The 55,834-nt window shown below is 53.0% G+C and carries 59 protein-coding genes (2 of these 59 cut by a window edge); 39 read left to right on the plus strand and 20 right to left on the minus strand.

The window, feature by feature from the left end:
* The 7 genes in view from BFW38_RS06305 to BFW38_RS06335 are tightly spaced (at most 13 nt apart) and all read right to left on the minus strand, a layout consistent with a single transcriptional unit that may run on beyond the window.
* Positions 1–180, minus strand: partial view of a hypothetical protein gene (locus BFW38_RS06305; RefSeq protein WP_068997628.1) — the 5' portion only. The gene continues 54 nt to the left of window position 1, outside the view; 180 of the gene's 234 nt are visible here — the first part of the coding sequence; its start codon is at positions 178–180; its stop codon lies beyond the left edge, outside the window.
* Entirely contained in the window at positions 177–464 is a 288-nt protein-coding gene (locus tag BFW38_RS06310; RefSeq protein WP_068997629.1) for a hypothetical protein, read from the minus strand. Before BFW38_RS06310 ends, BFW38_RS06305 begins: the two co-directional genes overlap by 4 nt.
* Position 465: 1 nt before the next feature.
* On the minus strand, positions 466–1,623 hold the full coding sequence (locus BFW38_RS06315) for an ExeA family protein (protein ID WP_068997630.1): 1,158 nt from the start codon (positions 1,621–1,623) through the stop codon (positions 466–468).
* A complete protein-coding gene (locus BFW38_RS06320) occupies positions 1,623–3,395 on the minus strand; it encodes a DDE-type integrase/transposase/recombinase (RefSeq protein ID WP_218186371.1) in 1,773 nt (590 codons plus the stop codon). The genes BFW38_RS06315 and BFW38_RS06320 overlap by 1 nt, the downstream gene beginning before the upstream one ends.
* Entirely contained in the window at positions 3,395–4,411 is a 1,017-nt protein-coding gene (locus tag BFW38_RS06325; protein WP_068997631.1) for a coiled-coil domain-containing protein, read from the minus strand. The genes BFW38_RS06320 and BFW38_RS06325 overlap by 1 nt, the downstream gene beginning before the upstream one ends.
* A gap of 13 nt (positions 4,412–4,424) precedes the next feature.
* Positions 4,425–4,730, minus strand: coding sequence for a helix-turn-helix domain-containing protein (locus tag BFW38_RS06330; protein ID WP_068997632.1), 306 nt, complete (start codon positions 4,728–4,730; stop codon positions 4,425–4,427).
* 12 nt (positions 4,731–4,742) lie between these two features.
* Positions 4,743–5,210, minus strand: coding sequence for a hypothetical protein (locus BFW38_RS06335; RefSeq protein ID WP_068997633.1), 468 nt, complete (start codon positions 5,208–5,210; stop codon positions 4,743–4,745).
* A 122-nt stretch (positions 5,211–5,332) separates the two neighbouring features.
* Here BFW38_RS06335 and BFW38_RS06340 point away from each other — a divergent pair, with 122 nt between their 5' ends.
* Complete coding sequence (locus BFW38_RS06340) at positions 5,333–5,656, plus strand: hypothetical protein (protein WP_068997634.1); 324 nt, start codon at positions 5,333–5,335, stop codon at positions 5,654–5,656.
* 183 nt (positions 5,657–5,839) lie between these two features.
* Here BFW38_RS06340 and BFW38_RS06345 read toward each other — a convergent pair whose 3' ends face one another.
* The gene (locus BFW38_RS06345; protein WP_068997635.1) at positions 5,840–6,388 is read right to left on the minus strand and encodes a Rha family transcriptional regulator; all 549 of its coding nucleotides are present in this window, start codon (positions 6,386–6,388) and stop codon (positions 5,840–5,842) included.
* A gap of 11 nt (positions 6,389–6,399) precedes the next feature.
* On the minus strand, positions 6,400–6,615 hold the full coding sequence (locus BFW38_RS06350; protein WP_245686087.1) for a DNA-binding protein: 216 nt from the start codon (positions 6,613–6,615) through the stop codon (positions 6,400–6,402).
* 91 nt (positions 6,616–6,706) lie between these two features.
* On the opposite strand from BFW38_RS06350, the gene BFW38_RS18050 reads away from it, so the two are divergent.
* The 32 genes from BFW38_RS18050 (at position 6,707) to BFW38_RS06510 (ending at position 35,155) form a co-directional block, all read left to right on the plus strand.
* Positions 6,707–7,285 (plus strand): helix-turn-helix domain-containing protein, encoded by a 579-nt coding sequence (locus BFW38_RS18050; protein WP_068997636.1) that lies wholly within the window; start codon positions 6,707–6,709, stop codon positions 7,283–7,285.
* Between the two features lie 211 nt (positions 7,286–7,496).
* A complete protein-coding gene (locus BFW38_RS06360; RefSeq protein WP_218186372.1) occupies positions 7,497–7,802 on the plus strand; it encodes a hypothetical protein in 306 nt (101 codons plus the stop codon).
* A gap of 170 nt (positions 7,803–7,972) precedes the next feature.
* Positions 7,973–8,998, plus strand: coding sequence for a nucleoid-associated protein (locus BFW38_RS06365; protein ID WP_068997637.1), 1,026 nt, complete (start codon positions 7,973–7,975; stop codon positions 8,996–8,998).
* Positions 8,973–10,166 carry a hypothetical protein gene (locus BFW38_RS06370; RefSeq protein WP_068997638.1) on the plus strand — a complete coding sequence of 398 codons (1,194 nt, stop codon included), beginning with the start codon at positions 8,973–8,975 and terminating at the stop codon, positions 10,164–10,166. Before BFW38_RS06365 ends, BFW38_RS06370 begins: the two co-directional genes overlap by 26 nt.
* Positions 10,167–10,232: 66 nt before the next feature.
* A complete protein-coding gene (locus BFW38_RS06375) occupies positions 10,233–10,535 on the plus strand; it encodes a putative holin (RefSeq protein WP_068997639.1) in 303 nt (100 codons plus the stop codon).
* 1 nt (position 10,536) lies between these two features.
* The gene (locus BFW38_RS06380) at positions 10,537–11,145 is read left to right on the plus strand and encodes a transglycosylase SLT domain-containing protein (RefSeq protein WP_068997640.1); all 609 of its coding nucleotides are present in this window, start codon (positions 10,537–10,539) and stop codon (positions 11,143–11,145) included.
* The gene (locus BFW38_RS06385) at positions 11,130–11,684 is read left to right on the plus strand and encodes a hypothetical protein (RefSeq protein WP_068997641.1); all 555 of its coding nucleotides are present in this window, start codon (positions 11,130–11,132) and stop codon (positions 11,682–11,684) included. Before BFW38_RS06380 ends, BFW38_RS06385 begins: the two co-directional genes overlap by 16 nt.
* Positions 11,681–12,049, plus strand: a complete 369-nt coding sequence (locus BFW38_RS06390) for a hypothetical protein (RefSeq protein ID WP_068997642.1) — start codon at positions 11,681–11,683, stop codon at positions 12,047–12,049. The genes BFW38_RS06385 and BFW38_RS06390 overlap by 4 nt, the downstream gene beginning before the upstream one ends.
* The gene (locus BFW38_RS06395) at positions 12,039–12,356 is read left to right on the plus strand and encodes a cytoplasmic protein (RefSeq protein WP_218186373.1); all 318 of its coding nucleotides are present in this window, start codon (positions 12,039–12,041) and stop codon (positions 12,354–12,356) included. Before BFW38_RS06390 ends, BFW38_RS06395 begins: the two co-directional genes overlap by 11 nt.
* Before the next feature lie 6 nt (positions 12,357–12,362).
* Positions 12,363–12,935, plus strand: a complete 573-nt coding sequence (locus tag BFW38_RS06400; protein WP_218186374.1) for a phage protein Gp27 family protein — start codon at positions 12,363–12,365, stop codon at positions 12,933–12,935.
* Positions 12,935–14,584, plus strand: coding sequence for a hypothetical protein (locus tag BFW38_RS06405; RefSeq protein WP_068997643.1), 1,650 nt, complete (start codon positions 12,935–12,937; stop codon positions 14,582–14,584). The genes BFW38_RS06400 and BFW38_RS06405 overlap by 1 nt, the downstream gene beginning before the upstream one ends.
* A 14-nt stretch (positions 14,585–14,598) precedes the next feature.
* Positions 14,599–16,200 (plus strand): DUF935 domain-containing protein, encoded by a 1,602-nt coding sequence (locus tag BFW38_RS06410; protein WP_068997644.1) that lies wholly within the window; start codon positions 14,599–14,601, stop codon positions 16,198–16,200.
* Positions 16,197–17,360, plus strand: coding sequence for a phage head morphogenesis protein (locus BFW38_RS06415; RefSeq protein ID WP_068997645.1), 1,164 nt, complete (start codon positions 16,197–16,199; stop codon positions 17,358–17,360). The genes BFW38_RS06410 and BFW38_RS06415 overlap by 4 nt, the downstream gene beginning before the upstream one ends.
* Positions 17,361–17,481: 121 nt before the next feature.
* Complete coding sequence (locus BFW38_RS06420) at positions 17,482–17,922, plus strand: phage virion morphogenesis protein (protein WP_068997646.1); 441 nt, start codon at positions 17,482–17,484, stop codon at positions 17,920–17,922.
* 211 nt (positions 17,923–18,133) lie between these two features.
* A complete protein-coding gene (locus BFW38_RS06425; RefSeq protein WP_084004496.1) occupies positions 18,134–19,297 on the plus strand; it encodes a phage protease in 1,164 nt (387 codons plus the stop codon).
* Positions 19,298–19,372: 75 nt separating this feature from the next.
* Complete coding sequence (locus BFW38_RS06430; RefSeq protein WP_068997647.1) at positions 19,373–20,281, plus strand: Mu-like prophage major head subunit gpT family protein; 909 nt, start codon at positions 19,373–19,375, stop codon at positions 20,279–20,281.
* 42 nt (positions 20,282–20,323) lie between these two features.
* Positions 20,324–20,701 (plus strand): hypothetical protein, encoded by a 378-nt coding sequence (locus BFW38_RS06435; protein WP_068997648.1) that lies wholly within the window; start codon positions 20,324–20,326, stop codon positions 20,699–20,701.
* Entirely contained in the window at positions 20,698–21,096 is a 399-nt protein-coding gene (locus tag BFW38_RS06440) for a gp436 family protein (RefSeq protein WP_068997649.1), read from the plus strand. The genes BFW38_RS06435 and BFW38_RS06440 overlap by 4 nt, the downstream gene beginning before the upstream one ends.
* Before the next feature lie 15 nt (positions 21,097–21,111).
* Positions 21,112–21,540 carry a phage tail terminator protein gene (locus BFW38_RS06445; protein ID WP_068997650.1) on the plus strand — a complete coding sequence of 143 codons (429 nt, stop codon included), beginning with the start codon at positions 21,112–21,114 and terminating at the stop codon, positions 21,538–21,540.
* 41 nt (positions 21,541–21,581) lie between these two features.
* Positions 21,582–22,733, plus strand: coding sequence for a phage tail tube protein (locus BFW38_RS06450; protein ID WP_068997651.1), 1,152 nt, complete (start codon positions 21,582–21,584; stop codon positions 22,731–22,733).
* A gap of 77 nt (positions 22,734–22,810) precedes the next feature.
* Complete coding sequence (locus BFW38_RS06455) at positions 22,811–23,134, plus strand: hypothetical protein (RefSeq protein ID WP_068997652.1); 324 nt, start codon at positions 22,811–22,813, stop codon at positions 23,132–23,134.
* A gap of 17 nt (positions 23,135–23,151) precedes the next feature.
* Entirely contained in the window at positions 23,152–23,475 is a 324-nt protein-coding gene (locus tag BFW38_RS06460) for a DUF1799 domain-containing protein (protein WP_068997653.1), read from the plus strand.
* Positions 23,476–23,479: 4 nt separating this feature from the next.
* On the plus strand, positions 23,480–28,429 hold the full coding sequence (locus BFW38_RS06465; RefSeq protein WP_139116571.1) for a hypothetical protein: 4,950 nt from the start codon (positions 23,480–23,482) through the stop codon (positions 28,427–28,429).
* Positions 28,426–29,781, plus strand: coding sequence for a hypothetical protein (locus BFW38_RS06470; protein ID WP_068997655.1), 1,356 nt, complete (start codon positions 28,426–28,428; stop codon positions 29,779–29,781). Before BFW38_RS06465 ends, BFW38_RS06470 begins: the two co-directional genes overlap by 4 nt.
* Positions 29,778–30,608 (plus strand): hypothetical protein, encoded by an 831-nt coding sequence (locus tag BFW38_RS06475; protein ID WP_139116572.1) that lies wholly within the window; start codon positions 29,778–29,780, stop codon positions 30,606–30,608. Before BFW38_RS06470 ends, BFW38_RS06475 begins: the two co-directional genes overlap by 4 nt.
* 2 nt (positions 30,609–30,610) lie before the next feature.
* Positions 30,611–31,237, plus strand: coding sequence for a hypothetical protein (locus BFW38_RS06480; RefSeq protein WP_068997657.1), 627 nt, complete (start codon positions 30,611–30,613; stop codon positions 31,235–31,237).
* Positions 31,238–31,249: 12 nt separating this feature from the next.
* Positions 31,250–31,552, plus strand: a complete 303-nt coding sequence (locus BFW38_RS06485) for a hypothetical protein (RefSeq protein WP_068997658.1) — start codon at positions 31,250–31,252, stop codon at positions 31,550–31,552.
* A complete protein-coding gene (locus BFW38_RS06490; protein WP_068997659.1) occupies positions 31,549–31,875 on the plus strand; it encodes a hypothetical protein in 327 nt (108 codons plus the stop codon). The genes BFW38_RS06485 and BFW38_RS06490 overlap by 4 nt, the downstream gene beginning before the upstream one ends.
* Entirely contained in the window at positions 31,868–32,881 is a 1,014-nt protein-coding gene (locus BFW38_RS06495; RefSeq protein WP_068997660.1) for a phage major tropism determinant, read from the plus strand. Before BFW38_RS06490 ends, BFW38_RS06495 begins: the two co-directional genes overlap by 8 nt.
* 42 nt (positions 32,882–32,923) lie before the next feature.
* The gene (avd, locus tag BFW38_RS18425; RefSeq protein ID WP_068997661.1) at positions 32,924–33,271 is read left to right on the plus strand and encodes a diversity-generating retroelement protein Avd; all 348 of its coding nucleotides are present in this window, start codon (positions 32,924–32,926) and stop codon (positions 33,269–33,271) included.
* A 226-nt stretch (positions 33,272–33,497) separates the two neighbouring features.
* Complete coding sequence (locus BFW38_RS06505) at positions 33,498–34,562, plus strand: reverse transcriptase/maturase family protein (RefSeq protein ID WP_068997662.1); 1,065 nt, start codon at positions 33,498–33,500, stop codon at positions 34,560–34,562.
* Positions 34,563–34,624: 62 nt separating this feature from the next.
* Entirely contained in the window at positions 34,625–35,155 is a 531-nt protein-coding gene (locus BFW38_RS06510; protein WP_068997663.1) for a GGDEF domain-containing protein, read from the plus strand.
* Positions 35,156–35,206: 51 nt separating this feature from the next.
* On the opposite strand, the gene araD1 is transcribed toward BFW38_RS06510, so the two are convergent.
* From araD1 to BFW38_RS06535, 5 genes are all read right to left on the minus strand, one after another.
* Positions 35,207–36,202 (minus strand): AraD1 family protein, encoded by a 996-nt coding sequence (gene araD1 / locus BFW38_RS06515; protein ID WP_425427887.1) that lies wholly within the window; start codon positions 36,200–36,202, stop codon positions 35,207–35,209.
* A 136-nt stretch (positions 36,203–36,338) separates the two neighbouring features.
* Positions 36,339–38,087 (minus strand): IlvD/Edd family dehydratase, encoded by a 1,749-nt coding sequence (locus BFW38_RS06520; RefSeq protein WP_068997664.1) that lies wholly within the window; start codon positions 38,085–38,087, stop codon positions 36,339–36,341.
* A 102-nt stretch (positions 38,088–38,189) separates the two neighbouring features.
* Entirely contained in the window at positions 38,190–39,488 is a 1,299-nt protein-coding gene (locus BFW38_RS06525) for a TRAP transporter large permease (protein ID WP_068997665.1), read from the minus strand.
* Positions 39,485–40,117 carry a TRAP transporter small permease subunit gene (locus BFW38_RS06530; protein WP_068997666.1) on the minus strand — a complete coding sequence of 211 codons (633 nt, stop codon included), beginning with the start codon at positions 40,115–40,117 and terminating at the stop codon, positions 39,485–39,487. The genes BFW38_RS06525 and BFW38_RS06530 overlap by 4 nt, the downstream gene beginning before the upstream one ends.
* 106 nt (positions 40,118–40,223) lie before the next feature.
* A complete protein-coding gene (locus tag BFW38_RS06535; RefSeq protein WP_068997667.1) occupies positions 40,224–41,249 on the minus strand; it encodes a TRAP transporter substrate-binding protein in 1,026 nt (341 codons plus the stop codon).
* A gap of 325 nt (positions 41,250–41,574) precedes the next feature.
* On the opposite strand from BFW38_RS06535, the gene BFW38_RS06545 reads away from it, so the two are divergent.
* Positions 41,575–42,696, plus strand: coding sequence for a LysR family transcriptional regulator (locus BFW38_RS06545; RefSeq protein WP_068997669.1), 1,122 nt, complete (start codon positions 41,575–41,577; stop codon positions 42,694–42,696).
* A gap of 187 nt (positions 42,697–42,883) precedes the next feature.
* Here the strand turns inward: BFW38_RS06545 and BFW38_RS06550 are convergent, their stop codons facing one another.
* The gene (locus BFW38_RS06550; RefSeq protein WP_245686088.1) at positions 42,884–44,254 is read right to left on the minus strand and encodes an MFS transporter; all 1,371 of its coding nucleotides are present in this window, start codon (positions 44,252–44,254) and stop codon (positions 42,884–42,886) included.
* Between the two features lie 121 nt (positions 44,255–44,375).
* Positions 44,376–45,746: an MFS transporter gene (locus BFW38_RS06555; RefSeq protein ID WP_245686089.1), complete on the minus strand. Its 1,371-nt coding sequence runs from the start codon at positions 45,744–45,746 to the stop codon at positions 44,376–44,378.
* Positions 45,747–46,054: 308 nt separating this feature from the next.
* On the opposite strand from BFW38_RS06555, the gene BFW38_RS06560 reads away from it, so the two are divergent.
* Both BFW38_RS06560 and BFW38_RS06565 read left to right on the plus strand, forming a co-directional pair.
* On the plus strand, positions 46,055–47,500 hold the full coding sequence (locus BFW38_RS06560) for a YcjX family GTP-binding protein (protein ID WP_084004499.1): 1,446 nt from the start codon (positions 46,055–46,057) through the stop codon (positions 47,498–47,500).
* A complete protein-coding gene (locus tag BFW38_RS06565; RefSeq protein ID WP_068997672.1) occupies positions 47,500–48,618 on the plus strand; it encodes a TIGR01620 family protein in 1,119 nt (372 codons plus the stop codon). The genes BFW38_RS06560 and BFW38_RS06565 overlap by 1 nt, the downstream gene beginning before the upstream one ends.
* 220 nt (positions 48,619–48,838) lie before the next feature.
* On the opposite strand, the gene BFW38_RS06570 is transcribed toward BFW38_RS06565, so the two are convergent.
* Positions 48,839–50,083, minus strand: coding sequence for an NAD(P)/FAD-dependent oxidoreductase (locus tag BFW38_RS06570; protein ID WP_068997673.1), 1,245 nt, complete (start codon positions 50,081–50,083; stop codon positions 48,839–48,841).
* 390 nt (positions 50,084–50,473) lie between these two features.
* On the opposite strand from BFW38_RS06570, the gene BFW38_RS06575 reads away from it, so the two are divergent.
* The 3 genes from BFW38_RS06575 (at position 50,474) to BFW38_RS06585 (ending at position 53,233) form a co-directional block, all read left to right on the plus strand.
* Entirely contained in the window at positions 50,474–50,896 is a 423-nt protein-coding gene (locus BFW38_RS06575) for a YkvA family protein (protein ID WP_084004500.1), read from the plus strand.
* An 11-nt stretch (positions 50,897–50,907) separates the two neighbouring features.
* Positions 50,908–52,386: a sensor domain-containing diguanylate cyclase gene (locus BFW38_RS06580; RefSeq protein ID WP_068997674.1), complete on the plus strand. Its 1,479-nt coding sequence runs from the start codon at positions 50,908–50,910 to the stop codon at positions 52,384–52,386.
* 118 nt (positions 52,387–52,504) lie between these two features.
* Positions 52,505–53,233 carry a YebC/PmpR family DNA-binding transcriptional regulator gene (locus BFW38_RS06585; protein ID WP_068997675.1) on the plus strand — a complete coding sequence of 243 codons (729 nt, stop codon included), beginning with the start codon at positions 52,505–52,507 and terminating at the stop codon, positions 53,231–53,233.
* A 121-nt stretch (positions 53,234–53,354) separates the two neighbouring features.
* Here the strand turns inward: BFW38_RS06585 and BFW38_RS06590 are convergent, their stop codons facing one another.
* From BFW38_RS06590 to BFW38_RS06600, 3 genes are all read right to left on the minus strand, one after another.
* A complete protein-coding gene (locus tag BFW38_RS06590) occupies positions 53,355–53,858 on the minus strand; it encodes a methylated-DNA--[protein]-cysteine S-methyltransferase (RefSeq protein ID WP_068997676.1) in 504 nt (167 codons plus the stop codon).
* On the minus strand, positions 53,855–55,360 hold the full coding sequence (locus BFW38_RS06595; protein ID WP_245686090.1) for a DNA-3-methyladenine glycosylase 2 family protein: 1,506 nt from the start codon (positions 55,358–55,360) through the stop codon (positions 53,855–53,857). The genes BFW38_RS06590 and BFW38_RS06595 overlap by 4 nt, the downstream gene beginning before the upstream one ends.
* 198 nt (positions 55,361–55,558) lie before the next feature.
* Positions 55,559–55,834: the 3' end of an AMP-binding protein gene (locus BFW38_RS06600; RefSeq protein ID WP_068997677.1), read on the minus strand. Its footprint extends 1,440 nt past the window's final position; 276 of the gene's 1,716 nt are visible here — the last part of the coding sequence; its start codon lies off the right edge, out of view; the stop codon is at positions 55,559–55,561.

Consider the following 55,834-nt stretch of genomic DNA (forward strand, 5'->3'; position numbering starts at 1 on the left):
CAATGATCGCTCATGCCCATCAACCATATGCGCTAATGAACGCGCAGCATTAAAAGCCTCCCGGTGCCGCCCAGTGAAGCCGCCCCCGGGTAACACCCAGCCATCGCGACCATCAGGCATTCGGCAAGCAACAATAGTGATAGGGCCAACTGAAATATCTTCAATTTGCATATCATTCATACTGATTGCTCCCATGGCTGAACCCAGACGACCCGAACCTCTCCAAAGGTTGCGATAAAACGGGTGAAGCGCCCTGAAGGGCCGCAAATCTGCCCGACCTGAACGCCGCCCAAGCGCCGATTTTGACGGCTTTGCGACAGCTCAATTACGGTGGAACCTGCGCTCACAACAATCTCGCTTGGCATTAACCCATGCTGAATGAGCTCGCGAGCCGTATCCTGAGCGTGCTGGAGCTGATCGATCAGCTGCTTGCCTTCAGTGCTCATGTTTTTGGCCTGTCCCATGTCATACCCCCAAAATCAATTCATCGCTTAACATCGGCACCCCGAGCTCTGCCGCTTCATTCATGGCGGCAGTCAGCACGTTATGGATCGCCAGCGGATATAAGACGGAATAACTGCCTCCACCGGTCAGCTTGGTCCTGAGCGCCTCAATACCGCTTGGATCAATCAGATCATTCAATGCCTTGCCTGCGAGGTTGAATCGGTGCTGCAGATATTGCTCCAGCTCATTATCCAGCGGCAGCAGCTGCACCACCTCACAACGTTGAACCACCTCGCGCACACTGGGGTTACGCTCATCCAGCTTTTGAGCCAGTTCAGACTGGCCGATCAGCACGATACCCAGCAGCTTTTGGAAGCCATCTTCAAGCTCGAAAAAGCGCTTCAGGTGTTTCAACGTCGGAATGGGCAAACCATGGGCTTCTTCAATCACCAGCAGGTGGCGGTTACCTGAACGATGGCTTTCACGCAGAGCATCATGCACCTGGCGAAACCTTGCCTCAGGGCTACGCTTAGGGTTCAGCCCTGGCGCTACGCTGGCCATAATGGCCTCGGCAATATGAGCAGATTTCAACGTCTTACCCTTGATATCGTTGTCTTCCATGCCCAGCACATAAGGCTCGATGACCACGACCTGCTGGTTTTGCTGGCTGATCCATTCGGATAAATCCCGGCGCAAGGTCGACTTGCCCGCGCCTGACTCGCCAACCACAGCCATAAAACCGCCATGCTTTGCTGTTTGGCGTAAGGCCTCACGCACATAGCGAGAATCAGGGGTCAGAAAGACCTCATCAGCACTGCGGACCTCAGAGAAAGGATCGCGAGCCAACCCAAAAACCTGCTTTGCTGCTGGTGACAATTGCTGCTTGCGTAGTAACATGAGAGCGTCCTCCTCGGACATAGCGTTTTTCGTAGCGCTGTTTTGAGGAACTGTTTCCGGCAGTTCCTCGGCTTCAAACAGGGTGCTAACGGTGGCAGCCGTAGCACCCTTTTCTTTTAAAAAGTCGCTGATACGCGTTTTTAGCGCTTTGATTTCCAGCGTCTTTGGCCAATGGTCATGGTTAACTAACTGAGCCACGCTGGCCTGACTGATCTCCAGAACCCTGGCTAACTCAGTCTGTTTTACATTGAGGGCCGCCAACGCGGCTTTCAGCTTCAACATCAGTCGTTTCCTCCCACAACTTTTAACGCAGGCCGGGGGGTGCGTAGCTGCTCAGCCACCTTCGCCAGTTGATCTTCAGGAATGCCCTGAGGGTAACTTCTCTGCAGCCAGGCAAAGTGCTCTGGCTGCCAGTGATCACCCAGCTGCTTGCGCAACACTTTAGCGGCCTGCAAGTGTGTTAACGGTTGGGCCACAACAGTCGGGGCTTGCAGGTGATGCTCTCTGCCTCGGCGCGGCATGTAATCAGGCAATCGCGCATCATCCAGCGGCTTATAGGGGTCTAATCGACCCTGCAAGGGGGTGGATTTTGACTTGCGAACAGCTTCCGCTTGGGCTGGCGTTTCCGTGCTCGTCATCACCTGCTCGATAGCCTGCTTGGCCTTCTGGGCACCAGTGTCCGCCAGGCGGCCGTAACCCTCTCCCAGAACAGGCGCGGTTGTATCAAAGCCAAGCTCATCCTTCACAACACGCGGCACCAGGTAGAAAGTCTCGTGCCCATCGTCACCACGGATCACTACCTGAGCGGCATCCTCCCGCCAGGGGTTGCGGGTCACTAGCAGCTTCTGACCCACCAGCACGTTAGGCACTTCACCCACGCAGTACTCATCACCGTGAAAACTGATCTTCAACCCGGGTGTCACCTTGCGCTCCTCAGGAGTCGCCACCGCCAATTCGCGGCACACCTCAACACTCGGTGCCTTAACCAATTGATCTTCGCGGATCGTCAGCCACTGGGCGCTGCGGCTCTTGCCATGGCGTCGATGCACCTGCTGGGCATTAAAAACAGCCCGCCAACGTGCGGCCAGGGCATTCAGCTCAGACAGATCCGCCACTGGGCGAAAGCGCAGACCGGCCTCAAACTTTTTCTCAATAATGTTTCGGGCGTTTTCCACCTGCCCGGTGGCGCGGGCATTGCCGGGGGCGTGAGCAATCGCCTCAATACCGAGACTTTTACACAGGTTCAGCGCCATGGCGCTGGTATTGGCGCTGCCAGGGTCCATGTAAAGAATCTTGGGCACGCCATGCAGGACATCCGCACCGCCGCGCTCTTGCATTGCATTAATCAGCACTTGCGTGAAGTTTTGCCCACTCTCAGCGCCCATCACGTATTCCACATAAATCCAGCCACTGGCATGATCTGTGATCTCGTATGACCAAACCCGGTCAGCCATCACCCGAGCCAAATTCTTCGGCTTGTTTTTGTAGAATTCGCCCTGATCCATAATGTGCAAGCCATTGGCTTGGGCCGCCTGAGGCTTCAGGTAGTACAGCACGCACAGGCTGGCATCGATTTGCCAAACGTGGTTCGGATGCAAGCTACGCAAGCTGGTGTGAGGGTCAGGCTGAGACAGCTGTTCGGGGTGCAATCCATAGCGACGCAATGCCCGATGAACCGCGCTCTCACTTAAAAGACGCACCTCACCAGATTCTTCATCGACATGCTCGGCGCGCACGAGATTGTTGGATCTCAGTGCCGTCAAAGCATCACTCAGACTCATGAGTCGCTTATCATTCCCCCGACGAGACTCCATCATGACACCAGAAATCATGAGTGCCTCTTCGCGACTGAGTGCGCTTTGTCCCGCATCGCGGCGTTGTTTGCGGCTCTTTTTCACGGCGGCCACCTCATTTAACTTGCGATGAAGCGTCGCCAAGCTGATATTCAGCTCTTGGCACGCCTGCTGGTAAATCGCCTGCTTGCCGCCATGCCCGGCCGATCGCGCGGCCTTGGCGACCTCAACCAGATACTCGGTCATCACGGCAGCCATCATTACCGTTCTCCGTTGAGCTGCTGAACGACAGCTTCAGCGTCAGCCAGCGCTTGCTCGCTCATCCAATCTTGATTGCTGCCATCCAGGCTATCGGGCAACGCATATTTTTCACGCAATGCCAGCAACTCCAGCTCCATTTGACGAACCAGCGTAGCCATGTAAAGCCGCTGATCATGGCCTGTGGTTTGGGCGTGCTCCTGTAGCGTGGAAAGTGCTCCGTCCAGACGAGTCTTAAACAGGCTCTCAATCTCAACCGCGACACCGCTAATCTCGGTTTTCAGCTGCTTTTCAGCTTCGTCCGGTGTGGCGTCACGCAGTCGTCGTTCCGCCCTTTCCAGTGCAAAACGGGCGGCATCCAACTCATCGTTTCGCTTGCTGAGCAACTCACTTTGCGCGTCATAATCAGCACGAACGTCATCGCGATCCTTCTGCAGCGCTTCTTTTTCTTTGGCATGCTTGCAGATGATTTCCTCAGCCAGCTCCACAAAACTCTCTTTGTCGCCACTTTTGGCCACTTCAATGAGCGCCTCTTTTTGGTCATCAGGGAGCTTTCGAAACTGACGCATTTCGCGGTAACCGATGCCTATTGCCGTTAGGTTGTTGAGCGCTTCCTCGCCAAAGTGCTTTAGGTTTGTTAGGTCTTCATCAACTTTGGAGCGAGACAATCCAAGCGCCCGACAAAATCCGTCAAAAGTGCCGATGTCGGCAATTTCGTTGCCCTGTGGATCAAGACCCTTTTTCCCCGCTAACGCTTTGTACATGCGGGTTTCCTTGATATGAGCCAGCTTGGTCAAACTGACGACGTCGGCAAAACGAGCGATGGAGTTGGCCATTTGGACTTGCCCGAGAATCTGATTAACCAGGTCTCTCTCATCGCTATGTGCGCCTGTCAGTGCTGCGGCTTGATTTTGCAACTCGTTCACGGCCTGGACGTCAAATGCCAGCTCATGGTTTTCTTCATGGGTGCCGACAATGGTTGCGTTATCGTTGTTTAATGCGTCCTTCTGCGTACTCATCAAAAAATCCTCTTTATTGGAATCCAGCGGCAACGCGCTGAGTGAGCTCATCAATTCGGTGGCTGGCGCGGGCCATTTCAGTTGAATGGGCCTGTGCGATCTGTAAAGCCGCCACACTGAGGGCATAGCGCCCCGTCTCTAATTGAATGGCCAGACCTTCGGCGATCAGCGTGTTGCAACAACGGTTAATCGTGGCTGGGCTTTCATTTAACGCCTTGGCCAGATCGCTATTACTTAATCCGCTCAAACTGTGCCCCTTTAGGGCTTTCAGTACGCGCAGCACTTTCAGGCCGCTGCTGCTGATTCGTGTTGTGCTCATGGGTCTGCTCTCTTAAAGCTCAAGCTGGGGTTGCCGGTGCTGCTGCACATTGCCGCGATGCCAGGCCAGGCTTTGCATCGCGTTGTGTATACCTTCCAGCGTGCGTTCGGCGCTGGTCTTGCTTTCATAGAAATCCATTAACAACCCGGTCACCTGATGCAGCTGATTTTGCAGTGCCTGGATATCTCTGGCCTGCCCCTGACGCCCAGTGGGCATATCAATCAGCAGCTTGCCGCTACTCGCGCTTAACCAACGGCTCACCAGATTGATGCCGCATGTTTTTTCGTAAGCAATCAAAAGGCTGGTGGGCATGCGCCCGTTTTGCAGCCACTTATAAAGCACCCAGTGGTCAGCCAGTCCCATTTCAGCGGCAATACGCTCCACGCTCTTGTTTTGGCGATCCCGAGCGAAATCCTTACAACCTTCCAGGGCATCTCTTAGGCTGTTGGGTTGGTAGTGCTTCCAGCTTCTTCGGGACATTGGAACCCTCTCTATCTATGGGGCTAACGGGTGATCCAAAAAAAAGTCTTCTTTGCCTCTGGGCAATAGCGTTTCAACTTCCCTAAGCTTTGCGGTACATTCACAAAGCGAAGGGCAAAGCTATGAACGATGAACATGAAAAGCAGCAGCAAGAGCCTGACGAAGCTCTTGAATCTCGCTGGTTAAGAGCTGAAGGCCAGATACAAGCTCTGACACAGGTTGTGATGCATTTGATGGCGGAGCTTGAGGTGCGTCACGGTCTGGACTCCGAGAAGGTTGAGCAGCGCATGAAGAGCAAACACTGGGACGGATTGCCGATAGAGCCTTATGCAAAGGACATGATGCAGGACATGGCTGACAGGCTGTCTCATGCTCGCCAGGGCCGGTTGTACTCGCTGCTTTACGAGCGGTATGGACTGGACCTTGACCTAGAGCTCCGTCGTTAATTTTAAAGCCCAGTGCGTCACGGGGTTCGTCATCATCAAGCTGCCGTAGAAGTGACACGGCAGCTGTAATCGAGAGCAGGCGTTTGCCGTTACGGCGGGTGCCCTCGTCACGCAGGGCATCAACGATCTTGCGGGCTTCTTCACGGGTGAGTGGTTTGCAGTTGGACATGATGTTCTCCTGGTTTAGGCGGCGTGGGGTTGCATCAGCAGGCCGAGCTTGCGGGCCTGGCGGCGATGGTAAGTTACAGAGTGCACGGATTTGCCCAGCGGCCCGGCAATATCGGCGCGGTTCTGGCCTTGCTCGGTGCCCTCAACGATCGGGCGCAACGCCGGGCGAATCTGATCCAGTGCCTGGGCATAACGGGCTTCTTTGGCACGCAGCTCGGACTCCAGGGCATTGAAGGCTTGAATAAAGGCAATCTGCCAAGCCATGGCTTCTTTGCCGGTAAAGCGCATGGCAAGAAAGGCAAAGCCATCATGAGTCATGTGGTATTCAGGGCGAGGTTCGCCCTTGCTGTCACGGTAGTTAACGGACGCAAAATTGCGTCGGTTAAACTCAGGGTCTGGGCTGTCAGCCAAGAGTTTTTTAATGCCGCGCAGCACTTCGGTATGCCGCTTGCCAAAGCGTTCAGCAACAGCGCGGCTGGTGGTAAAGGCTTCGCCATTGGTGGAGAGAAACAGGCTCTCACGGGCGGCCAAGGGGTTCGGTAGGTTCAGGGCTATCTGGCTCATGGCGCGGCTCCTTAAGCGGCATGCGTGGATCTGGCGGCTGATTTCAGCCCCAGCTTGACGGCGATTTCGTGAGCCTTCCCGTATTTGGCTTTATCGAAGCCGTTCAAAACGCGATAGACTGCGTTGCGGGTGTAGCCATGGTCTGCGGCCCATTGAGTGATGGTGATGCCTTGGTCCTGAAGACGGGCCTTCACTTCATCGGGGGTCAGTGCTTTGCGCTTAGTCATGGGTTGCTATGCCTCATGGTGTGTTAAAGATGTTTGGCGTTTGTTGAATTAACTATAGGGGTACTCAGTACTCCTAGTCAAGGATATTTTTATGTCTGGGGTACTTTCGGCACAGCTGAAGGATTTAATGATGGCTGTCGGGTGCAAGCAAAAAGGCTTGGCTGAGATCATGGGTGTCAGTGTTGATCGCGTAAAAAACCTGACTAGAGGCCGAGCAGGGAACCTGACGCGTGAGGAAGGCGAAGCGCTGATCCGTAAGCTCAACGTGCGTGCGGAGTGGCTGGCCACCGGTGAAGGCCCGATGTTCCGGTCTGACGGCGAGCAGGAGCTAGAACGCCGGCTCGATGCGGTCGCCAATGCCACGCAGAAGGCCCGGCTCACAGGGCTGGATACCGAAGCCCAGACGCGCGTGCAGATGCTGCTGACAGGGCTAGAGATCGGTAACACTGATCTGGTGATGGAGGCGCTGAACGTGCTATCGGCAGATGAGCAGCAGTTGGTGGCGCACTATCGGCAAAGCACGCCAGAAGGCAAAAAAGCCCTGCGTTCAACGGCTAGCGTATTCGCCAAAAGCGGTGTCAGCACTGAAGGTGATGCCCGTAAAGAGACCTCAATATCGGTCTCGGGCTCGGGCAACCGGGTCGCAGGCAAGGATTATCATGAGAAGTAGCGAGAAAAGGGAGGCAGTATGATGATTACAGGGCATCACAATCGAGTAGCGGGTGGCCACTACATTGAAAACTACATTGAAAAGAGCGGCGCTATTGAGATTCACCTCACCATTAACCTCGTTATAAAAAAATTCAGATAATTCGGTTAGCCGCATAAGGCTTAAAGCGTGTCGCGCATTGTGCGATCGATTCAAGCCCATAGCTTTAAAAATGACTGCCGCCTGGGTGGCAACCGACAACCAGTACCAAAGCAAGGAGTGCACGCTGATGCTTAATCAAAAATCTCGCACGACGTCTTTTGTCCTAACCTTTCTGTTTGGCCCTCTGGGTTTGCTCTACGCCTCCTGGCCAGCGGCGATCATTTTAGGGGTAATCGCTTTCGTTACAGCCGTTACCCTAGTGGGCCCTGCTATTTGCTGGGTGCTCGGTATGATTATTGGGGATAGCGCCACCCGAAAACATAACCGTGGGATTGAAGAGTTCAAGGCGTTGATGAGTCAAGGAAAGGACAAGTGACCGGCATACCGGGCTTGCTTAACTGAGCGACTCAACCCGACAGGCCGAGATCACTAGGTTTGATGAGATGCTGGTGGAGCATTGAGTGCTATAACCAGCCCGCAAAGCCAAGAGTGACAAAAAGAAAAGACGAGTCAGAATGATCTGATGCTGATAATCAAGGCGCAAATATGGATATAAAAGAAGTTATCATCCAGGGACTGCTAAAAGAGTCATCTGAGGGCTCTGAGATTAGCGAGAAGTTTCGCGACACCCCTCATAAAATCGATGGGCGAGTGCAAATGCTCGCAGATGAAGTGCTCAAGGTTTACGGGAAGCTGCAAAACAATTACGGGATGTTTGATCCAGACACAAACACTCATCCTTTCCCGGCGCGGCTGGAAGAGTACTATAGCGACCAGCTAGATTTGGTCGACTTTTCTAAAGCTGCATGCAGGCTCATTAAATCGCGCATGAAATCGACGGCATCAAGCAATTATGTGTGCTTTCTCCGGTATCGCAATAGAGGGGCTGACTGGGTTTTGATTGTGCTCCTGAAGCTTAAAGCAGGCACGGGAATCGATCAGGAAACCCTTGAGCTCAATGAGAGTCTGGCTTTTGATATTAGTCATTTGCATGAGGCGGCAAGAGTTGATCTAGCCAAATGGCAAAGCAATGAGCAGCCGTATTTATCGTTTATCAAAAACAGCAAGAAGAAAGATGTGACGCAGTATTTTCGGCTTGCTTTAGGCTGCACAGACTACACCGACTCAAAAAGCCATACTAAGCAAGCAGTGGACGCTATTGTGGCGTATTGCGCTGACCGAAAGCTAGATCCAGAAAGCGCACAAAAAATTCGGCGAGCTGCTTACGAGTACTTCAATGAGAAGCGGCAAAGCGGGGAGCCAGCAAACCTTCATGCCCTATCAGCGTTAATTAATGATCAAGAGCCGGAGTCTTTCGTTCGGTTTGTGAAGGAACGGGAATATCAGGTCGGTGAGACCTTTGAGCCGCATGCAAGTACTTACAACAGGTTTAAACGAGTCAGCGGCAAATTTGGCAGCGTTTCGGTTGCCTTTGACATACAGGATGTAATTGATGGGCATGTTGATTACGATGAAAGTTTAGAAAAACTTATTATTAGCAATCCCTCCTCTCGTATCATTCAGGATATAAAACAGGCCAAAGGCGATGACGTTTCCGACGAACAAGCTTGATTTCGCTGTATGCTTGCACAAAAAGCTACAGTCTCAGCCGCTCGAAGGTGACAGAAACTATCGGGCCGGAACGCTACCTGACGATATTGCATTTGATGAAGTGATTGATTGGCTTGAAGAGCATCAGATGAGGGGGCTTCGTGATGACCAGCAAACAAAATATATCGAATTTAGCCCACCGCCTCGCTTTTATGGCTCAATCGCTGACCTCTTGAAGGCACCCGAACGAAGAGTGTCGGTTCCGCATTCTTTCTATGTCGTCGATCACGACTTTTATTACAAAGAGGGCGCTACTGAGGCGCCAAGCAAAATTGTGCGCTACATAGCGATTGCTCAACTGTTTCAGGCCTTAGCCAAAGTTGCTGATGATCAGCGCTCATTGGCTGGTGAGAAGGTCTTGGTCTTTCTGGGAGCTAAAAAGCTGGAAGTAACATCTGATTATGGTGAAGAAGATCTCGTAGACCTGAAGGGCCTAAGTTCTTTTAATGATAGCTTCATCAACACCGAAACGCATGTAGATCAAAAAAAGACAATATTGCGCACCGTCTTGTTTTCACTCTTTGAAGGCCGGGCTCAAGCTTCCCTTAAGGATGTAGCGTCCAAATTTGAAGACTTTGCTCATCAAGCCGAAGCCAGCTATCAGCTTTATGTGTCAGAGTTTTCGTTCCAGAAAGTGAAAGCTGAGGTTGAAAGAGAAAAGCTAGAGTTCATGACTCGTTTGAATAAAGTTTTCTCTGACATTCAAAATCAACTATTAGCAATTCCCGTCGCCCTGGTACTGGTAGGTGGGCAGATGAAGCCCGGTAATGGTCTGACTTTTGCCAATGTGCTTATTTGGCTCGGGGCTGTCGTTTTTGCGACGCTAATGTGGTTGCTGATCAGAAATCAGAAAAACACGTTGAAGGCCGTCAAGACAGAGATAGATCATCAGTGGCGCTTGATTAAAGGTGAGCATAGTCAGGTAGCGGCTCAGTTTGAGGAAAGTTACTATGAGCTGGATACCCGATATAAGCACCAGCAAAGGCTTCTCTTCGTAGTGTTCGCTCTGGTCATTTCATCCATGCTTTTGGCAACTTTTTTACTGGTCTGGCACTCAGGCTATCGGTTTAACGCGGTTTTGAGCTGGCTGTCCTCCTTATCAGAGTGTTTTGATTTTAACCCTCGTTAAATGACCCCCCGTCTGGTTCTGGGCATTCTCAACGCTCATTGATTACTGAGTTTTGAGGATGCTGCGATGTCATTTTTTGCTCGTTTGCGTGATGCGGTAAAGCGCTTGCCCCGATTAACCGGCTGGGCGCTGTTCACGGCGGTGTTGCTTGCTGTTGTGGCCGTTCTAGCCCCCCATCAAATCTCCGTTGTGCTGTATAAGCTGAGCTTGGTCACGCTGGGCGTGGTGCTGGCCTACTGGCTGGATCGTGCCTTATTTCCACTGCAGCGCCCTCATGAATTGCCGAACGCTGAGCTGGCGGTCTTGGCTGGTATTCGGCGGGCGCTTGTGGTCGCCGCCTGCGTGCTGGGCTTAACGCTGGGGCTTTGATATGAGAGGCCTGCTGATCGTGCTGGTCTGGGCGTTTCATGCTGTCGCTTGGGCAGAGATTCCGGCTGAGGCGTGGCGCTATCAGCGCGACTTAACGCGTCAGGCACAGTTTGCCTTCGGCTTGACGGCTCCCGTGCCGGAGCTGGCTGCTCAGATCCATCAAGAAAGCCGTTGGCATGTGGAAGCTGTGTCGCCCGCTGGGGCGCAGGGTCTAGCGCAGTTTATGCCTGCCACGGCGCGCTGGATGCCAGAGATCGCGCCTGAGCTCAGTAGTCCCCGCCCGTTTGATCCGCGCTGGTCGATTCATGCCATGGTGCTGTATATGCAGTGGCTGACTGATCGCCTTGAAGGCGTTACGCCATGTCATCAGTGGGCGCTGGCATTGTCAGCGTATAACGGTGGCATCGGCTGGTTGCGCCGCGATCAGCGGGTGGCTGCGCAGCATCGTGTGCGTACCGATCGCTGGTTTGAGGGTGTTGAGCTGTATAACGCCGGACGTTCATCGCCAGCCTTTATTGAAAACCGCCGCTACCCCCGTTTGATCTTAGGGCGCTGGGCGATGCTATACGCCAATGCGGGCTGGGGGGCGCGGTTATGCAGCTCGGATTAAAGGCCACCGTGTTTGCGGTGCCTGTTGCGCTGTTGATGTTGGCCGCCGCCTATTACTACTTGGGTCAAGAGCGTGAGGCCGCGTGGGAGCGCGGCTACCAGGCCGCTCAGGCTGAGTCCGCCGCTCAGCTGGCAGCCATGCAGCATCGGCAATCTCAACAGCAGCTGCAGCTGCAAATGGCGGCAGCGGCTCGCAGCGCTTCTGCAGAGCGCCAGTATTTAGCGCAAACACGTCAACTCAATCATCAAATCGAACAACTGCAGGAGCAGCTGAATGATGCGCTTATCGATCAGCCTGATTGTCGCTTCGGTGCTCGCTGGGTGCAGCACTACAGCGCCGCCCTTGGTTTGCCCGTCGTCGACACCGCTGATCGTGCCGGAAGTCATGATGCAGACACCGCTGCCGCCGCCAGCGCTGCCACCTTGCTGCAGCACGCCCAGCGATATGGGCACTGGTGTCGCAGCGCCGTCCAGCAATTGACCGCATTGCAACGATTGATTCGCGCGCACCAGATTCGCGCACACCGGGAGGCGCCATGACGCTACAAGTGGAGTTCTGGCACTTGCTGTTGTTGCTGTTATCGCTGCTGGGGTCCGCATGTGTCGCTGCCGGAGCCTTTGGCCGTGTGCTCTTGGCGCAGCTACAGCGGCATCTGGATCAGCGTTTTGAAGGGTTTGATGGCCAATTGGCCGCGCTCGATCAGGGACGCAAAGATGAGGCCGCTCAGCTCAAGCAAGTTGAGCGCGATCTGATGGAGCTCAAGATCGATCTACCCAACAGCTATGTGCGCCGCGAAGACTACATACGCGGTCAAAGCATTATCGAAAACAAGCTGGATAGCTTGGCGTTAAAGCTAGAAAACGCCCAGCTACGCGAACAAATGGAGGGGCGTTATGAGCGTTAGTGAGTTTGATATGCAAAAGGCTCGGCGCGAGGGACTTCGTTGGTTGATCCTGCTGACACTGAACAATGCCCGGCCGCTCGGCGCTGCAGAGCACTTGGTACTGACAGTGGCGCAAAGCGAATATCCTGACGCCACTCAACTTGAGCTCAGGCGAGCGCTGGACTACTTGTCGGATCGCGGGCTTGTTGATATCGACAAAGCGCCGACTGGCCGCTGGCGAGCCGATTTGACGCGCTATGGCACCGATATCGCGGAATACACGATCGATTGCGAGCCGGGTATTGCTCGTCCGTCGAAGTACTGGTGATTCACGATGATCTCAAAACGCAGCAGCATTAGCCGCTTGCCTGATGAGGTGCGTCAGCATATTGAGCAGCGTATAGCCGAAGGCCAGATGACGCTGGATGAGCTGATTCATGATTTGCGTGAGCGTTTTCCCGAGCACGCCGATGATCTGCCCAGCCGGTCTGCGGTGCACCGCTACGGACAAAAGCTGGATCGTCGTTTAGCTGCGATCAGAGCCAGCACTGAAGCGGCCAAGATTATTCGTGAGCATGCGGGGGATCGAGAAGATGCGCGATCAGAAGCGCTGACCGCCATGATTCAGTCGGAGCTGTTTGAATCCATCATGGAGCTGCAAGAGGCCAGTGATGAGGAAATGCCTGCAGAGAAGCGTGTGGGCTTGCTGAGCAAGGCGGCCAAGAACATCGCCACCCTGACCCGATCCAGCGTCACGCTTAAAAAATACCAGGAAGAGGCAGCAGCCAAGGCTCGGGCCGAGCTGCTGGCAGAGCAAGAGGAGCGGCTGGAGGAGCTGCGTGGTGAAGACGGTATGAGCGAGCAGCTTGAAGACCGCATTCGCAATGTATTGCTGGGGAAAGCCTGATGCCCGATAACGCCATGAAAGCCCTGGACAAGCCGCGCAAGATCGATCTCGCCGACGAGATGGCGTTGCACGGGGTCGATGTGCCTGAAGATATCAGCGAAGCTGTCGCTGCCAATCAACCGGTATTGCTGCCCTATCAGCAACGTTGGTTTGAAGATGACAGTCAGATCATGATCGCGGAAAAATCCCGCCGCACAGGGCTGACCTGGGCTGAGGCGGGTCGCAACGTGATCAACGCGGCCAAGCCGAGACACCGGGGTGGCTGCAATACGTTTTACGTGGGCAGCAAGCAAGAGATGGCGTTGGAATACATCGCGGCCTGCTCGCTGTTTGCCAAGGCCTTTAATGAAATGGCTCAGGCCGATGTCTATGAGCAAGCTTTTTGGGATGAGGGCAAAAAGGAGGAGATCCTCACCTACATGATTCGCTTCCCCAAGTCGGGCCGGAAGATCCAGGCGCTCTCATCCCGGCCCAGTAACTTGCGCGGCTTGCAGGGCGATGTTGTGATTGATGAAGCCGCCTTTCACGAATCCCTGGAAGAACTGCTGAAAGCTGCGCTGGCGTTGACGATGTGGGGCAACAAGGTCCGGCTAATCTCAACTCACAATGGCGTGGATAACCCCTTTAACCACTACATCCAGGATGCTCGCGAAGGCCGCAAAGATTACAGTGTTCACCGCATCACACTGGATGACGCCCTGGCCGACGGTCTCTATCAACGTATCTGCTACGTCACCGGTCAAACCTGGTCACCTGAAGCTGAACAGAAATGGCGGGATGATCTCTACAAGAATGCCCCCAACTCCGAAAGCGCCGATGAAGAATATGGCTGCGTTCCCAAAAAATCCGGCGGTTCATATCTTAGCCGGGTGTTGATTGAGGCGGCCATGGTCGCCGATCGCTCCATCCCCATACTGCGCTATGAAGCACCGCAAGGTTTTGAAGAGTGGACGCCTCACCAGCGCGAGGCCGATGTGGCCCACTGGTGCCTACGGGAGTTGCTACCCCTGCTGGAAGCCCTGAGTCCTGAGCATCGGCATGTCTTCGGGGAAGACTTTGCCCGCCGGGGCGACTTAACCATTTTTGCCCCGCTGACCATTGATGCTCAGCTCCGCAAGCGCACGCCCTTTGTGGTCGAGCTGAAGAACCTGACCTACCAGCAGCAGGAGCAGGTGATGTTCTTCATTCTGGATCGCCTGCCACGCCTGCAAGCCTGCGCCTTTGATGCTACCGCCAACGGCGGTTACTTAGCGGAACAGGCACGCCTAAAGCTGGGCACCGAAATGGTTGATGAGGTCCACTTGAACCGCCCCTGGTATCAAGAATGGATGCCCAAACTGAAAGGCGAATTTGAGGCCTTTAACCTGGAGATCCCGCGCCACCAATCCACTCTGGATGACCTGCTGCAAATTCAACTGGTCGATGGCATCCCTCTGATCAACAAAGGCCGCACCCAGGATCTCAATTCATCCAACAGCAAAGCCAAGCGCCACGGTGATTTTGCCGTGGCGCTGGCCATGGCTGTGCGGGCTAGCTGGATGGAAGGCAGCAGCATCGAATATACAGCCTTGCCGGATGACCGCAGTGATCGCTGGAATGGCCTGGATGAAGACCGCGACGTGCCCGACTTTGAAACCGGCTGCTTTTGATTTTGAGGTAATCCATGAAGAACAAACTGGTTGATTTTTTTGGGCGTCATTTATCGCTAAAAAGCCTCAATGAACCCCAGACAGATAGCCCTCGTTTGGGCCATTTGAAGAAGCATTTTGCTGATCATCCCACCCGTGGCCTGACCCCGACCAAGCTGGCCAGCGTATTACTGGAGGCTGAGCAAGGCAATTTGATCGCCCAGTGCGAGCTGGCCGAAGACATCGAAGAAAAAGATGCCCATGTTTTCAGCGAATTGCAAAAGCGTAAAAGTGCCCTGATCGGCACGGATTGGTTTATCCAGCCGCCTCGGGATGCCAGTGCCGCCGAAGTTGCCGATGCTCGCTTGGTGGAAGAAATTCTGACGGACCTGCTGGATCTGGATAGCGTCATTCTGGATATGGCCGATGCCATCTTGAAAGGCTTTTCCAATCAAGAAATTGAGTGGCAGTTTCAGTATGGCCTGCATGCTCCGCGTGAAATCCACTACCGCGACCCCAGCTGGTTTCAGACCCACCCGGAAGAGCGCAACCAGCTTCGATTGCGGGATCAAAGCTATGAAGGCGAAGCGCTGCAGCCCTTCACTTGGATCAGCCATATTCACAAGGCCAAATCCGGTTATCTGGGGCGTGCTGGCCTGGTGCGAGTGCTCGCATGGCCGTTTCTATTCAAAAACCTGAGCCTGCGTGACCTGGCTGAGTTCCTGGAGGTTTACGGCCTGCCGATTAAGCTGGGCCGCTACCCCAGCGGGGCCAGCAGTCATGAAAAATCCACCCTCTTAAAAGCCGTGCTCAGCATTGGTCGTCAGGCTGGGGGTATCATCCCCAAAGGCATGGATATTGAGTTCAAAGAAGCCGCAAAAGGCGCCAGTGACCCCTTTGAAGTGATGATGAGCTGGTGTGAGCGCACCCAGAGCAAAGCGATTCTGGGGGGGACTTTGACCAGTCAAGCGGATGGCAAAAGCTCCACTAACGCCCTGGGCAACGTTCATAACGAAGTGCGTCAAGAGCTGCGCGATGCCGACCTTAAGCAGCTGGCCCAGACATTGACGCGTGATCTGGTGTTTCCGCTCTACGCCCTGAACTGCAAAAGCTTCAGCGGTAACCTCCGTTTGCCACGCCTGGTGTTTGATACCACTGAAGCGGCCGATCTAGAGCGCCTCAGCAGCGGCTTGGCGCCTTTGGTCGATCGTGGCGCACAAATTCCTGTCGCTTGGCTGCATGACGAGTTGCGCATCCCTCAGCCGCAAAAAGACGAGGCGGTGTTGCAGCCGCTGCGTAGGAGTGAGCCTGAGCCCGCACAGCTAAAAAGCCAGCCAGGCTGGGCATTGCTCAAACAGCAGACGCCGCAATCCGGCCAGCCCGGCTACTACAGTGATGCCGCCCACCAGCAGCTGGGCGAGCACACCCATCCCCTAGTAGATGCCTGGGTGGCGGATCTGGATCAACTGCTGGCCAGAGCCGAAGCGGAAGGCTGGAGTCTGGAAGAAGTGCAGGAGCGACTGTTGGAAGAATACAGTCACCTGCCTGAAGACGAGCTGGTGGAAAAAATGGGTGAAGCCTTTGCCGCTGCCCAGCTTGCTGGGCGGTCCAGTGCAGATGATGAGGCTCAACCATGATACGCGGGCAGTTTCATAAGCCTTTCAACGAACAGGTCCGCTTCTTTCGTCAGAAGCTCAATCTACCGACAAACCGCTATGATGACTTGGTTCGCAGCGAGCATGACCATGCCTTTGTTGTCGCTAGTGCCATGAAAGCCGGTCTGTTGGCCGACCTGCGCGGCGCCGTGGACAAGGCCATCAGCGAGGGCAAAAGCCTGGGCGCTTTTCGTAAAGAGTTTCGGGAGATCGTCGCCCGTCGGGGTTGGACCGGCTGGAAGGGTGAAGACAGTCAAAAGGGCACTGCCTGGCGTACCCGGATGATCTATAAGACCAATATGGACACCAGCTATATGGCTGGCCGTTGGCAGCAGATGACCGACCCGGATGTCATGCGTTTGCGCCCTTACTGGCGTTACGTGCACAACACCGTCGAAAACCCTCGCCAGCAGCACCGCGCTTGGCATGGACTGGTACTGCCTGCCGGTGACCCCTGGTTTAAAGCACACTATCCGCCAAACGGTTATGGGTGTAACTGTGGCATAGAAACCTTGAGCGAACGGGATCTAGAGCGCCTGGGTAAAGCTGGCCCGGACACCGCCCCTCAGCAAGAAACCTGGGAGCATGTGCACCCGGAAACAGGCGAAGTCACGCAAGTGCCCAAGGGGCTACAATACGGCTGGGATTATGCCCCCGGTGCCAGCGCTGCAGAGAAGGCCATAGCTGCCAGACAAAACCGGCTTGAGGGCTTTGATAACGCCTTGGCCCGCAAGAATGTGGAAAGCTTGGTCGCAGCCTCTGTGTTTCAGCGCTTTTGGAATGGCGAGTTGGCGGGTGAGTTTCCTGTGGCCGTACTCAAGCCGGAAGATCAGAAGGTGCTGAACGCTGAATCCCAGGTGGTGCTCTTGTCGCAAGACAGCCTGGCCGCGCATTTGAGCAAGCACCCTGAAATAGATTTACAAGATTATCGACGAATACAGCAACTACTGGATAACGGGGAAGTCTATCGCCAGTCAGGCAGTGATGAGCGGCTGGTTTATCTGACGTTATCCGGAGTGCTGTATCGTGCTGCCCTTAAGCGTACCGGCGATGGTCGCAAAAACTACTTTTTAACGCTGTTTAAAACCAGTGATGAAAAGGCAGAAAGGGAAGTTAGGCAGAAAATGGAGCGGGTGCGGTGAAGCGGGCTCAGCGCCGGTTCGCCATCCCCGAATGCCTCATCAGTCAGGCTTGTCAGCCTGAGCTGGACACACCAGGCGAATATTGGTCTTCTGAGCCCGTATCTTCAGTATAGGTAGCCCTATGATTGAGATCAACGTCACCGATGATGCCGTGCTTCAGGCGTTGCAAGAAGCTCAACAGCGCAGCGACAACCTGGAGCCCGCTTACAAGAGCATCGGCGAAATGCTGGTCGTCTCAACTCAGCAGCGTTTTCGTGACAAGAAAGATCCCGAAGGCCACCCCTGGGCTGAACTGTCAGACGTCACCATCTTTCGCAAAGGCCACGCCCGGCAGCTTGAAGGGGAAAGCCGTCAACTGGCCCGGCAGATTGTCTATGAAGTTGATCGCAAGGGCGTTGAGGTAGGTAGCCCATTGGAGTATGCCGCTATGATGCACTTCGGCGGTAAGAAAGCTGAGTTTTCCCACCTGTGGGGCGATATTCCGGCGCGCACATTTGTCGGTGTCAGCGCCGATGATCGAGATAGAATCATCGAAATCCTACAAGATTTGCTGGCCGGTTGAAGGCCAGGTTAAAAATAAGCCGTTCTAAGCGCCGATAAGGCCAAACCGCAACGCTTGCACGGATTTTAAGCCCGATGCCGCCGTAAAGGCTTTATAAAGCCGATCGCCCCCATTTTATTGATGTCAGTCTGCTCGCTGCTACAGTCCTGCTTTTTGCAAGTTTTAACCCTCGTTAAATGACCCTCTGCCGCTCAGCGCCCATGCTGACGGCATGAAAACTTTAACTCTGCGCACTCAAAGCCCATTTGCAGAAGCGTTCACCGGCGCTCCCCTGGCCATACTGACGCGCCAGCAAGATGCCGACCCGGTCGCCGTGCTTAGTTTTGAGCTGTCCACCGCGCAAGACGGCTGGTATCACCTGCTGCCTGCGGGCCGATTCAGTGCCAAAGATGGTCGTCCGAATGACGTGCCTGGCGGCCAGTGGTTTTTGGATGCGACCACTGCGGCTGAGCTGATTGCTCGCAATGCCAGTCTGGCCAACGATCGCCCAGTCGACTACGAACACCAAACCCGTAATAGCGAAAAGAACGGCCAACCGGCCCCCGCTGCAGGCTGGTTCAATTCGAGCGAACTGCAATGGCGTGATGGCTCTGGCCTCTGGATCAAACCGCGCTGGACTAAACGCGCCCAAGCCTTCATTGACGACAAAGAATACCGGTATCTGTCTGCTGTTTTCCCTTATGAGTCGGCCACCGGTAAGCCGCTTTGGCTCCATTCTGTCGCGCTGACCAATGACCCCGGCCTGGATGGTTTACATCCATTGGCCAGCCTGAAAGCGGGTGATCTGCCCGCCCCTGCAACCCGCCACCCGGAGAAACTCATGGACCCTACTTTGCAGGCGATGCTGAAAGCCCTGGGCTTTAACGTCGCAGATGATGCCAAGCCTGAAGACATGCCTAAGCGTGACGATGTCATGGCGGCATTGAAGACGGTGCAAGACAAAGCGGCTACCGCTGACACCCTGGCGACCCAGGTGGCCACATTGAAAGCCTCTGATCCCTCAGCCAAGCCTGATCCCGCCCAATATGTGCCGATTGCGGCGCTGACCGAGTTGCAAAGCCAGTTGGCCGTACTCAAGGCAGGCGCCGATGCCAGTGAGCTTGAATCCTTAATTACTGATGCTCGGAAAGACGGTCGACTGCTGCCGTCAATGGAGGGCTGGGCCAAGGATCTAGGTGAAAAAGATATGGCAGCACTCAAAGCATATTTAGCTAAAGCGGCACCCCTTGCGGCGCTGAAGAGCACCCAGACACAAGATAAAGCGCCCCCGGCGAAAACTGGAGAAGACGGCCTGACCCCGGAAGAGCTGGAAGCGGCAAAGCTGACGGGTAAAACCCCGAAAGAGTACGCCGCGTTAAAAGCTGCTCTGGATTAAAAGCGGCTCTGGATTAAAAGCCATTCTGGGCGCCTATAAGGTTGCCCGCCCCTTGATTAGCGAGAAGGAAAGATCATGGCCATCGTTACCCCTGCACTGGTTACAGCGCTGTTCACCAACTGGAAGGGCGAATTCCAGGCTGCACTCAAGGCTGCTCAGTCCCAGCATGAAAAAATCGCCACGCCCATCAACTCGACAACCAAGTCCAACACTTATGGCTGGCTCGGTAAGTTTCCCCGGTTTCGCGAATGGATCGGTGATCGGGTCATCAATGATATGCAGGCCCACGGCTACACCATCACCAATAAAAAGTACGAGTCAACCGTTGGGGTGCCTCGTGATGATATTGAAGATGACGAAGTCGGCATCTACTCCCCGATGATGCAAGAGATGGGCACTATGGCCGCCCTGCAGCCCGATGAGCTGGCCTTTGGCTTGCTGGGTATCGGTCACACCGTGACCTGCTATGACGGCCAGAATTTCTTTGATACCGAGCACCCGGTTTATCCCAAGGCCGATGGTACCGGTGAGCCTGAGCTGATCAGTAATCTCGATGTGCCTGCCACTGACCCAGGCCCTGCCTGGTTCCTGCTGGATACCACCCGCGCGATTAAGCCGATCATTCTGCAAAACCGTCGCAAGCCCAACTTCATTTCGATGACCAAGCTGGATGACGAGCATGTTTTCACCACGGACACGTTCCGGTTCGGTGTCGATTGCCGCCGCAATGTGGGGTTCAGCTTTTGGCAGCTGGCCCACATGAGTCGTCAGCCGTTGAATGCGGACAACCTTTGGGCGGGCATCACCGCGATGCGTGAGCGTAAAGCCGATGGCGGGCAGAAACTCGGAGTTAAGCCCAGCATTTTGGTGGTGCCTCCGGCGCTGGAGAAGCAGGCGACTCGCATGCTGGAGCGCGAACTGGATAGCAACTCATCAAACGAGCTTAAGGGTCGTCTTGAGCTGCTGGTTGCTGATTACCTGTAAGTCGTCAGTCAGGAATCGAATAGATTGAGTCGAGGTAAGTCCATGGCCGCAAGAAAAAGTGCATCAACTCATCAGCCTCAGGATGACCAGGCACCGGAAGATCAGGTGCTCGGCGATCAGCCCGCCGAGGCTAAAGCGCAAGACGATCAAAAGACGACAGCTCCGCCCGAAATTCGTGGCCTTTGGATTGAAGCTGTCAGTGAGCAGGGGCGTTACCGCGCGGGCATTCATTGGTCTCGTGAGGGTCAGGGGATTGCCTTAGATGGCTTGCCCGAGTCGCAGATTCAGGCGTTGCAGTCGGACCCCATGCTGAAAGTGAAAGAAGTGACTTTCTCGGATGAAGCGACTTTCTCAGATGAAGACAACGGCGTGGTCACGTTCGATCAGCACCTGGTTGAGCGCAGCGAGTCATCGTCATGACTTACTGCACCCGTAATGACCTGGTGGCACGGTTTGGTGAAAGCGAGATACAGCAGCTTGAGGCCGGTCGTCCTGACATTGTTGCCGAAGTGTTGGCCGATGTCGCCAGCCTGATCGACAGCTATCTTGCAGCCCGTTATCCACTGCCGCTGCCCAGCGTGCCCCCGGTGTTATTGCGGGTCAGTCGTGACCTGGTGCGTTATGCCGTTGATGGCTACCCGGATGAGGCGGTGATTCGCCGTAGAGATGATGCCATCAAGTACCTGGAGGCTTTGAGCAAAGGGAAAGCCACGCTAGGCCTGGCTGTAGAAGAGGAGCCTGAAAGCAACGACACGGCAGAGATGGTCAGTCAGCCGCTGCTCTTCAGTCGCGAAAACTCCAAGGGGTTTATCTGATGCTGGGGGCTATTGATGTTGAGTGTCATTGAGGCCCGCCTACAGCCGCTGGTGCCTGAGCACTTGAATCGCGTTGAGACTGCTTTGGAACTAGCCGCTGTCATGGATCGGCCACCCCAGGTAGGGGTTGCGGCCTGGGTGGTGCCACTGGCAGAGCGACCTGAAGGCACCAAACGGCTGGTGGGTCCGGCGCTGCAAAAAGTGGATCTGCTGTTTGGCGTCGTGATTGCGGTGCGCAGTGTAAACGATCCTCGTGGCACTCAAGGCAATGATCAGCTTGATGCCGCCCGGCAGGCTGTGCGCGAGCAGCTTTTTGGCTGGCAGCCTAGCGACAGTTTATTGCCGATTTTGATGGCCCCGAGTGATCTGATCAAGATGGAGAAATCGACCATCTGGTGGATTGATCGTTACACCACGGCCATTCAGCGCCGTGCTTACCGTTAAACGCTGACCGTTAAACGCTGACCGTTAAAGAGGTATCGACGATGCAAAACAACTCAAAACGCCGCCTGGTGTTGCTGGGCCTAGAAAATCCAGACGGGTCGATTGATGGCGAAATGCAGGCGCTGGAAGTGCAAAGCGCATTTGCCATGAAGCCCGCGGGCGACACGAAAGACCGCGATGTCGTTCGCCCCACTATGTCCAAATCAGGGAGCCGGGTGGGGGCTAAAAATTGGGATATTACATTACCGCTTGAGCTGAAGGGTGGTGGCTTGGGTGAATCTGGCGCAATCAACCCGCCGCCATTGCATTCCGCATTATTGGCCTGCGGCATGGTGCGCGAGCCTGGTCTCATGCTGTCGGTGTCAGGGGTCTCGACCCCGTTTAAATTTGGTGATGAGTTAACCAATAGCACCACCAGCGATGTTGTCGGCGTTGTGATGCGCTATGTGCCGAGCAGCGATGGCGAGGGGTTACTGTGGTTGCGTGATGTTAAGAATCTCCCCGCCGATGCGGATGAGTTGATTGCCGATGCCAGCACCGCTATCGCGGGGACATATCAGCACGCATGGGTTTATCGCTGCGAGAGTGATCGAGCACTGCATCGCACAGCAACAGTGCACGCCCATCTTGATGGCCAGCGCCGTATTGCAACGCGAACCTGTGGCACATGGTCATTTGAATGGACCGCTGGCGAATACTGCACGGTTCAGTTTTCACTGAAAGGCATCTATGAATCCCCGGCTAATGTGGCGATTCCGTCCGCTGAATTTGATGACATCGAGCCCCCTATTGGTGAAAGCGCGGGGCTGGTGATGGCGGATTACCCTGCCGAGATCGGCACCATTGAGAAGCTGTCATTCGACCTTGCCGCCGATGTTCAAGCCGTGCCGGATATCAATAGCCCAAACGGCCGAAAAACCTATCGCATCGCTGATCGAAAGCCTACCGGCAGTATTGACCCTGAAACCGTCACACTGGATGCCTTTAATCCGTTTGCGCTCTGGGAAGGCGGTGAAAAAGCCGCTATTTCAGCAACCCTTGGTAATGAAATGGGCTTTCAAACCTCGCTGTTGATCAACTACGCCAAGGTGACTGAGATCAGTGATAACAGCCGCGCCGGTTCCGATGTTTATGGCTTGTCCTTTGAGGCGACAGGCTCAAAGGATGATGAGTTTTATCTGATTTTCCACTGAGGTTTCACCCCGAAAACTCGCAGCTTCAAAGCTTCATAATTTCACAACTCCACAACTTAACAGCGCAGGGGATGATCATGTTTGTTTTAAATACGCACCGCACTTATAAGCAGCCCGTCGCAGTGACCACATACGACGAAAATGGTCGGGAGCAAACCGGCAAGTTTACCGCGACATTTAAAGTGCTGCCGCACGACCAGGCGCGGGAGTCCGGTGATGCGCGATTGCTCGACCTGGTGCTTGTGGATGTCGAGGACATCCAAGTTGCTGATGAATCGGGCCAGCCGCTCACCGGCGATGCCTTGCTGGATGCCCTGAAAAATGACCCAGCGGCCTCTTCTGCACTCATCGCCTCTTATAACGACTCGATTGTAAAAAAGAACCGCAGCAAAACCTTTTAGACATTGGGGCTTGGTGGGTGCGCGGCGGCCCTGCCCGTTGGGATGACGCTGACCTGGAAGGGCTGGTGAATGCAGAGAGCGCCCACAAGATTCGAGCTGCTCGCCGCCAAGCGCCCGATGTTTTGTGGGTTTTGCCTGAATGCTGGGAGGCTTGCGCGTTGTGGCGTCGTGTCGGTCACCAATTGAGGTATGCCCCCACCGGGCGTGTCATCGGTCTGGATTATACCCAGCTCGTTGCCGTCACTGAGTTGCAGGCGATTCCCGAAGCGCAGCGAGCCGCCTTGTTTGATCAGATCCAATTGATTGAGCGTGGGGCTCTGGCAGAAATTAATCGAAAGTGAGCGGATGATGGCGCAAGACCTGAAGCTAAAAGTGGTGCTCACCGGTGACGGTCGTCAGCTTAGCGGCACCTTGCGTACCGCTGAAGGTGAAGTGCGCAGCTTTGGCACGGCAACGGATCGCGCCGGGGCGAAAGCCAAGCATTCCTTGTCAGGGGTCGGCGACAAGGCTCAGACGGTTTCTGCGCACCTTGGGAAGCTGCGCTCTGTGGCTGTGGGGGCTGGTGCCGCAATTGCGGCGCTGCCTGTCTCTGTAGCGACGTACGTCTCGGTCGTTGCTGACAGTGTGCGTGAAACCGATAACCTGTCCCGTGCGCTCAATGTGTCTGCAGGCGAGCTTCAGGCGTGGCAGTTTGCCGCTGAGAAGGTTGGCATTCAAGGCGACAAAATCGGCGACATCTTTAAAGATATTCAAGACAAAATTGGCGATTTTGTACGCACAGGCGGCGGAGAAGCTGCTGATATGTTTGAACAGCTCGGGCTGAGCGCTGAGCGTTTAATCAAATTATCGCCAGACCAGCAATTGATCGCGATTGGCAATGCGGTCAGCCAGCTCAGCTCTCAGTCTGAAAAAATCTTTTTTATGGAAGCGATTGCGGACGATGCTGCGCGCCTACTTCCTCTTCTTGATGATAACGCCGTAGAACTGGCTCGCCTTCGTGATGAAGCGTTTGCAACCGGTCGCGCTCTGAGCGATATCGACAACCAGGCGCTCATCAATCTGAGCCGATCGCTCTCCGATGCGGGTTCTGAACTCTCGGGGCTAGGCCGCCAGTTTGCGGCCTCTTTTGCCCCTGTGCTGAGCGCCGCGATTAGCGGCTTTGGAGACCTGACGAACGGCGCAGTGCTAACTCGTCAAAACATTGATGCGTTGGTTGATGGGGCGGTCGTAGGGTTTGGCTATTATATGGATCACGTTCAGCGTGTGGTCACCGTCGTTTCAGAGCTGGGTATTGCATTTACGCGTGTTGCTTCAGCAGGCACCGGAGCGATGGCCGCCAATGCAGAGTCAGTCGTTCAGCTGATAGACGGTCCGCTCGAAGCCCTAACAGGGGTGCTTTCATCCATTATTGATGCCTACGGGGCCATCTACAGCTCGGCGGCATCTGTCGCTGATTTCGCGGGGATGGACGAAACGGCTGCAATGTTTAAGCGCGGCGCCGATGCGATCTATCACTTCAGTGGGTCGGTGCGCGACTTTAATGTCAACGCTGATGATCTGCGGGCACTCAATGACAAAGTGAATGCAGGTCTTCAGGCTCAGATTGACGCATTGGATGCGCTGAAAAGCCAAGGTGATTGGTCAGCTAGCATTCGGGCGGCGATCAAAAAAGAACGCGAGGAAATCGAAGCGGCGCTTAAAGCTCGGCAAGCCGATAATGAAGCGCGTGAGCATACGGTCGAGTCGAATGAGGCTCTAACAGAATCACAGCAAAAAGCGGCTGATGCCGAAGAGAAAAAGGCGCGCGCGATAAAAGACACACTGGACCCGATGCGCAAGTACCGGCGAGAAATTGAAGTGGTTCAACGGCTGGTAGAACGGAATCTTTTGACTAGCACCCAGGCCAGCCAGCACCTCGCAAACTTCAAGAAAAACCTTGAAAACAGCATCAAAAATGGCGTTCAGGACGGCACTAGTGCGGCTGAAATCACCTACACCCGATTCATCGAACGGCTTGATGATGCGGGTTCAGACTTCTTCCGAGGTCTTCTTGATGACGGCCTGGACTCATTTGGAGACTTCACTGACTCAGTCGAAAACTTGTTCAAAGATCTGTTTGCAGAACTGGCGTATCAGTGGGCGAAATCTGCCATTTTTTCAGACAAAACTGTAAACTTAAACGTTAACTCGTCTGGCGGAGGCGTGACGGCAGGCGGCGGTGTAGGCGGCCTGGATGTTGGCTCAATCGTAAAAATGGGCAAGGGCGCATACGATTATTTTTTTGGCGGGTCTGCTGCGGCGACGTCATATACAAACAGTGCGCTGGGACAGGGAATTAACAGCTATCTGGCCTCTGGCGGGCAATCAGTAACCGGCGGGGTTTTGGCGACTGGTTCGTCTGCTCCAGGGTATGGCGTACTGATGAGCGCTGGGAACGGGCCAGTTGCCGGGCAAGCGGGGTATGGTGTCTTAGCGAGTAGTGGAAATGGGCCCGTCGCAGGCGCCGGAGGGACTGGCGGAGCGACGGGAGGGGCAGGAGCCACGGCCGCTGGGATGTTGGGCACGGCTGTTTCGGGGTATGCGGGCGGCTATGTCGGCGGACAACTCGGCCAGGGCATCACGGGCAAACATGCGAACTCGAACGTGGGCGCCACTGTCGGAACTGCTGCAGGTGCGTATATAGGTAGCATCGTTCCAGTCATCGGGACATATCTGGGAGCGTTTCTGGGTGGTGCCATTGGTAGTTTTGCTGATGTCCTTGGCGGCTCTGGACGAGAGGCCGGAGTTCGATTTCATCAGCTGCCAGACGACCCGGCAGAGACAGGTTATCGCATGGGGTATGACACTGACCCTGAAACCGGGTACGCGTGGTACAGCTCTGGGGGGTGGGACGACAACAATCTCGGACGTGGGAGAACATCGGCGTTTGGCACGTATGGCTATCTATCAAAAGAGATTTTTGAGCCAGAGGATATGGCCAATTTTCTTGATGGACTCAAGCTACTTGATGACTCTGTCTCTCAGTTTCTAGATGAGTCAGAGATCGCGAACATTAAAGATGATCTCACGGGCTACTATTATCGCGGAGATGACCTTCCGGACATTATTGATGATCGACTCACGATCATGTTTAAAAACATCGATACAGCGTTTGATCATGAGCTGAAAAATCTGGCGCTATCAAGCGGCAAAACTATCACTGATAGCATGCAGAATGCCTATGATTTAATCAGCAAGGAAAAGCTGGCATCAGGTAATTTCAATATTGATGAGGGGCTTTTTGCGACAGCATTGATCGATGCATTGCAAATTGAGTCGCTCGGCGAACGCATGGGTGATGCGGTCGCGGATGATATGTTCTCTAGATTTTCTGAGACATTAAAAAAATCGAAAAACGAAGAGCAGCTCGACGCATCAGCTAACGCTATCACTGCAGTAGTCAATACGATTCTGTCTCTAAACGAGTCAGTTAAAACGCTCAACTTTACTTTCGACGACACCTCTGAAAATGCCTATGAGGCTGCTGAAGCGATTAATATCGCCATGGGTGGCCTAGAGAATCTGCAGGCGGCCCAAACAGCGTATTATCAAAACTATTTCTCAGATCAAGAACGTCAGGAAAATACGTTCACATCGTTGAAAGATACCCTCATTGAATACTTTGATGCCCTTGATATGGCAATGCCTCAGTCAAGTGCAGCGTTCCGTAATCTCGTTGAGTCGCTTGATGTGACAACCGATAGCGGCTCTGACGCCTACGTAGCATTGATGCAAGTGCAGGGTCAGGCAGCGCAGTATTACAAGCTGCTAGAGCAGCGCCAAGCGCAAGTCACTGAGACTGAAAGGGTGTTGTCTGCGACAGATCCATTAACACTCTATCTTCAGCAAGTTGCTGACTGGGCCTCCGATGAGCTTGAACGCGTTCGGGCGGATTACCAGGAGCGTATCAAGCTGGCTGAGCAGCAAATGCGGATCGGTCGAGAGCTGCGCCAGTATGTGGAGCAGCTCAAGATCAGCGAGCTGTCCCCGTATGATCCCGGCGAAAAACTGCAGCTTGCCAGTGAAAGCTTTGCAAAGCTGCTGGTGAGGGCTGAAAACGGTGATTTGGATGCGGCTGGCCAGCTGCAAAACAGTGCTCAGTCGTATTTGCAGAATGCCGACAGTTATTACGGCCGAAGCAATGCGTACGTGGCCATCTTTAACGATGTGACGCGATCGTTAGATCAGCTGGGCATTGAGCTGCTTGATGGCTTGTCCGGTGACACTGTGGAAAAACTGAATCAGCAGATGCTGAGTGAGCAAAGGCGCATCAGGGAGTATGCCGCTCGCGAAGCGGCATGGGCTGCTGAACAAGTTGATGGGCTTGAGACGATTGCGGATTTACTCGAAGTACTCCCCGAAAGTCTGTCGGGCGCGTTAGAGCGCTTAATTAACGGCGGATCTAGCAGTGGCGCCAAGGGGTCGACAGGCGGCTCTCCGAGCCGTCCTGGCACGGGATCAGAAGTGCCAAGCCGCCCGGAAACAGATGCCGCATGGGCTGATCAACAGGTTCGTGCTATCGCTGCGGGGATGGTGGATGAGCAAGAGCTGCAGCGGGTTATTGGTAATTATCAGCAAGCGTTAACAGGTGGGGCGACGCGTAACGAGGCCTACAAGAACATGGTGGATGCGTTGATTGAGGCTCGCGGCGTTGAGTCTCCATGGCAGTCCGTCTATGAGTATTGGTCTGCACGTGACTTTGCCTTGCCCGCCCTGGGTGGGGTTGATGCGTCAGCAACTGAAAATCGACCCAGTAGCCAGATTGAGGCGTTTATTCACACTTTGGCGGCTGGAAAAGTGCCACAGCAGTCGCTAGACCGTGTCAGCGAGTTTTTTGTCGGGCTGGTGCAGGAAGGCGCTTCGTTTGATGCCGCCGCAGAGTTGGCGTTGCAGAAAATTGAGGAAACCACTGAAGCGGGCTGGGTTGAAGCGAGAGCGCATTGGTTGAAAAGCGGTGGGTATCCGTCAATCCACGGCAGTCATGAGGACGGTTTGGTCTCTGTACCTTTCGATGGCTATCGGGCGGAACTACACAAGAACGAGCGAGTGCTGACGTCGGCAGAAGCAGCAGATTATAACCGATTCGATCTGGAGCCTGTCATTAATGAGTTTAGGGCGCTGAGAGCGGAGAACGCCAAGCTTAGGAGCGATGTCGTCGCGCTTGGGAAAATAGTGGCGGCAGCTTCAGAGACTGCCGAACGTCAGCGGGATGCGCAAATCAGAGGCTCGCGAACTGCCATGAGGACGCCCGCATGATGAGTGACGCGCAATTTGACGCCTGGCTATCACGGCCCAACGCGAAGCGTGTTGTGCTTGCAGAATTGTCTCACAGCCAGGGCGTTGAGTATGTGGCGAATCGGCCGTACATCAGTCACGCCGACGATGAAGCACCCCATCGCGTCTATGACGATGTGCTGCAGGGGGCGATTGAGATCAATCAGCGCATCGACTCAAAGTTGGAATTGGGCGCATTAGAACTTGTTGATGACGGGTCTATTGCTCACTGGGTTGATTACCGGTGGCGGGGTTATGACGTTTTAATCAAGTTGGGGGCGCCCGAATGGCGGCTGGATGATTTTCGAGTTGTTGCACGGCAAATCAACGACGGCGTGATCAATGCTCGCCAGGGCAAAATCCAACTAGGGCTTTACGATGTCACGGCATCGCTGGCTCACGAAATACAGCGCCCCGAGTTGCCTAGCGGCCAGCTTGTGCCGTTGATTTTGGGGCAAGTAGTGTGTGCCCCAGCAACCCGTGTGAGCACTGCAGAGCTTCGGTATCGCGTGTCGTGGCTGCCTGTGACGCATATGGTAGTGCGGGATGGTAATGGGCCTGAGCTGTCTCATGCTGAGCAGTATGATGAAGGTTCGTTTGTTGCCGATGCATACAGCCCGCGATCACTCATGTGCGATGTTATTGAGCCTCACGATACGCCTGGCAAGATCGTTCACTGGGTGGCAGCACATTATGGGCTTTCCGTGGCGCCTCATGACCTCCCCGATTATATATGTGGTCTTCGTTACGATGGCCCGGTGACCGGGGCGCAAATTTTAGATGATGTCTGTCAGGCCATTGGCGGGCATTGGCAAATCGATATCATGGGGCGGCTGCGGGTGACTGTGTTTGAGCTGCCTGATGCGGCTAATGCGACACAGTTTGATGATGATGATGTTGAGCAAGGTCAGATTGCGTTAGTCGAGACACAAGAGCCGCTGCGATCACTGACACTTCAGTATGCTCGCAATTACAACCCTATCACCGAAATCGCAGGCAGTGTTGATGCGGTCACCGCGTCACGTTTGCGCGATGAGTTTCGCTCTCTCGCGGATTCGCGAACGCTTCCAGAATATCCGTTAGCGCCTGACGACACCATTGAAACGGCATTGCAAATTGAGCAAGACGTAGCGTCTGAGCTGGGTCGTCGTATGGCCTTGCGTGCTCAGCGCCATGATGTCTGGGAATTGAAATTAGTGACGGCCGGTTTGTCCGACATCTTAGGTCAATCCATCAGTGTTCAATGCCGAGGCATCAACGGCCAATGTGGGCGTGTGATCAGCATGAGATCGTCGCTGCTGAGAGAGCGCACGACATTAGAGGTCTGGATATGAGCAATATGCGCATCGTATCCAGGAACGTGCATGACGAAGCTGAGTTGACGGTGACCAGTGAATTGCTACCGGTTATTAACACTCAGCGATCGCGACGGTCGCGCATATGGCGCAGCAAGGATGCTGGCACGCAAGTGATTGAGGGAGTGCTGACTCAAGCTGAAAACATTGATTGCGTGGCGCTGGCGCGGCACAACCTGGGCTCTGGCGGCGCTGTTCAAATCGAGATGTTTTATGGCGATGACAGGGTGTATGACTCTGGCGCGATCGCCCTGGCGCTGCTGATTCCTGCAGGAGTTTGGCGTGCGGGCATTGATCCTTGGGGTGGCTCGTTTAATGAACAGCTGCCTAGTGACAGCGATTTGGTGGTGCACTGGACGCGCCGCGTTGTTGTGGCTGACAGGTATCGGCTGACGCTGACAAGGATGGGTAACGCTGAGCTCCCTTCTATGGAAGTAGGCAGGATACTGGTCGGCTTGAGCTATGAAGTCGATGTGAATTTTGACTGGGGGGTCCGCGTCGAGTGGCAGGAGTCTAGCGAACACTTGAAGACTGAGGGTGGCTCGCTCGTGACAGTTGGCCAAGGGGATTTGCGTCGTCGGTTTGCGCTCGATCTGAGCTTCATAGATATGCGTGACAGACAAATGCTGTTGTCGAATTTAGTCAGCGTCGGTATGCATGCCGACGTGCTGGTTGCGCTGTATCCCGATGCTGAAGGCTTGCTCAATCTTGAGCATACGATGATATGCCGTCGGCAGGGCACTTGGGGGCATACATACGACTACTACCACAATTGGTCGTCAAGCCTGGAATTTCTGGAGGTGTAGCCGTGGCAAATCAAATTCATGCGCCGGGGGCGTTAGACATCTCGCTGGAAAGAGATGCGGTCAATCAAGGAGACACGCTTGAGTTCGTAAGAAAGTTCAACTTGTTTCAGTCCGAGCTACTGCGTTTTAGCGAAGAATCGAATGCGATGGCGACAGGATTGAATGAGCTGCTGGCTGAGTTTCAAGCCGCTTTCGAGGCTCATTCTGGCGCACTAGAAGACGCGAAGAATGCGGCGGTAGCGCGAGTGAGTTCCGTGGCTGATGATCGCACGCATGAGCTATCAGAGCAGCATGCCGCAGCGATTCAGCATCTAAAGCAAGAGTACGAAGCGTTGTCATCAGAAATGTCGGAGGCTGCGACTGCGGCCATAAATGACATGCAGGCTCAAGTCGAAAGGGCTCAGCAATTGACGTCACAGGTGATGTCATACAGGGATGAAACGGGCCGTATTTTGGCTGTTGCTCAGCGTGAGTTTGTAAAGCTGGATCGACTAAGAGCGGAGGTGATTGAGGCGCAGAAAGCAGCGTTAATTGTTGCAACTGAACAATTGCCCGACGGCGTGCTGGGACAGTTAGAAGCCGAATTGCGCAGGAGCCGTATGAGCCGATTATTTGGCATTGATATTTAACAGGAGAAGATTATGACACCCGAATTAACCTCACTTGTGCATGCTGTCAGTTCGCGCATGTCGTCAGTGGCGAGTGACGCATCGGCTGAGCAGCTGGCCTACCTGGGCTCGGCATTAGAGAAAACCGCCGGATTGATGAGCGTGATTGATGTGATGTCAGCAGCCAAGAGTGCTCTAAGTGATATCGATCAAGCGAAGTCTGATGCTCTGGCGAATTTGTCTGAGCAAGTCAAGATTGTTGATGGGGAGTCGTCGTATCGGCCCGTCGTTGTTGCTGGCTGTTATGCGATTGAGCATGTGGAGACTGAGTCATGATGAATATGCCTGGGGTGCTTCAAACAAGAGCCGATTTTGAGCGGATGCACTCAGCCGCCCTTAACGGGCTTGTGAGTCGAGCTCAAATGGTGAGCCAGTGGCAAGGACTGTTGAGCTCGTCGATGGGCTGGGTGCTGGATTCTGACGCTGATGCTGAAGCGGTCAGTGATAATCCCAGCTTTCGGGTTTTTGCGCCTAGTGAAGAAGGTGGCGAGCCAGAAGTTTATAGGCAGAAGCGAATATACGGGCGGATGGATGCGCTCGGCTATTCACCATCCGATATTGAAACCGCTATCGCGGCACTGGAGGACAGCAATGGCTAAGGTGATGATTGCGGCAGCACAGGCCGCTGGGTTCTTTTCTCTGCAGGGTCGCATTGAGAAAGCGGGCAGCTATTCGCTGTCGCTCCCTGAGGGCGCGGTGAATATTGGCGGCAATGGTCAGGGGTATTTGTTGGCGTCACAACAAAACTGGAATCCGCTGGATCAAGCCAACCGCGATGACTCTTTTGTTTCATTTTCCCTCGGCGATGATTGTTATGTGTATGCCGTTCAGGGTGATGATGGCTATGCGAAATGGCTGGCATCGAAGAATGCGACATACCCAAACGGCTACGATGAAAACAATAGCCGCAAGCTTGGGGGGTTCCATTACGGTCGAATCCGCCCTGCATCTCAGCGCTATAACGCTAACTTTGTCTGTCAGATAGAGATTGTGGGTAATAGTGCGTGGGACCTGGCTCATCGTCCGTCGTGCGACCCCACGGGTATGGTCGAAATTGTACCGGGCCGTTTATGGTGCGATATCTATTTGTCGTCGGCCGGGCCTGGGGCATGGCCTGATATCTCATCACAAAGCCGTCTGGGATTGCCTGCCATTACTGGGGTTTCTGGATACAGCTACTTCGATTACAGCAGGATTGCGAGCAATAGTGGTAAGCGCTTGCCCGCATACACCGAATGGCTGGTTGCGGCATATGGTGTTCCACAGGGTGCTGCAGGGTCTCGGGCGGACACGGGCGACATGTCAGGTTATGGGTTTGATTGTGTGAGTTGTGTCAATGTCGATCAGCCCTCTGGCAATATTTTCCAGGTGTGTAGTGACATGTATAACGCCGACGGCACCTACGCATATCATGATGATCTGGATAAGGGTGCAGACGCTGAATATAGTCATGGCCAGTATTACGGTTCGGGATGGCGTCAGTTTGTTGCAGGCGGCCATTGGAACTACTCGTCCCAGGCCGGTTCGCGCTTTGTGACTTTGCACTATTCGCCGTGGGCGGTGCTCACGTCGGGCGGTTTTCGTTGCGTCTGTGATTCTCTGTAATCTGATTTCTGGGTTCTGTTTTATTGGGTGGAGCGTCGATCTATGGGTGGCAGTCAGTTCATATTAAGGCAGAAGCTTGAAGATTTTAGCTTTTACTTTTTCCCAATTATCGATCGCTTCCCGACGCGCGAAAAGTGGGCGTTATGCTCTCAGATCAAGAACTGTGTGTACCGCTTGATGAGGCGTTGCATACAGGTTGAAAAAAGTCGCGATAAAAGGCGTTTTGCATTTGAAATGGATGTAGATATGGAGCTGTTGCGTTATCTAATTCGGCTTGCACATAAAAGCCGATATCTCAACAGTAAGCGGCTCCAGACAGTGTCTCAAAAAGTTGGAGAGTTGGGCAGAATCCTAGGCGGAATGCTTAGGAGTTTTGGGGTGCAGCCATAGGCGGCAATTGGAACAACTCGTCCCAGGCCGGTTCGCGCTTTGTGAATTTGAACAATTCGCCGTGGACGGTGAACACGTCGGGCGGTTTTCGTTGCGTCTGCGACCCCTTGGGGTTTGAACAGACACCATGTTACCAAGGAGCATGGTGCAGCGATCCATAGGAATCGGGGCTGCAATCCACTCAGGAAGAGAAATAACCACTAGCAGGCGCGGCTGGTAGGCCTTTATGGCTGAAGGTGGCGCCTTCTCTCTGGAGAGTGTTGTGAAAAGAGCGGGAGAGCTTTGGGAGCGCGTTGTTGATTTCGATAATCTGCTTAAGGCTTGGGAGTCAGCACGCAAAGGCAAGCGGTATCGTTATGAGGCGCTCATGTTCGCAAATCGTTATGAAGAGCGCCTGGTCGAGCTGCAGAACCGCCTTATCTGGGGTGAATGGCAACCTAAAGGCTTTACTTCATTCCCCGTTTATAAGCCTAAGTATCGTTTAATAGAAGCCCCTTATTTTTCTGATCGAATCGTTCACCACGCACTCCACAGAGTGGTCGAACCAGTTTTAGATAAAAGGTTCGTCTATGATTCGTTCGCGTGCCGGAAAGGGAAAGGAATACATGCAGCATCGCTGCGTGTGCAACATCACTTGCGCTCGTCTGAGCGTCTTGGGTGTCCCGGCTGGGTGCTGCAGGCGGATATTCGCGGGTACTTCAATCATATCCGGCATCCTGAGTTAAAGACACTCATATCAAGGCGCATCAAAGATGCGCGCATACTGGATCTGTGGTGGAAGATTATTGACTCAGGGGGTGCCTATGGCGTTGGGCAGCCGATCGGCGCACTGACTAGCCAGCTGTCGGCTAACATCTACCTAGATGCTCTTGATCACTACTGTAAGGACGACCTAGGGATTAAGCGCTACGCCAGGTACATGGATGACTGGCTGATCATTGGTGAAAGCAAGGAAACACTGGAGAGGTTGAAGAGTCATTTAGAGAAATGGCTGCTAGTCGAACTGGGGTTGGAATTGAGCAAGTGGTCGATTTATCCAGCATCCAGAGGTATTGATTGGGCTGGCTACCGCATCTGGAGCACTCATATAAGACCGCGCAAACGTAACATCAAGAACGCCAGGCAGCGTATCAAAGCACAGGCCCGCCGAGGGGATGAACTCTCAGTAAAAACATCGCTTGCATCATTCGAGGGATACACTCGGAATTGCAGCGCGCACAAAACAACACAAGCGATCAGAACAGAAGCCAGCAAAATCTTAAACCCTCTTGCTGACAGCGAAACAATTTAGAACCACCATTTATCGCACAACGCCATGCAATTTATCGCGCGGCGCTACAGGATCTCAAGGTTTTGGCTGAAACTCAAGCGGAATTGGAGCGGCTGGCATCAACAGACCCCTTGACGGGGTGTATTAATCGGCGAGCGATGGAGGCGCTGCTCCGTAATGAGTATGAGCGATTCCAGCGTTATCAAGCGCCATTTACGGTGGCCATTTTAGATTATGATCATTTTAAATTGATTAATGATCATTATGGCCATGAAGCTGGGGATGAAGCGTTGAGAACGTTCGCTCGTTTATCTCAGCAGGTGTTCAGAGTGACAGATTGTGTGGCGCGTTGGGGTGGAGAAGAGTTTTTAGTCTTAATGCCGAATACGCAAAGAGGGGAGGCTGAGCCCGCATTGCAGCGCTTAAGGCAAGTGCTTAATCAAACAGGTGTCCACTATCGGGGTCATGATCTGTCGGTTACAGTGAGCATTGGGGCACGTCAATGTGACGAACTGTTGGCTTGGGATCGGTTAGTGAATCAGGCTGATCAAGCCTTGTATTATGCGAAAGAAACCGGGCGAGATCGTTTAGTCTTTTTCCAAGATATCCCGTGAGTAGAATGCCCGGCCTTGGCCGGGCTTCAGTGGCTCAGGTGAGGCTTTGGATTAAAGTTTCTTCACCTGTGCCACGGGCGTGCTTTCAACTCGGCTCCAGCGGTTGCGTAGAGGCTGACCGAATACTGACGCACTGATTTCAAAGCAATCGCCGGGTTCTGTCCGCATATCGGCAAAGCTTAATGTGGCCGTTCCGAAGTAATGTAGGTGGACATCGCCTGGGCGGCGGAATAAGCCATATTTGAAATGGTGATGCTCCAAATTGGCGATGGTATGAGACATGTTGGCTTCGCCGCTGGCAAAAGGCTTCTCCCAAATGACCTCACCTTGACGGTGAATCCGGCTGGTGCCTTGAATATCATCTGGCAGCTCACCGATCAGAAGCTCCGGCCCGAATGAACAGACCCGTAGTTTTGAATGGGCGAGGTAAAGGTAGTTCTCACGCTCGGTGATGTGATCAGAGAGTTCATTACCGAGTGCAAAACCAATACGATAGGGCGTGCCATCTGGGCCGTTGATATAGCAGCCGACCAGTTCGGGCTCTTCGCTGGCATCCAGACTGAAACTAGGGATCGGTAATGTTTGTTCTGGCGCCATGACAATGCTGCCATCGCCTTTATAAAACCATTCGGGCTGCACACCTGCTTCACCTGGCTGAGGTTTGCCACCTTCTAATCCCATACGAAACATTTTCATTGAATCCGTTTCGTCATCACTGGCTTGGCTGTGCATGCTATTGCGGGTGTCAGCACTACCGGTATGAGTGAGCCCTGTGCCCGTGACATAGAGGTGAGCCGGGTCGGGGTGATCGACTGGCGAGATGACGCGCCGATCTTCGAGTAATTCGCTGAGTGTATAATCTTCAAGGATGCTGTCGAATTGGTTGAGCATCGTTTCGAGCGGTATTGCTTGTGCGATGGCGTTTTGGGCAAGCTGATAAACGCTATGAGCATTGAGCAGTCGATGGACTTGCTCGCCCTGGTCGGGGTCAATGCGGCCGACCTGACGCTGACCATGAGTGTCGATGTATTGAATCAGGCGAATCATAGTGAAGCTCCTAATCACTTGTCAGTGATTGAACATGATGAATGATCAATATCTCAATGATCCTGGGTCTAATGAGAATCAGGTTCTAATGAGGTCCTGGGATTCATGAGGTCCTGGGATTCATAAGATCTAGGGCTCAATGAGAATGACGGGGCACTTCGGCGCCACGACAACCGACTAAAAAGTCAAAATCACACCCTTCATCGGCTTGCAATACATGTGCGAGGTAAAGGCTTTGATAGCCGCCTTTGGCAATTAAATTATCGTGCGGTTGGGGTTGCTGAGCGCGTGCGTCTAAGCGGCGTTGAATCTCTTCATCACTAAGATCAAGGTGCAGACGTCCGTTGGCGCAGTCCAATTCGATCCAATCCCCGTTTTCAATAATACCGATGGGACCACCTGCAGCGGTCTCTGGCGCGGTATGGAGAACGACGGTGCCATAGGCAGTACCACTCATGCGGGCATCTGAGATGCGCACCATGTCGGTGATGCCTTTTTCAAGCAGTTTCGGGGGTAGCCCCATATTGCCGACTTCGGCCATCCCTGGATAACCCCGTGGGCCGCAATTCTTGAGGACCAGCACGGAATTTTCATCGACCTCTAGATCAGGATCGGCAATACGGGCCTTATAGTCATCAAAATCTTCGAAAACAACGGCTTGACCACGATGTTGCATCAAGTGGGGGGTCGCGGCAGAGGGTTTCAGAACGGCGCCACCGGGTGCCAGGTTGCCGCGTAGGATACAAAGGCCCCCATCATTGACTAGCGGATCCTCTAAAGTACGAATGACCTCTTGGTTATGATTCTCCGCGTCTTTGACGTTGTCCCAGAGCGTTTTGCCATTGGCGGTTAATGCCTCTTTATGTGGCAGTAGATCGGCATCGCCCAAGGTTCTGAGTACGGCAGGTAAGCCGCCGGCATAACAGAAGTCTTCCATCAAGAAGCGACCGGAAGGCATGAGGTCAACCAATGTCGGCGTGCCTCGGCCGATGTGGGTCCAATCATCCAAGTTGAGATCAACACCAATACGCCCGGCGATCGCTTTTAAATGAATCGCTGCATTGGTTGAACCGCCAATGGCCGCATTGGTTCGAATGGCATTTTCAAAGGCCTGACGGGTTAGAATTTTGGAGAGTTTCAATTCCTCCCAAACCATATCCACAATCCGCATGCCTGATAGATGGGCAATCAGATAACGAGAGGCATCAACCGCCGGAAAGGCGGCGTTATAGGGTAAGGTGACCCCTAACGCTTCTGCCATGCAGGCCATGGTGGAGGCGGTACCCATGGTGTTACAGGTCCCTTCAGAGCGTGACATACCTCGTTCGGCGCTAATGAATTCATCAATCGTAATTTTGCCCGCTTTGACTTCTTCGTGGAGCTGCCATACCGCTGTACCTGAGCCAATGGTTTTACCCTTGTGCTTACCATTGAGCATAGGCCCACCGGAGACAAGAATAGCCGGAACATCACAGCTGGCCGCACCCATCAAGAGAGCCGGTGTCGTTTTATCACAACCGGCCAGCAGGACGACTGCATCGACCGGATTGCCGCGGATGGCTTCTTCCACATCCATGCTGGCGAGGTTTCGGGTCAACATGGCGGTTGGACGTAGATTGGATTCCCCATTGGAGAACACCGGGAACTCAACCGGGTAGCCACCCGCTTCTAATATGCCCTGTTTGACGCGTTCGGCAATGCGGCGAAAGTGTGCATTACAAGGCGTTAATTCCGACCAAGTATTACAGATACCGATAATCGGTTTGCCCTGAAACTCATGATCCGCAATACCTCGGTTTTTCATCCATGAGCGATACATGAAGCCGTTTTTGTCGATGGTGCCGAACCATTCTGCTGAGCGTAGGGCCGTTTTTTTCTGGCTCATCACGATTCACCTTTTTGTTCTGATCTTATGTGCTGATTGGGCCTGTAAGCAGGCTTTCGTTTTCTGATCCATGGCTTTCTGATCAGACTGCTTTCTGATCGATTAAAGCGCCCAAGTGGATATCTCTGGGAAGGCCAGCATCAGCCCCAATACCGCAAGTTGGATCGCGATAAAGGGCAACATGGCACCGAAAATATCTTTGAGTGTGATCCCTTCTGGCGCGACGCTCTTCAGATAGAAGGCGGCTGGGCCAAAGGGCGGGCTGATATAAGACACCTGCATGTTGATGGCAAAGAGAATCCCAAACCAGACGGGGTCTAAGCCGAGCTGTTTCACAATGGGAATAAAAATGGGCAGGCACAGCATGGCAATGCCGATCCAGTCCAGGAACATGCCGAGAATCAGGAAGATCGCCATCATGACGAGAATGATCACAATGGGGGCGACATCCAGCCCTAAAATGGCATTGGAGACAAAGCGGTTGCCTCCCATTAAGTTGTAAACACCGACCAAGCAGGCGGCCCCTATCCCAATCCAAACGATCATGCCGCAAGTTTCTAATGTCTGGACCAGGCTCTCTTTGAGTAACTTAAGGGAGTATTCGCCGCGCAGTTTGACTGCAAGGAGTACGCCTGCGGCCCCCATTGCGGCTGCCTCTGTCACCGATGCAATGCCCCCATAGATACTGCCGAGTACCAGCAGCGCAATTGTGGCTGGGGCAGCAATACCTTTAAGCGCTTCTTTGGCTGTTAAGTTCGGTGCATCGGCCCAGGGCTTGTGTGCACCACTCATGTTGGGGTTTCGTGCGCAGGTGATGATGACGTAGAGCATATAGGCTGCCATCAATATAAAAGCCGGAATAAACGCAGCTTTAAACAGGTCAGCAATCGAGACCCCTGAGATCAAGCCATAGATAATCAAGACAATCGATGGCGGTACCATGGTGCCAAGAGAACCGCCAGCACAGACCACGCCGATAGCGATTTTTTTGTCATAACCTAGGCGTAGCATCTGGGGCAGTGCTAAGACGCCAAGCAGCACGATTTCGCCGCCGATAATGCCGGAGATCGCCGCCAGGAAGAAGGCCACGATCAATGTTTGGACGGCAACGCCACCAGGCAAACGCCCGGAGAAAACACGCATCGAGTTAAATAGATCACGGGCCATCCCGGATCGATCAAGTAGCCCGGCCATGAACACGAACATGGGTACGGCGACTAGAGAATACTCAGTGATAAAGCCGTATATTCGGCTCCCGACCAGCGGAATAGCGGATGGGCCGAACCAGCCCAGCGTGAAAATGACAGCGACCAGACCGGTGACGAAGGCCAGGGGTAAGCCAATCAGTAAGAGGCCGAAAATTGAGCCCACTAGCAAATAAGTGGCAATTTCAATGGTCATGCGTTACCTCCAGATCGGCGACGCAATAACCCTGGGCCACGGGCTAGCATTTGGACTGACATCACCACAACGGCCAATAGCAGCATGATTTTGGTATAAGCGGGGAGTGGTGAGTTCCAGGATGAGCCTGACGTTTGCAGGCGCCAGTCTCCCATCGGTGTATGTGTGGCTTTCCAGGCCAGCACCCAGCAGGCATAGCCAATGGCCACGCAAAATCCAATACCGAGCAGCCACTGCAGGACTTTCATGATGTGGCGGCTGCGTGGCCCCACGGCATCTTGTAGTAAGGTAATCTGAATATGGCGATTGCGAGCCAGCGTATAAGGCCCACCTAGCGCAAAGATGCTGGCGACCAGGAAGGTCGTCGTTTCATGAACCCATGTGGTGGGTGAGTCAAAGGCATAACGCATGATGACTTCATAAACACTGATTAACATGGCAATCAATACCAACCAGGCACAGATTTGCCCGCCTTTTTCGACCCAGCGGTCTACCCATGTGGTATCACTCAAGTCAGTTTTTTCAGGCGTATGTTCAAACTCCGGACTATAGGAGAGCTCATCGCTGGGCGCGATGTGTTGGTGTGATGTCGCACTGTGTTGCGACTTTGGGGAATGAGGGTCTGTCATGATGTCTCCTCTGACTGGCGCCCGTTAAAGCTGGGCGCCTTATCGCAGAGCGGGTCGTATGATCGGGAGTTATGTCCAGGCGAGTTGAGATCGCGGGACGCAAGCGCTACAGCAAATCTTGGTCTTTCAGGTACTGGATCATGCTGTCGACGGCCTCTTTAGCCTGAGGGCTCTTATCGCGCCAGTTTTCCCATTCAGATTGCGCCGTGGCGCGGAACTTTTTCAGCTCATCAGGTGATAGCGTGCTGAATTTGACGCCGTCCTGTTTGGCAATCTCGACTTGTTCTTGGTCAGCTTCGGTCAGCTGTTGGTAGAGGTGATCGACAAAGTCATCGATTGAGTCTCTGAGCATCTGCTGATCATCTGGGGAGAGTTCGTCCCAAATATCCTTATTCAAAGACACCGCCATCATGGGCATGGAGTGGAACCCAGGATAAATGGCGTAAGGGGCAAAACGGTGGTAGCCCTGAGTGTAGTTGGTCGCAAATACGGTGTAATCCGCCGCATCAATGACCCCTTTTTCGAGCGCGGTATACACTTCAGAGGTCGGTAGGTTGACGGGTGCAGCCCCGGCTAGCTGGAAAATGTTAGACACCATGCCTTCCGGTGCGCGAATTTTCAGCCCTTTAAAATCTTCCATGGTTTCGATTTTACGCTTACTCACCAACGCTTCAGGAATCATGGCGCCAGCTCGAATCAGGTGCACATTATAAGGCTCAACCAGCGCGTTATAACGATCCTCACCCCCTGCGTTACGCATATAGCCCAGGAATTGATAAGGGTCTGACCAGGCACCCACCATGTTGCCATAGACGGCAAAGGCGGGATTCTTGCCGGCAAAGTAACTTGGGTCTGTGATGTGTCCCTGTAAAATGCCAGCGCCAACGGCATCTAGTGTTTCGTTGTTGCCCACAATGGCACTGCTGGGCAGCAGTTCGATGGTGATCTCACCATTGCTGCGTTGGGCTACATCTTCAGCCCATTGTTGAGCAATTTTGTATTGGTCATCACCGGCGTTAACGTTGATTTGAAACTTCCACTCTTGTTGCGCATGGGCCCAGCTTGAGATGGAAAGTGCCAATGTTGTCATTGCCCCGATGACGCCTGACTTCAGAAGGGTTGAAGCTTGCATATAGATCTCCAGGTGTTGTTGTTATCTTCGATCAAGCACCCATTAGATGTTGATCTGAGTCGTTATCAGTGACGCAGAAGCGCCCGTTATGATTGGTTTTGATGTCTTAATCTTGTTCTGGACTTTGTAAGTGGTGACTGGGTCCTGTTGTTCGTTTTGATTTGTTTGTATTGATGCGTCCGCATTGATGGTGTGCATTGATTGCGTGCACTTTCGCTCGCCTAGTGTGACGGCTGATGTCAGCAGGCTAACCAATGGTTGTATCGTTGAACAAATATCAATTTTGGTATGATTGATATTCAAATGAATATGGCATGGGCGCATCATGGAATCGTTGAACAGTAACTGGTTTATTCGAGCACGTTTAAAACACCGCCATCTTCTAGTGCTCAGTGCTCTGGGAGAGTATGCCAATCTGAATCATGCCGCTGAGGTGTTAGGGATTTCTCAACCGGCAATTTCTAAGCTATTGCGGGAGTTGGAAAGTGGGCTTGACGTACAGCTATTTGAACGTCAGCCCAGAGGGGTTGTACCGACCGTCTATGGTGAAACCATGATTCGGCATGCCCGGCATTTGTTGAAAACGTTGGATAATGCATTCGATGAAGTGAATGCGATACGCCAGGGATTAAAAGGCCATGTTCGGCTGGGCTCCATTTTAACGCCCTGTACTGACCTCATCCCCGAAACCATTAGTCGAATCCGGTCGGCTTATCCTGGGTTGACCGTGAGTATCCGTACAGGCGCCAGTACTGAACTGTCGGAGTTACTGAAGAATGGTGAAGTGGACATCATCGTGGCGCGCCATCAGCATGCCTATACACCGCTTAATTTTTGTTACGAACCGATGTACCGGCGCCGTACTTTTGCTCACCCTGAGTATCCGGCTCCAGCATATCCCGCTCGGCAGGGCACGGATCAGGCTGGTTTTTTTATGGAACCTGTTTACCCCGAACCCGCCTATCCCGATCCGATGTATCCTGAGCCTGTGATTATTTGTGCTTCACCAGAGCATGATTTGATCAGAGAAGGGCGCCGGCTCTCGTTAGCTGATTTGATGGATCAAGAGTGGGTGATGCCGCCTGGAGATAGCATTATGAGGGCCGAGTTTGAGTCCATGTTTCAACGTAATGGCATGCGTTTGCCCCATCATATTGTGACGGCTGAAAATCTGCTGATGATCACCAATTTAATGGAGCAAAATGCCATGCTGACGTTGCTACCTGAAGCAGTGATGCGCCACTATGCTCGTTATCAAATGATGGTCCAAATTTCCGTCGAGTCGCATTTACAGCGTGAACTCACCCATATTCTGGCCCCTTATGGATTAATTCATAAGGGGGAGAACTTATTGACACCGGCTGCTCAAGCAGTGTTGACCATGTTGCGTAATGCGCGTGATTACAGTTGTGAAAATGAATCGATTGTGAAAACGACCTCTTTGTAAAAAAGCTTCTTTATAAAAATTATAAAAAGTCTTTTTATTAAAAGTCTCTTATATTAAAGAAGATTCTTTATGAAAAGACCCTTCTGTTAAAAAGTCGTTGATGACTTGATATCCCTCCCGCTTAGGCATCCAGTAATGCGAAGGCTTGGCCAATAAGCCCTCGCATTAGTGCGATGTTACCGATGGTTTATATTGCTGCTTGCACTTCAAGCTCTAGTTTCATGCGGTAACGCATCACCGCCAAACTCGTGATCACGCCTACGGCACACACGGCTGCAACGTAATAGGCCGGTGCGCTGGCATGTTGTGTCATCCAAAGGCTCACCACCATCGGTGTGGCGCCTCCGAAGATGGCGTAAGCGACATTGTAAGAAAAAGACAGGCCGGTAAAGCGAATGGGCGCTGGAAAGCTCTTCACTGCGACTGCGGGGACAACCCCAGTTAAACCGACAAAAAAACCGACCAGACAATACAGCGGGTAAAGCAGCGTGGTATCGACCAGCATGGTGTTGTAAAACACCCAGTAACTGACACCAAGACCGATACTGAACAAAGCTAGAATCGGGCCATTACCAAATCGGTCGGCCAATAGACCCGCAACCAAGCATCCGATAATGACGCCCACAATGGCGAGACTGTTCGCCATTAAGCTAGTTTGAGGGTCTAGCCCTGCCAACTTTTGCAATAAGGTGGGTGTCATCAGAAGGGTGACCACGACGGCAGCAGTGAGCAGCCAAGTGACCGCCATCGAGACTAAGATTGAACCCCAATGTGACTTCAGCAGTGTTTTAAGCGGCAGTTCTTCAGCTAAGGCTTCCCGTTCCTGCATCTCGGTGAAAACTGGTGTTTCATGAAGCCAGCGACGCAAGTACATGGTGATAAAGCCGAAAATACCACCAATGATGAAGGGAATGCGCCACGCATAATCATGGATTTCACTGGATGTGAAGATGGCGTTAATTGCCGTGGCGATTAAAGAGCCAATCAAAATACCGGAGACCAAGCCTGCCGATAGTGTCCCACAAGCAAAACTGATGCGGCTTTTGGGCACATGTTCTGTTACAAAGACCCAGGCACCAGGGGCTTCGCCACCAATCGCTGCGCCCTGCAGCATTCTCAAAAATAGCAACACAATAGGCGCCGCAATGCCAATCGTTTCATAGGTTGGCATTAACCCCATGGCGAGGGTCGGCACGGCCATTAATAAAATGCTCATCATGAACATTTTTTTCCGCCCGAGCAGGTCGCCAAAGTGGGCCATCACAATGCCGCCGAGGGGGCGTGCGATATAGCCGGCGGCAAAAATGCCGAAGGTTTGAACCTGCCTGAGCCAGTCGGGCATATCCGCTGGAAAGAAGAGGGTACCGACTACGGTGGCGAAAAAGACAAAAATGACGAAGTCGTAAAACTCTAGCGCACCACCAAGGGCTGAAAGTCCGAGTGTCTTGGCATCCTGTCGGCTGAGTCGATGATGATCGGGTCGCTTTTGATTAGCACCAGGCATGGATGCCTGAGCTGCTGAACGCTCTTTGGGGGTCGTGTCCGCGTTGATTGTCATAATAATTAAGGGTGTTCGTTGTGATGAATCGTGATTAAAGCCGCGAGTCCGGTTCGCAGATGTTGTGATGGCGCTGGGGTCTGTGAGGGCTTGATCTCTCTGCCCTTACAGACCCCGTACATTAAGCTGGTGCTTGCACTTCAAGCTCTAGTTTCACGCGATAACGCATCACGGCTAAGCTTGTGATGACGCCAAAAATACACACGGCCGCGACGTAGTAGGTCGGGGCGCTGGCATGTTGTGTCATCCAAAGGCTCACCACCATCGGTGTGGCGCCTCCGAAGATGGCGTAGGCGACATTGTAAGAAAAAGACAGGCCGGTAAAGCGAATGGGCGCTGGAAAGCTCTTCACTGCGACTGCGGGGACTACGCCAATTAAACCGACAAAAAAACCGACTAGGCCATAGAGCGGGTAAAGCAGCGTGGTATCGACCAGCATGGTGTTGTAAAACACCCAGTAACTGACACCAAGACCGGCACTGAACAAGGCCAGAATCGGACCATTACCGAATCGGTCAGCCAGCAGACCGGCGATCAAGCTCCCGATAATGACACAGACAATGGCAAGACTGTTCGCCATTAAGCTGGTTTGAGGGTCTAGCCCTGCCAGCTTTTGCAGTAAAGTGGGCGTCATCAAGATGGTCACCACGACCGCAGCAGTGAGTAGCCAGGTAACCGCCATCGACACTAACACTGAACCCCAGTGTGACTTCAGCAGTGTTTTAAGCGGCAGTTCTTCAGCTAAGGCTTCCCGTTCCTGCATCTCGGTGAAAACTGGTGTTTCATGAAGCCAGCGACGCAAGTACATGGTGATAAAGCCGAAAATACCGCCAATGATGAAGGGGATGCGCCACGCATAATCATGGATTTCACTGGATGTGAAGATGGCGTTAATTGCCGTGGCGATTAAAGAGCCAATCAAAATGCCGGAGACCAAGCCTGCCGATAGTGTCCCACAGGCAAAACTGATGCGGCTTTTGGGCACATGTTCTGTTACAAAGACCCAGGCACCAGGGGCTTCGCCACCAATCGCTGCGCCCTGCAGCACTCTCAAAAATAGCAACACAATAGGCGCTGCAATGCCAATCGTTTCATAGGTTGGCATTAACCCCATGGCGAGGGTCGGCACGGCCATTAATAAAATGCTCATCATGAACATTTTTTTCCGCCCGAGCAGGTCGCCAAAATGGGCCATCACAATGCCGCCGAGGGGGCGTGCGATATAACCGGCGGCAAAAATGCCGAAGGTTTGAACCTGCCTGAGCCAATCGGGCATATCCGCTGGAAAGAAGAGGGCACCGACTACAGTGGCGAAAAAAACAAAAATGACGAAGTCGTAAAACTCTAGCGCACCACCAAGGGCTGAAAGTCCGAGTGTCTTGGCATCCTGTCGGCTGAGTCGATGATTGTTGGGTCGCTTTTGATCAGCACCAGGCATGGATGCCTGGGCTGCTGAGCGCTCTTTGGGTGTGGTGTCCGCGTTGATTGTCATAATAATTAAGTGCGTTCGTTGTGATGAATCTTAATGATATGGCTTTGAGGGCTTTCATCTTGGGGGCATTGAGTGGCCGTCCGCTTGAAGTTGCCTTCGCCTATCCCTGGAATTGCCTCAGTGGCTTGCTCAATTCGGTAGTGAGCTTCTGGCATTGTAATTAAGTCACCGTTGATCGGATAGTAATGGCTTGTGTTTCTGATGCTTATTCAAGACATTGGGGCTATCGCAGCGGGCAAGTTACAATGATGACATCAGCCCTGAATGTGGGCCTTATATGCCTGCAACGTTGAGATCAAGGAGTCTGCATGGGCGTTAAGCGTAAGCTTAAACAGTGGGTCAAGCAGCAGTCTGCTGAGCAATGGCGCGAGCACTTGGAATTGCTGACAGATGAAGTGGTGACAGCGGCTCGTGAGCGACATGTACGCTTAGCCATTACGGGATTGAGCCAGAGTGGGAAAACCGTTCTGACCACGGCATTGGTTCATCACTTGTTACAGTCCCATAAAGGGCGCTCATTGCCTTTCTTTGAACCGGCTGCTCAAGGTCGCATTTTAAGTGTTAAGCCAATCCCCGAGCAGTGTTCCTTCACTTTTGAACAGGCGTTGGCCGGGTTAACTCAGAATCCACCGCAATGGCCGGCGTCGACTGCTGATTTGTCGCAAATGTCACTGGCCATTCATTACCGCCGTGCACCGGGTTTGGGGCGACTCTTAGGCGAAACGGCGACTGTTTACTTGGATTTAATTGATTATCCTGGAGAGTGGCTCCTGGATTTGCCCTTGATGCACTTGGATTATGCGCAATGGTGTCAGGCACAAGCTCTACTTTGGCAGCAGTCGCCCCGGGCGGAGCTTTCCGCTGCATGGCGTCAACGCCTAGCTCAAGTGGATTGGTTCGCCCCAGCGGATGATGCCTTGTTGGCCGATTTGGGCCACCAGTATCGGGCTTTGTTGCAAACGCTGCGTGGCCCAGACTATGGCATGAGCCTATTACAGCCGGGGCGCACTTTACTGCCGGGCCATGATGATCCAGAGCCGCTGACACTGTTGTTTCCCGTGATTGTCGGTGTCGATGATTTTTCTCAGCAGGTACCGAAAAATAGTGCGCTGGCGGAAATGAAACGGCGCTTCGAGCGTTATCGTGATGAACTGGTCAAGCCCTTTTACCGTCATCATTTCGCCCGCTTTGATCGTCAGCTTGTTCTGGTTGATTGTTTGAAAACACTGAATCGGGGAGAAGCTTGCTTTAAAGATATGCAGCAGGCTTTGGGTGAAATTTTACAAAGCTTTCACTATGGCCAGCATAGTTTTTTAAGGCGTTTGTTCAAACCGCGTATTGATAAAGTCGTGTTTGCCTCAAGCAAGGCCGATCATGTGACAGCCAATCAACATCATAATCTGGATCAGTTTTTAGGATTGATGATTGAGGATGCCCAACGGCAGCTCCGCTTTGATGATATTGAGACCCAGTGTATGGCGCTAGCGTCTGTACGTTCGACGCAGGCGGCAACGGCCGACATGGATGGTCAGGTGTTGTCTTGTCTGAAAGGGTACCGAAAGTCAGATGGTCAGTTGGTGGCACTTTTCCCAGGCGAGGTGCCGACACAGTTGCCTGAGCCCAACGATTGGACCGATGAGCGCTTTCGCTTTGTCGATTTTGCGCCCGTTCAACTGCCTACTCACGATTTGCAACCGCAGCAGCATATTCGTCTGGATCAAATGTTGGATGCGGTCATAGGAGATTATTTTTGATGTCAGGTGAAGATCGTCAGTCCGATACCTCTCAGTCCAATGCCTCTCAGTCCGATACCTCGCAGTCCAATGACAAGGCGACCGCAGGTGAATCGGCGGCTAGAGAATGGCGCTCTGCCCGTTACTTTGATCCTGCCGCTGCGGACCATGTGGACCCGGCAGGATCGGATTCACCCTATCAGCAAGCACGTGATTTTGATCCTGATAGTGTGACGGCATCGCCCGAAGAGGCTGAGGAAGTGGTTGTGCCTCAGCGGCCACGCAGGCGCTGGGCTCGGCTATTGGGCTTCTCGACAGCGGCAGTACTCACTCTGGTCGTTTTGCTGGAGTTTTATCGTTTGATTGCTTGGGCCTTAACGCTGCATTGGCTGCTGGGTGCGATCGTTTTGGGATTGGTGGCGTTGTTACTGATGTCATTAGGCGTACAGTGCTGGCGTAGCCTGAAAGGTATTCGTCAGTTGGGCCAGATGCAGGCATTACAAACGCAAGCCCATCAACTGTTGCAGTCTCAGGGGCATGGACAAGCCGCTTCGTGGTTGAAGGCGCTTAAACTGCATGCGCGATCACACGGCACGGCTAACGAGTTGCAAGCGTGCCTAGACCAGTTGGACTCGGCGTATAGTGACCAGGAAATCGTGCGTTATGTCGAGCAGCACGGGTTTACCGCTCAAGATGCACAAGCGCGACGTTGTGTGCAACGTTACAGCATTGAATCTGGTGTCATGGTGGCATTCAGCCCTTGGGCCAGTTTTGATATGGTTTTGGTCGGTTGGCGGAACCTGAGGATGTTGAAAGATGTCGCCCAGATTTATGGTATTTCACCAGGGCTGGTCGCACAGGCGACACTGTTGAAGCAGGTCTTACAGACACTGGCATTTTCGGGTTTATCCGAGCTGGCAATTGATGCGGGGACATCAGCACTGAGCAGTTCTCTGACGACTTTTTCAGCCCGTGCTGGGCAAGGCTTGGGGGCGGGTGTCTTTACTGCACGGACAGGGCTACAAGCGATTCGTGCTTGTCGTCCGGTGCCCGCTGCTGGGCGGGATAAACGATTGTTGGATAATGTCGCTTCAGGGGTGATGGAGCGGCTTAAAAAACAGCTTAAATCGACTCGCTGATGGGGTGTGCTTCTCCCTGTAGGCGTGCTTTCTTTCTGTAAAGGGATCTTTCTCTCTGTAAAGGGATAAATAAACGCCGGGCTGATGGGTGTTTGATGGGAATGTTAGCCCGGCGTTATCTCGTTGCTTAATCCTGCCTAACGGGTCACTTAACGGCCTCTTATCACTTGATTGTCTCTCGTACCACTTGACTGTCTCTGAGCACTTAATCGCGTCCAGCTTATAAGAAGCGTGTCACGCTATATGGGGTCATATCAATGGGCGGCGTTTCGCCTGCCATCATCATGGCTAATAGTTCGCCAGTGGCTGGACCCAGCGTAAATCCTTGGTGTGCGTGTCCAAAAGCCAGCCATAGCCCCGGATGCTTAGGTGTCGGGCCAATAATGGGCTTCATATCGGGTGTGCAAGGGCGGGCACCTTTCCAGGGTTGAGCGTCCACTCTCTCGCCAATATTAAACAGAGATCTGGCTTCGGTTTCAGCGGCGGTGAGCTGATCATAATGAGGTTGATCATCCCGGTCGGCTAATTCCGCGCCTGTGGTTAGGCGGATACCACTTGTCATGGGTTCAAGCAGATAACCGATCTCACTGTCCATAATCCAATACTGGAGCGGCTGATCACTCGGTTGTTGATAGTGCATATGGTAGCCGCGTTTAACAAACAGCGGTAAGTGATAACCCAAGGGTTTGAGATAGTCGCCTGCCCAAGGGCCTAATGCGATGACGACATCATCGGCGTTGATGGTGTCGGTTGATGTGGTGGCTGACCAACCCTGGGTTGTTTTATGGAGCGCTTTGAGCTCGGTTTGCTGATACTGCCCGCCCATTTGTTCGAAAGCATGTGCATAGGCTTTGACTAAGTCACCGGGGAACTTGACCGTCCAGCTGTTTTGCCAATGAATCGCCCCCATGACGGCCGAGCTTAAACCGGGTTGCATTCGATCCAGCTCACTGCGATCGATTCGGGCATATTCAACACCATAATCCTTCGCATAAGACTGTGCATCAGCAAGGGCTTGATCCCAAGCTTTGTGAGTCCGAAACAGTTGCAGCCATCCCTTCTTTTCGACTAAATGTTCGGCACCAGAAGCTTTGATCATTCTATCGTGAGCTTCGGTACTGCGCATAATTAAAGCAGCGTAAGCCGGTACGATTTTACGGTAACGATCGGGGAAGGCATTGCGCCAGTAGTGGTATAACGGGCTGGCTGAATGCCACATACCGCTGGGCCGGTAGCGAATATCAACGCTCCGGTTGGGCAGTACTCGCAGTAATGTACCGATATCATGGGGGAAGGCATAAGGTGCAACGGCTTCTCGTTGAATAATGCCTGCATTGCCAAATGAAGTTTCATCGCCTGGTGAGCGGCGGTCTATTAAAGTGACCTTGTGTCCTCGTTGTTGCAAGTGCCAAGCAATACTGACACCGACCATGCCTGCACCTACGACCAGTGTGTGCCGTTGCATAAAGATCTCCTAAGCTCACTTTTTAATCATTTCACTATATGCTTTAACGATAGTGTTTTGTGCTTGACGTTACCTTATTCTCAAGTACTTGACCTAGGGTATGTTTTTGGTCTGCTTTATCAGAGTGTTCAACTGGTTTTTAGGCCAGTTCAAGCTAGGATTGTCAAATAACAGGTTATTTTTCTCTGTGTTGATATGGTGTAATGTTTTTGCCCTCTAATGTGTTAGTTTGTGAGGGTGGTGTCGTTAAGTCGGTTACGACGCCTGTTATTGTGATGGGTCACGCTGTTGTGAAGGTGCTTGTTAGGGCATTGGTTATTGCGATGATTGTTGCACTTGTCTAATGCCTAAAGCGCTCTGATGCTGCCTTCATCATTGCGGGGAGATCGAATGTCACGAACAAAGCATCAGTCTGCCGATGACGGTGATATCCCCCCCACACAATCTTTAGCTCGTCATGCTCGTGACCGACGTTCGAAAAACCGGTTTTGGCAAAAAGTGAAACGACATGGGGTGCGTGCGGGTCGGGCGCTTTTGTTGAACGCTTTGACACTTTATTGCGCCGCTTTGGATAAGGAGACCTCTCGTCGAGCACGCTGGACCATTTACCTAGCGCTCGGCTACTTTATTTGGCCGATTGATCTCCTGCCTGATTTTTTACCTGGCTTGGGTTATACCGATGATATGGGCGTTTTGGCTTGGGCTATGACTCAAGTCGCCTTACATATCAAGCCTGAACATCGTAATAAAGCGAAACAATGGATTGAGCGCTGGAGGCGCAATCGTCGTGATCAAGGGGCGGGGGATGATTAGGGTGAGAAGTGATGACGTCGGTAGGCTTTAACGGCAGAGATATCAACGGATTGTGGCAGGCTTTAGCGCAAGGGGCTGAGCGTGCCATGACAGCCTCTTCATGGACGGAGAGTATCCAGACGTTATTAGCTTCTCTAGGGCAGGCTGGCGGTGCCTCTCGGGTGTGGATCTTCCAATTAATCGAACTCTCACAAGATACGATTTTACAAGATTACATTTTTGAATGGGCCAGTGATGCTGCGGTATCGCAATTAGTTCGCCCTAATTTTCGTTTTTTTGAAACCGCGCTGGATGATCCTGTTTTTCGCCAAATTGTCGAAGCGCGCCAGCTTGGGCAAGGACATACCTTAATCGTTGATGAACTCCCTGATGGGGCTCTTAAGCGCAATTTACAAACTCAGCGCATCCTCTCGATGGCGACGGTACCTATTATGCTGCATGGCCGGTGCTGGGGGACCTTGGGCATTGATGACTGTCAACATGGCGATGATTGGGGCGAGCATGGCCTTGCTGTGTTACGGGTGACCGCTGAGTTGATTGCAGGCTATATTTATCGCTCTATGCTGGATAGCCGATCCCGCCAGTTAGAACTGTTCCAACGAGTAGCCGATTGTGCTGTGTGGGAGCTTAGCTTGCAGACAGGCGAATTTTGGTGCTCAAGAGCAATGCGTTTATTGTTGGGTTATCCGGCCAGTTATCCTCATGTTCCTTGGCGTCGTTTGTTAAAAAGTTTGCCCGATGATGATCGACGTGAGCTATTGCGAAAGCTCCGTGAGCCTCGTTCAAGAGAATCGGCTCAATGGCGTATGGATGTGCGCGTTCGAAGCATTAAAGGGACCTCAAAGTGGTATGAGCTGGTGGGTGAATTCGAGTTTTCGGAAGAGGGAAGCGCTACTCATTTAGTGGGGTTAGCGTTGGATATTACTGAGCGTAAGGTTCATGAGCAGGAGACACAGGAAGCGGCATTCCACGACCCTTTGACGCAAGTATTAAATCGCCGTGGCTTTGAGCAACGAGCGGTGGAATCTTTGGCCCAGCAGTCGAAACAAGCATTGCTTGTGTTGGATCTTGATTACTTCAAACGAGTGAATGATGCCCATGGCCATCCGGTTGGCGATCAAGTGCTTGTCCTGGTGACGCAACGGCTGCGTCAACAGCTGCGAGGGCAGGATATCCTGGCTCGAATGGGGGGCGAAGAGTTCGTTATTCTATTAGGCTTAGGGGCGCCCAAAGAGGTTTTAGCAGTTGCAGAGCGCCTTCGCCTTTCTATCGCGGATTGGCCTTTTACGATTGAGTCGGAGACGAGCACGTCTTTAGCATTATCGCTCACGGTGAGTGTGGGGGTGGCCATGCTGGATACAACTTTAGCCCCGAGTCTTGCTCTGTCTCGGGGCATTGCTCGGGCTGATAAAGCCCTCTATCAGTCTAAGCATACGGGGCGTAATCAAGTCTATGTCAGTCAATTGATGCCTGAGAAAGAGTCCTCATAAGTTGTTTTGAGTCGATCATTGAGCGTCAACAACTGGGGGCCATTGTGAATATTCTGGTACAATCCCCCTTCGATTTGCTTTAATCCTTTTTTTGTTCACAGAAAAACGGCAGACACCCATGGGCAGAGCCTACCAAAACCGCAAGGAATCCATGGCCAAAACGGCCGCCGCAAAAACCAAAGTATATTCAAAGTACGGGCGTGAAATTTACGTCTCGGCTAAGAATGGTGGACCGGACCCAACGGCTAATTTGTCGCTGCGCAGCTTGATTGAGCGTGCTAAGAAAGATCAGGTGCCCGGTCACGTGATTGAGAAAGCCATTGATAAGGCTAAAGGGGGGTCTGGTGAGGACTTTCAGCCTGCTTTATACGAGGGGATTGCGCCGGGCGGGGCAATGGTCTTGATCAGTGCTTTGACGGATAACCCTAATCGTACTTTTGGTGAGATTCGAGGTGTTTTCTCGAAGTGCAAGGCGAAGTTGGGCAGTCAGGGCTCTGTCTCTCACATGTTCGATCATCGAGCGATGTTTGTCTTCGCTGGTGAGGATGAAGAGGCTGCATTGGAAGCCTTGATGGAAGCGGATGTTGATGTTTCGGATATTGATTGTGAAGACGGTATGATTACCGTTTTAGTGCCGCCGACCGAGTTTGCTAAGACGCGTAATGCGCTCTTTGCAATGGATGAGCAGCTTAATTTAGAAGTTGAAGAAATTACTTACCTGCCGCAGATGCCTCACCCGATTGAGGGTGAAGATATTGCGCAGTTTGAGCGCTTTGTCGGTTTGATGAATGACTTGGAAGATATCCAAGAAATCTATCACAATGCTGAATACAGCAGTGATGAATAGCCATGATGAATAAACCCCGCATGATATGATCGGATGCATGATGGCTTCCGCTGCGGTGGTTGCACGAGCCCCTTTTGGGGCTCGTTGTCGTTTAACGCTATCTGATGTGGTCTGTTAAGCGTTAATGGCTGGCTTCTAGCTTCAGTAATGATGCCTTTCGCGCTAAACCGCCCGCATAACCCGTCAGTTGGCCATTCTTGCCGACCACGCGATGACAAGGAATCAATATCGATAACGGGTTACGGCCAATGGCGGCAGCGATCGCGCGTGTTGCGGTTGGACGCCCCATTGCCAAGGCAAGCTTTCCATACTCGGTGGTGCTGCCATAAGGGAGTGTTTGCAGTTGATGCCACACCGTTTTTTGAAAGGGTGTGCCGCGGGGCGCAAGCGGTAACTCAAATGACTGTCTCTGTCCTTGAAAATAATCTGTGAGCTGCTCAGCTGCTTGCATCAGCAGCGCTGTCTGAGCCTTTCGCCAACCTTGAGTGTCTGGAAAATAACGCTGCTGATCAAACCAACTGCCGATCAGTTGATCGTTTTCTGCCGCAATCCATAAAGGCCCCAGCGAGGTGGTGAGGATCATATATTCGATGGTCACCGCAGGATCGGCATTGTATGAGTTCATCGTTGACTCCAAAGGTGCTGGGTTGCATAAGCCTGCCAGGGAGCATATTGATTCATGAATGCTTTGAGCTTCGCGCCTGATAACCCTGTTGCTTTCTTTAAACCGTGATCATTATCGGGCCAGACATCCGGTCGATGAAGTGCTCTCATGGCAATATATTGCGCTGTCCAGGGCCCGATGCCAGGCAAGCTATTGAGCCAAGACGTGGTGGTGTCATAGTCACTGCCAGGGTGGAGCGTTAATCCTTCTTTGCTCGCTTGGGCGAGTGCGATGATGGCATGAGCGCGTGAGGGCATGACACCTAACTGGATCAGTGTTTGAGCGCCACATTCATCCAGCTGGTCAGCATTAGGAAAGTAGTAGGTGAGGGCTTGGTCAGAAGTCGTTTTCTGATGATCAAAGGTTATGCTCTGATCTTCATGAAACGTGCAGTGCGTACCCAGTGATGCGATTCGGCCAGCCAGTGTCCGTGCGGCTGCGACCGAGACCTGTTGACCCAGTATGGCACGTACCGCCAGCTCAAAGCCGGAAAAAGCACCGGGAGCGCGAAGGCCGGGGTTGTGATTTGCCAATAAGCCCAGTGTGGTGTTGATTTCGGCGGGGTTGGCATCTAAATCCAGCAGATGGGACAGTGCTTCGAGGATCTGGGGCGTGACTGGCGCAAGGCTCGCACTCAAGGTGATTTGGACCTTAGAGTGAGGCTCTGGCAGCCAATCGACAGCTAAGCAGCCTTGGTGATATTGGTTGTGATGAAATAGGCTGACGCTGCGGCAATATTGATGTTGATGGACGATTTCAACGCCTGGAATCGCTCTTGCTCCCAGAAATGAGAGTAGTGCGGTGTGATCGTAAGGGGGGCGGTAAGTTTGTTCAAAGTGGAGATTTTGGCTGACTTGATGCGCTGCAGAGCTTCTGAGTTGTCGAGGAGTTAGTTGATAGTGCTGTTTGAAAAGAGCATTCATGCGTCTTAGGCTGCCAAAACCGGCAATCATGGCGATCTCAGTAATAGAGAGCGAACGCTCAGCCAGTAGCCGCTTAGCATTGAGTAATCGCTGCGTCTGTGTGTAGGCGTGTGGGGAGACGCCAAAATGTTGCCGAAAGGTGCGCCTTAAATGGCGGCTCGTTACCCCTAGCGCTTTGGCTAAATCTTCTTGGCAGTAGGCGGGGCCGCTGCGGTGTGAGCCCGTACTGGAAACCGGCTGTTCGCTTGTGATGAGCCCGGTACGAATATAATACTCAGCCCTGTACGCCAAGGTCCCTTTTTGCGGACGTTGGGGGTGGCCTGGGGCCAATTCTGGGCGGCACTTTAGACAAGGCCTAAAGCCTGCGGCTTCTGCTGTTGCCGGGTGAGCAAAAAAACGACAGTGTTCGGCCTTAGGCTTACGTGCCGGACAAACGGGGCGGCAGTAAATCCCCGTGGTGATGACGCCAGTATAGAAGCAGCCATCGAAACGGGCATCTCGACTGATTAGCGCTTGATAGCAGTTTGTGGGATCGAGCATTATGACTTCTCGCATCATCATTGAGAGCGTCATGATAGCGAGCCGAGGGTGAGTCGGCTCGCCATTTTCGGACATTCTGTTTGAGATGGATCCGTTAAGGTTAAGTGCTCATGGGATAATACTGAGTGATTGTTATTCTTGACTGTTGTTGCTTGGTTGCTTGGTTGTTATTGCTTGATTGCGACTTAATGATTGTCGCTAGACCTCTGATCCAGACGCTAAGTGCAGTTCTTCAACACTGATATCTCGCATTTTGAATTTTTGTACTTTACCCGTGATCGTCATGGGAAAGCTGTCAGTGAAACGGAAGTAGGCCGGTACCTTGTAATAAGCGACACCTGCCTCACAGTATTGACGTAGTGCTTCCTCATCTAAGGTGCTACCGGGACGACACTGCACCCAAGCCATGACAACCTCGCCATAGTGACGATCAGGCACACCTATGACCTGAGCATCTATGATCTCTGGATGCGC

Origin of the sequence: Terasakiispira papahanaumokuakeensis (assembly GCF_001709345.1) — a bacterium.
Classification (GTDB): Bacteria; Pseudomonadota; Gammaproteobacteria; order Pseudomonadales; family Halomonadaceae; genus Terasakiispira; species Terasakiispira papahanaumokuakeensis.

What these genes read in the sequence shown, in the direction of transcription:
- BFW38_RS06310 (WP_068997629.1), bottom strand. Translation starts at nt 464, where the DNA reads ATGGGACAGGCCAAAAACATGAGCACTGAAGGCAAGCAGCTGATCGAT.
- BFW38_RS06315 (WP_068997630.1), bottom strand. Translation starts at nt 1,623, where the DNA reads ATGTTGAAGCTGAAAGCCGCGTTGGCGGCCCTCAATGTAAAACAGACT.
- BFW38_RS06320 (WP_218186371.1), bottom strand. Translation starts at nt 3,395, where the DNA reads ATGATGGCTGCCGTGATGACCGAGTATCTGGTTGAGGTCGCCAAGGCC.
- BFW38_RS06325 (WP_068997631.1), bottom strand. Translation starts at nt 4,411, where the DNA reads ATGAGTACGCAGAAGGACGCATTAAACAACGATAACGCAACCATTGTC.
- BFW38_RS06330 (WP_068997632.1), bottom strand. Translation starts at nt 4,730, where the DNA reads ATGAGCACAACACGAATCAGCAGCAGCGGCCTGAAAGTGCTGCGCGTA.
- BFW38_RS06335 (WP_068997633.1), bottom strand. Translation starts at nt 5,210, where the DNA reads ATGTCCCGAAGAAGCTGGAAGCACTACCAACCCAACAGCCTAAGAGAT.
- BFW38_RS06340 (WP_068997634.1), top strand. Translation starts at nt 5,333, where the DNA reads ATGAACGATGAACATGAAAAGCAGCAGCAAGAGCCTGACGAAGCTCTT.
- BFW38_RS06345 (WP_068997635.1), bottom strand. Translation starts at nt 6,388, where the DNA reads ATGAGCCAGATAGCCCTGAACCTACCGAACCCCTTGGCCGCCCGTGAG.
- BFW38_RS06350 (WP_245686087.1), bottom strand. Translation starts at nt 6,615, where the DNA reads ATGACTAAGCGCAAAGCACTGACCCCCGATGAAGTGAAGGCCCGTCTT.
- BFW38_RS18050 (WP_068997636.1), top strand. Translation starts at nt 6,707, where the DNA reads ATGTCTGGGGTACTTTCGGCACAGCTGAAGGATTTAATGATGGCTGTC.
- BFW38_RS06360 (WP_218186372.1), top strand. Translation starts at nt 7,497, where the DNA reads ATGACTGCCGCCTGGGTGGCAACCGACAACCAGTACCAAAGCAAGGAG.
- BFW38_RS06365 (WP_068997637.1), top strand. Translation starts at nt 7,973, where the DNA reads ATGGATATAAAAGAAGTTATCATCCAGGGACTGCTAAAAGAGTCATCT.
- BFW38_RS06370 (WP_068997638.1), top strand. Translation starts at nt 8,973, where the DNA reads ATGACGTTTCCGACGAACAAGCTTGATTTCGCTGTATGCTTGCACAAA.
- BFW38_RS06375 (WP_068997639.1), top strand. Translation starts at nt 10,233, where the DNA reads ATGTCATTTTTTGCTCGTTTGCGTGATGCGGTAAAGCGCTTGCCCCGA.
- BFW38_RS06380 (WP_068997640.1), top strand. Translation starts at nt 10,537, where the DNA reads ATGAGAGGCCTGCTGATCGTGCTGGTCTGGGCGTTTCATGCTGTCGCT.
- BFW38_RS06385 (WP_068997641.1), top strand. Translation starts at nt 11,130, where the DNA reads ATGCAGCTCGGATTAAAGGCCACCGTGTTTGCGGTGCCTGTTGCGCTG.
- BFW38_RS06390 (WP_068997642.1), top strand. Translation starts at nt 11,681, where the DNA reads ATGACGCTACAAGTGGAGTTCTGGCACTTGCTGTTGTTGCTGTTATCG.
- BFW38_RS06395 (WP_218186373.1), top strand. Translation starts at nt 12,039, where the DNA reads ATGAGCGTTAGTGAGTTTGATATGCAAAAGGCTCGGCGCGAGGGACTT.
- BFW38_RS06400 (WP_218186374.1), top strand. Translation starts at nt 12,363, where the DNA reads ATGATCTCAAAACGCAGCAGCATTAGCCGCTTGCCTGATGAGGTGCGT.
- BFW38_RS06405 (WP_068997643.1), top strand. Translation starts at nt 12,935, where the DNA reads ATGCCCGATAACGCCATGAAAGCCCTGGACAAGCCGCGCAAGATCGAT.
- BFW38_RS06410 (WP_068997644.1), top strand. Translation starts at nt 14,599, where the DNA reads ATGAAGAACAAACTGGTTGATTTTTTTGGGCGTCATTTATCGCTAAAA.
- BFW38_RS06415 (WP_068997645.1), top strand. Translation starts at nt 16,197, where the DNA reads ATGATACGCGGGCAGTTTCATAAGCCTTTCAACGAACAGGTCCGCTTC.
- BFW38_RS06420 (WP_068997646.1), top strand. Translation starts at nt 17,482, where the DNA reads ATGATTGAGATCAACGTCACCGATGATGCCGTGCTTCAGGCGTTGCAA.
- BFW38_RS06425 (WP_084004496.1), top strand. Translation starts at nt 18,134, where the DNA reads ATGAAAACTTTAACTCTGCGCACTCAAAGCCCATTTGCAGAAGCGTTC.
- BFW38_RS06430 (WP_068997647.1), top strand. Translation starts at nt 19,373, where the DNA reads ATGGCCATCGTTACCCCTGCACTGGTTACAGCGCTGTTCACCAACTGG.
- BFW38_RS06435 (WP_068997648.1), top strand. Translation starts at nt 20,324, where the DNA reads ATGGCCGCAAGAAAAAGTGCATCAACTCATCAGCCTCAGGATGACCAG.
- BFW38_RS06440 (WP_068997649.1), top strand. Translation starts at nt 20,698, where the DNA reads ATGACTTACTGCACCCGTAATGACCTGGTGGCACGGTTTGGTGAAAGC.
- BFW38_RS06445 (WP_068997650.1), top strand. Translation starts at nt 21,112, where the DNA reads ATGTTGAGTGTCATTGAGGCCCGCCTACAGCCGCTGGTGCCTGAGCAC.
- BFW38_RS06450 (WP_068997651.1), top strand. Translation starts at nt 21,582, where the DNA reads ATGCAAAACAACTCAAAACGCCGCCTGGTGTTGCTGGGCCTAGAAAAT.
- BFW38_RS06455 (WP_068997652.1), top strand. Translation starts at nt 22,811, where the DNA reads ATGTTTGTTTTAAATACGCACCGCACTTATAAGCAGCCCGTCGCAGTG.
- BFW38_RS06465 (WP_139116571.1), top strand. Translation starts at nt 23,480, where the DNA reads ATGATGGCGCAAGACCTGAAGCTAAAAGTGGTGCTCACCGGTGACGGT.
- BFW38_RS06470 (WP_068997655.1), top strand. Translation starts at nt 28,426, where the DNA reads ATGATGAGTGACGCGCAATTTGACGCCTGGCTATCACGGCCCAACGCG.
- BFW38_RS06475 (WP_139116572.1), top strand. Translation starts at nt 29,778, where the DNA reads ATGAGCAATATGCGCATCGTATCCAGGAACGTGCATGACGAAGCTGAG.
- BFW38_RS06485 (WP_068997658.1), top strand. Translation starts at nt 31,250, where the DNA reads ATGACACCCGAATTAACCTCACTTGTGCATGCTGTCAGTTCGCGCATG.
- BFW38_RS06490 (WP_068997659.1), top strand. Translation starts at nt 31,549, where the DNA reads ATGATGAATATGCCTGGGGTGCTTCAAACAAGAGCCGATTTTGAGCGG.
- BFW38_RS06495 (WP_068997660.1), top strand. Translation starts at nt 31,868, where the DNA reads ATGGCTAAGGTGATGATTGCGGCAGCACAGGCCGCTGGGTTCTTTTCT.
- avd (WP_068997661.1), top strand. Translation starts at nt 32,924, where the DNA reads ATGGGTGGCAGTCAGTTCATATTAAGGCAGAAGCTTGAAGATTTTAGC.
- BFW38_RS06505 (WP_068997662.1), top strand. Translation starts at nt 33,498, where the DNA reads ATGGCTGAAGGTGGCGCCTTCTCTCTGGAGAGTGTTGTGAAAAGAGCG.
- araD1 (WP_425427887.1), bottom strand. Translation starts at nt 36,202, where the DNA reads ATGATTCGCCTGATTCAATACATCGACACTCATGGTCAGCGTCAGGTC.
- BFW38_RS06520 (WP_068997664.1), bottom strand. Translation starts at nt 38,087, where the DNA reads ATGAGCCAGAAAAAAACGGCCCTACGCTCAGCAGAATGGTTCGGCACC.
- BFW38_RS06525 (WP_068997665.1), bottom strand. Translation starts at nt 39,488, where the DNA reads ATGACCATTGAAATTGCCACTTATTTGCTAGTGGGCTCAATTTTCGGC.
- BFW38_RS06530 (WP_068997666.1), bottom strand. Translation starts at nt 40,117, where the DNA reads ATGACAGACCCTCATTCCCCAAAGTCGCAACACAGTGCGACATCACAC.
- BFW38_RS06535 (WP_068997667.1), bottom strand. Translation starts at nt 41,249, where the DNA reads ATGCAAGCTTCAACCCTTCTGAAGTCAGGCGTCATCGGGGCAATGACA.
- BFW38_RS06545 (WP_068997669.1), top strand. Translation starts at nt 41,575, where the DNA reads ATGGAATCGTTGAACAGTAACTGGTTTATTCGAGCACGTTTAAAACAC.
- BFW38_RS06550 (WP_245686088.1), bottom strand. Translation starts at nt 44,254, where the DNA reads ATGACAATCAACGCGGACACGACCCCCAAAGAGCGTTCAGCAGCTCAG.
- BFW38_RS06555 (WP_245686089.1), bottom strand. Translation starts at nt 45,746, where the DNA reads ATGACAATCAACGCGGACACCACACCCAAAGAGCGCTCAGCAGCCCAG.
- BFW38_RS06560 (WP_084004499.1), top strand. Translation starts at nt 46,055, where the DNA reads ATGGGCGTTAAGCGTAAGCTTAAACAGTGGGTCAAGCAGCAGTCTGCT.
- BFW38_RS06565 (WP_068997672.1), top strand. Translation starts at nt 47,500, where the DNA reads ATGTCAGGTGAAGATCGTCAGTCCGATACCTCTCAGTCCAATGCCTCT.
- BFW38_RS06570 (WP_068997673.1), bottom strand. Translation starts at nt 50,083, where the DNA reads ATGCAACGGCACACACTGGTCGTAGGTGCAGGCATGGTCGGTGTCAGT.
- BFW38_RS06575 (WP_084004500.1), top strand. Translation starts at nt 50,474, where the DNA reads ATGTCACGAACAAAGCATCAGTCTGCCGATGACGGTGATATCCCCCCC.
- BFW38_RS06580 (WP_068997674.1), top strand. Translation starts at nt 50,908, where the DNA reads ATGACGTCGGTAGGCTTTAACGGCAGAGATATCAACGGATTGTGGCAG.
- BFW38_RS06585 (WP_068997675.1), top strand. Translation starts at nt 52,505, where the DNA reads ATGGGCAGAGCCTACCAAAACCGCAAGGAATCCATGGCCAAAACGGCC.
- BFW38_RS06590 (WP_068997676.1), bottom strand. Translation starts at nt 53,858, where the DNA reads ATGAACTCATACAATGCCGATCCTGCGGTGACCATCGAATATATGATC.
- BFW38_RS06595 (WP_245686090.1), bottom strand. Translation starts at nt 55,360, where the DNA reads ATGCTCGATCCCACAAACTGCTATCAAGCGCTAATCAGTCGAGATGCC.